The sequence below is a fragment of the uncultured Algibacter sp. genome (assembly GCF_947495675.1).
In the GTDB taxonomy this organism is placed as follows: domain Bacteria; phylum Bacteroidota; class Bacteroidia; order Flavobacteriales; family Flavobacteriaceae; genus Algibacter_B.
Window position 1 is genome coordinate 1 of sequence record NZ_CANLZX010000001.1, and the last position, 57,671, is coordinate 57,671.

A 57,671-nucleotide genomic window follows, 5' to 3' on the forward strand; every position below is an offset into this window, starting at 1 on the left:
TAGCTATAGTAGTATTATTAGTAGCTACATCGTGTAAAAAAAAGCAAGAATCTACACCTGTAACTAAGCAGGAAGTTGTTGAAGCTGTAGTAAAACAAGATATTAATGTTGAATATACGCCTGTTTACCTTAGCCCTAAAGCTAGACCTGTAGTTGTTGCATGGAAAGAGTACATAGATGTTCAAAACAAAGTATACGAACTTAAAAACACAGATACTGCAAAACTAGAAAAGCAATTAAACGATTTAGAGGGTTTAATGACTAAGCTTTTAAACTCTGAAACTCCAGCAAAACTACAAACACATTTGTTTGAAAGAAAATTAGACCTTTTAAGTGAATCTGTTACAGATTTAAGAGTTTTATTAGGTAAAGAAACTACAAAACTTGAAGATATTAAGAAAGGTGTTAGTAAAATAATGCAAGGTTATGGTTCTTCTAAAAATCAAATTAATGCTATTTATGGAGGTTAAAAAACCTTAATAAAAATAAAGCACCAAACAATTTAAAGGGGATAATAATTGTATGTAATTACAATTATTATCCCCTTTATTATTTAATTTTTATAATTTTAATTATCCATAAAATCTATTATGGCATCTTCATAATGTTTTAAGACTTTCATTGTTCCATCAATCGATAAATGATCATTATCGCTATAATAAATTTCATTATTTGATTTCTCAACACAATCTTCTCCATCACACAAAGCATCAATTGGGTTTATAAACAACACATTATCTCTATTTTTAAAGTAATTTTCAATAGATTGATTGACTTCTTGGTTATAGGGATCTAATTCAAAAGTATCTTCATTACTCATTAAGGCCTTTAAGTATTTTGGCTTCAACAATTTTTCAGAATATTTAATAGATTTAGGGTCTTTAACTGGGTTTTCGCCAAAAATTATAACTTTTCTGTCTCCTACTTCTTTTAGTAATTTATCTATTTTTTCATAAACCTTATCATAAGATGCAATGCTTCTTTCAAAATACTCATATTCTCCAGTAGTTTCATTTAATACTTTACTACAGTATTTTTCCATATGCCACCAATAGCTAAATACTAAAACGCCTTTAGGATGCCTTCTCATACGCTCTACAGCGTCTTTTTTCTCTTTGTCTATAGTTTCTTGATTAACCCTAAAATTAATAAGCTCTGGCAATGCTAACGATCTTAAGTTAGTCATATGCACAAATTTGTTATGCTTTTTTACAAAAATTTCATTGATTGCAGAAGAGTATTGGCTAGCATGACTATCGCCATACCAAAACATATCTATAGATTCGCCTTTAAACGGTTTATTTATTACACCAATTCTTTCATACCCATCCATTCCCCATTTTGGCAGCAAACTTTCACTTACACTATTATCTAATCGCCATTTCCAGCCTTCGGAATAATTAATATTCATTCTTAGAGAATTAAATATTAAAATGAAAACAAGCAGCGCTAAAACAAACGTTTTATTTGCTCTTAAAGTATATTTTACTTTACCAAATCGCATTGGCTGTTCGTACTTATTATAAACAAATACTGAGATTACAAATGATACTACTAGAAGTGCCACTTGCTCTAAAACATTTAAATCATTTCCTGTAATATGCTTATAAAAAACAATAACTGGCCAATGAAACAAATACCAAGTGTAACTGGCTTTACCAATTAACTTTACTAATTTGTTTTTACTTAATACACTTAAAAATTTAGACGCCGGTGTAACAATTAATAAGCCCGCACCTAAACATGGTATTATATTTAAACTACTTAAATAAACGGTATTTTTGTCGAAATAAAAGACCGAAAAAAGAATAAGAAAAAAGCCAATAATATTTAAGCTCGTTTTTACTAATTCTTGCTTGAGCTTAATAGCAGGTAAAAATGCTAAACTTGCACCAATTAAAAATTCGTAAATTCTAAACGGCAATAAGTAAAATTGAATAGAATCTGTACGAGATGATAATTCACTATCACTAATAAATATACTTATAATGCTATCTGAAAGTCCGTTTTCTGAAACATAAAGCGTTAAACTAAAACTTAGCACTAGAATTAATAGTGTTAAAAATATTCGTTTTATACCCGAGAAGAACTTCATTATTATGAGCAAAGTAATTGGCCAAATCAAATAAAATTGTTCTTCAACACCTAAAGACCATGTGTGTAATAACGGTTTTAAATGCGAAGAGGTATCAAAATAACCCGACTCGCTTAAAAAATGAAAATTTGACAATGCCACCGATGAGTAAAACATTGAATCAATAAAACTCATAAAATCTGAAGGCGATAAAACAAGAAATCCAAACCCGAAAGAAAGAATAAGCACCAAAAAAAGTGATGGTAAAAGCCTTCTTATTCTTCTTCTATAAAAATTTTGAAAACTAATTGTATTGGTTGTTTCATACTCTTTTTTAATTGTTTTGGTAATTAAATAACCACTAACAACAAAAAACACATCTACACCAAGAAAACCTCCTGAAAAAAGTGATATGTCTAAATGAAAGAATATTACCAATAATACGGCAAGTGCTCGTATAGCGTCTAGATGTTCAATATATTTTATTTTCATTTAAATTGTATTTATATTAAAAAAAGTAGATTTAGCGTAATAAATAATAGATTGATAATAATTGTTTTTTTATTAGAGGTCTTGTGTCTTTAAAAAAGAAATTTGAAAAGAAAGACGATACAGAATAGGAAATAAGTGTTGCCCAAGCAGCACCCGCAATACCGTATCTTGGTATTAATAAAAAATTAAGAATTAAATTTGTAGCTAGCCCCATTAATTCGCGTTTAAAAATAATGTCTTGCCTATTTATTTTCAATATATATTTACTACTTGTTACTAACAAGCTCATTAAAATAATACTCCAAGCATGAATTTTTAAAATTTCTGAGGCATATATATATTCATTTCCATACATAACTTCAATAATTGTATCTGAAAATGTGGTAATTAATAATACACATAGTAATGCGAGAATTAAAACTATAGCAAACATTTGATAAAGCAACTTATCTATATCTACTTTAGTTAACGCTTTCATTATTTTAGGAAAAAATACATTTGAAATAATAACAGGTACGGCATATAAAAATTCTGAAATCCTTGCTGAAGCGGCATAAATACCAACATCGTTATTATTAGTAAGTGATGCAATAAAAAGCTGATCGATTTTTAGGTATAACGTAGTTGTTATTGCAGCCAACATTAAAGGAAACCCCTCTTTAAGAAGTGAAGGTGTTATTTTTTTTCTAATGTATGTTGATGGTAACTTTAATTTATGTTCTTCTTTAATTCTAATCAAAGTAAAAAATAAAACATATTCTAATAAAACTAGTAAAGCGAAATAAACGATATTTAACTCCCAATGTATGGCTAAAAGTTTTAAAATAAAGAAGATGGTTAAAGAAATACTTCTCGCAATAACCGTCTTTCTATTTTCAAGATTAGCCTCATTTTTTTGGACGTAAATATTTGAGTTTAATACTATTTGCGAACTAAATAGTAATACAATAACAAGTATTAAATCGCTATTAAAATTAATATTTACTATGGCGTATGCTACAAATAGAATAATAGCTGTTATTATGCCAGTAAAGAGTCTTAGATAAAAAGATAAGGATAATACTTTGTCTGCTATAAGCGGATTTTTTTTTAACCGCTTAACTATAATATAATTTAAACCTAAAGATGCAACTGCGGGTAATAATGACCCAAAGGAAATGATATAATTCCAGATACCAAATGTTGAAGCGCCAAAATAGGTTGCCATTTTAGCATAGATATACAAGGTAAGTAGGGCGCCATAACCTTTGTCTAAAAAAAGCCAAAAAATGTTACTAAAAACTGGATTTTTAATTAGCTTTTTCATTTATAGAATAAAGAAAGACTTACTACGCTTTAGAATTAATTGTATACCAATCATATAACTTTTTAACACCCTCAACTAATTCAACTTTATGTTTCCAACCTAGGTTATTAAGTTTGCTAACATTAGTCAATTTACGCATCGTTCCATCTGGCTTTTCGGTATTAAAAACTAAATCTCCTTTAAAACCAACAATTTCTTTTATAATTTCGGCTAACTCTTTAATAGAAACGTCTTTACCTGTGCCAATATTTATATGGGTATTTCTAATTTCTTTTTCGCCCTCAGAATATGTATCTGAAAAATCTCGGTTTTCCATTATAAATACACAAGCATCTGCCATATCTTCACTCCAAAGAAATTCTCTTTTAGGTTTGCCAGAACCCCATATTTCAACACTATTTTTAGAAACACCAAAAGATTTTAAATACGTTTCAGCTTCTTCAACAGTATCTACTCCAAGATTATTTAGTACCTCATCGTTTTTAGATTCTGATAATAATTTTGCTAAATATATTTTTCTAATCAATGCTGGTAATACATGCGATTTTTCTAAATCGAAATTATCATTAGGACCATACAAATTTGTAGGCATTACCGAAATAAAGTTTGTACCGTATTGCAAATTATAACTTTCACACATTTTAATACCAGCAATTTTAGCAATAGCATAAGGCTCGTTGGTATACTCTAGAGTGTCTGTTAATAAGCTATCCTCTTTCATGGGTTGAGGTGCATTTTTAGGATAAATACAAGTGCTTCCTAAAAACAATAACTTTTTTACTTTATTAATATGGCTTTGATGAATCACATTATTCTGAATCATCATATTTTCATAAATAAAATCTGCCCTATATACATTATTAGCTACAATTCCACCCACTTTAGCTGCGGCCAGAAAAACATATTCGGGTTTTTCTAATTTAAAAAACTCAGCAACATCCAATTGATTTGCTAAATCTAACTCTTTATGAGTTCGTGTAATAATATTAGAATATCCTTTGTTTTTAAGGTTTTCTAATATGGCGCTTCCAACTAAGCCCCTGTGGCCTGCAAGATAGATTTTGGCATTCTTATCCATAAAGTTTATTCGAAGTAATTCATGATTTTATAACCACCTTCTTTAAGATAGCTATCTTTTTCCATCAATGTTATATCGCTTGTCATCATATCGTCTACTAAAGCCTGTAAATCGTATTTAGGTACCCATCCTAATTTTTCTTTAGCTTTGGTAGCATCACCTATAAGTAATTCAACTTCGGTTGGTCTAAAGTATTTTGGATCTACAGCAACAACTTCTTTACCAATTTCTAATTGATATTTTTCATTGTTACAACTTTTTATATAACCTTTTTCTTCTTCGCCAGTTCCTTTAAACTCTAATTCTACACCAACATGAGCAAAACACATTTTCACAAAATCTCTAACGGTAGTAGTTTTGTTAGTTGCAATTACCCAATCTTCTGCTTGGTCTGCCTGAAGAATCATCCACATCATTCTTACATAATCTTTAGCGTGCCCCCAATCTCTTTGAGCATCAAGATTACCTAAATAAATTTTTTCTTGTAAGCCCAAAGCAATTTTTGATGTTGCTCTAGTAATTTTTCGAGTAACAAAAGTTTCTCCTCGAATTGGAGATTCATGGTTAAACAAAATTCCGTTACAAGCAAACATGCCATAAGCTTCTCTATAATTTACTGTAATCCAGTATGCGTACATTTTTGCAACCGCATAAGGACTTCTTGGGTAAAAGGGTGTTGTTTCTGTTTGAGGTACCTCTTGTACCTTACCATATAACTCTGAAGTAGATGCTTGGTATATTCTTGTTTTCTTTTCAAGACCTAATAGCCTTAATGCTTCTAATAACCTTAAAGTACCTATACCATCTGCATTGGCTGTATATTCTGGCATTTCAAAAGACACGTGTACATGACTCATTGCAGCAAGATTGTAAATTTCATCTGGCTGTACCTCTTGAATAATTCTTGTTAAATTTGTACTATCTGTTAAATCGCCGTAGTGCAAGAAAAAATTTCGATTATCTACATGAGGATCTTGGTATAAATGATCTATCCTATCTGTATTAAATAAAGAAGAACGTCTTTTTACTCCATGTACTTCATATCCTTTTTTTAGAAGAAATTCGCTTAAATAAGCTCCATCTTGTCCAGTTACTCCTGTAATTAATGCTACTTTTTTCTGCATATTAATTGGTCTTGTTTTAAATTAATACCTTGTTTATTCAATTCTTTAAAACCGAACTTTTAGGTCGTCTTGCAAAAGTACAATAATTGTTTACTTTAACAAGATTAATATTATGAGTCAGGTTGTTTTCTATTAATATTTGTTCGGCAAAATCATACCAAGTCATTTCTTTTTCATCGCAAAAATGAAAAACTCCATAATCTAATCGATTTTCGTGTATCAATGTAATAATAAATTTTGATAAATTTATTGTGTCTGTTGGGCATCCTTTTTGCTCTGTAGTTATTGATAATTGTTTCTCGGTTTTAGCTTTCTTTAAAATTGTCTTGTAAAAATTATTTCCATACTTTTTACTATATAACCAAGATGTTCTTATAATAAAAAATTTAGTTAACGTGTTTTGAATATGCTTTTCTCCTAAAAGTTTAGATTTGCCATATTCATTAATTGGGTTGGTTTTATCGCCTACAACATAAGCAGTTTCCTTTTCCCCATCAAAAACATAATCTGTAGAAATATGGATTAATACAACATTATTCTTCTTACATATTTGAGCTAAATTTTGCACTCCGTTAGCATTAATTTTATGAGCTATTTCGGGGGTTTTTTCAGCTTGTTCAACATTTGTGTATGCTGCACAGTTTATACAATAATCAATTCTATTATTACTAAAAAACGTATTTAGTTCTGCTTTATTTGTAATATCTAATTCTGTTTTAGAAACAAAAACAAAATCTAAACCAATCTCGTTCTCTTTATATAGTTCTTTAATGGTTTGGCCTAATTGACCATTAGCACCTGTAACTAAAACTTTTTTAATCATTTAAATACGTTTTTAAACGTTAACAGGTTTTTATCTTTTTCAGATACTATCATTTTATCTTCAGGAAAACCCCAATCTATATTTAAATATTCATCGTTGAAGATGATTCCAGATTCTGAAGATTTATCATAATAATTATCGCACTTATAAGAAAATATAGTGTCATTTTCTAAAACTATAAACCCGTGAGCGAAACCTCTTGGCACATATAGTTGTTGCTTATTTATGCCATCCAAAAGAATAGAAAAATGTTTTCCGAATGTTAAAGAATTTTTTCTGAGATCTACACATACATCCAAAACTTTCCCACTTATAACTTGTACAAGTTTTGCCTGTGCACTATCACCTTCTTGAAAATGTAATCCTCTTAAGACACCTTTAGATGACTTTGATAAATTATCTTGAACAAAATTAGTTTTAATGCCTGTTTCTTTTGAAAAGACTTTTTGATTGAAAGTTTCTAAAAAATAACCTCTTTCATCATTAAAAACTTTAGGGGTAATAACAAAGCACCCTTTTAAATATGTTTCTTCAACTTTCATTATTATTAGATTAATTGTTGAAGGTATTGCCCATAACCACTCTTTAATAAAGGTTGTGCTAACTTAATTAATTGTGTTTTATTAATGTAGCCCATTTTGTATGCTATTTCTTCAATACAACCAATTTTTTGACCTTGTCGTTCTTCAATAACCTGAACAAATTGTGATGCTTGCATTAATGATGCAAATGTGCCTGTATCTAACCAAGCTGTGCCTTTATCTAAGATCTGTACATTAAGGTTCTCATTATTTAAATACACTTTATTAACATCTGTTATTTCAAGTTCTCCCCTATCACTAGGTTTAATGTTTTTAGCTATATCAACTACTGTATTATCATAAAAGTATATTCCTGGTACTGCAAAATTAGATTTTGGTTTATTTGGTTTTTCTTCAATAGAAATTGCTTTATTGTTTTCATCAAACTCTACAACACCATAGCGATTAGGGTCTTGTACATGATAAGCAAATATTACGCCTCCATGAGGGTTTATGTTACTTTGTAGTGTTTTATCTAAACCTGACCCATAAAATATATTATCTCCTAAGATTAAAGCGACACTTTCTTTTCCTATAAATTTTTCTCCTATTATAAAGGCCTCTGCTAACCCTTTTGGCTCTTCTTGAATAGCATATTCGAACGTACAGCCATAATTATTTCCGTTTCCTAGAAGGGCTTTAAACCTTGGCAAATCGTTTGATGTGGAAATTATTAAAACCTCTCTTATGCCTGCGGATAATAGTGTTGTTAATGGATAATATATCATTGGTTTATCGTAAACAGGCATAAGTTGTTTACTTACCACTTTTGTAAGTGGGTACAACCTTGTTCCTGATCCTCCTGCTAATATGATGCCTTTCATAATCCCTGATATTTTTTAATATACCAATCTATAGTTTTTTTAATTCCGGTTTCAAAGTTTTCTTTTGCTTGCCACGCTAATTCTTCTTCAATTTTTGTTGCATCTATGGCATATCTATAATCATGACCTGGCCTATCTTTTACAAAAGTAATTTGATTTTTATAAGATTTGCTTTGGGGCAATAAATTATCTAATATTTCACATATTGTATTTGCTATATGTAAATTATTTCGTTCGTTTTTACCTCCAATGTTATATGTTTCACCAGATATACCTTTGTTAAATGCTAGTTCTATCCCCTTACAATGATCTTCAACATACAACCAATCTCGTATGTTTTTACCATCTCCATATATAGGAATGTTATCGCCTTTTAAAGCTTTTCTTATGATAGTTGGAATTAATTTCTCGTCATGTTGTTTGGGCCCATAATTATTAGAGCAATTAGTGGTTACAACATTTAATCCATAAGTATGAAAGTAACTCCTTGCAATAAAATCTGATGATGCCTTTGAAGCACTATATGGGCTGTTGGGCGCATAAGGTGTTTGTTCTGTGAACAATCCTTGGTCACCTAAAGTTCCATAAACCTCATCTGTTGATATATGTAGAAATCTTGATTGTACATGTTCTTCTTTAACTTGATGTGGTGATTCCATCCAATGGTTTTTTGCTACATCAAGTAAATTAAAGGTTCCTAGAACATTTGTATTGATAAACTCGTTTGGTGAAATAATTGAATTATCAACATGTGATTCAGCAGCAAAATGAATTACACCCCTAAAATTGTATTCTTTAAATAAGCTTTCAATTAAAGCTCTATCACAAATATCGCCTTTTATAAAAGTATAATTTTTGTGTTGATTTATTTCTTTTAAATTAGAAAGCTCACCTGCATAAGTGAGCTTATCAATATTTACAATTTTAACAAGTGGATTTTTTTCTAGAAAGTAAACTATGTAATTAGAGCCTATAAAACCAGCCCCACCTGTTATTAAAATAGTCATTACTCTTGTTTATTTATTATTTTATCTTGATCAGACAAGTATTTTCCTAGTCCATAAAGTATAAACCCAAAGAACGTAATTAGGAAAAAGATAATTGGTAATCTAACCTTCATTTTATCTGTCCATTTTGAAATATCATAACCTGCATCTGGGAATTCTGATATAACATTAACTACATTTTCATTTTTTACTAAATTTACATTTATTTGTCTTTTTAAAGATTCTAGGTTAGACTTTTTAGCTAACAACTCAGATTCATTAACAATCAACTGGCTTTGTTTAGCATTGCCCATATATAAATTAGTACCAGATCCAGGAATTGGTTCTTTATTTGATTCGTTTTTACGAATTTTTAAATATTCGGCTGCCAAAGAATCTATTTCCCTTTTTTCGTTTTCAATAGTTTCTTTTTGACTATTATAATTTAACCTTTCAACCCTTTTTAATTCATTTAAGTAAGCGTTATTAGAAATTGCTTTAACAAAATTATCATTTAGTTTTTTGAAAATAAATTTATTGGTAGATGCTACTCCAATTTTATGTCTTTTAAAACTAAAATAATCTAAAGATGCAATATAATCATCATACAAATATTCTTCTCTACTTAATGAATCTAGGCCTTTTTTAAAATCAACAAACATTTTAATTCGATCATTTTCATCAATATCTGGCTCTAAATATATACCTCTTATAGTGGCAGCATCTTCAACACTTATGTTTAACTTTCTTGCCAATTCTATTGAATCATTATCAACATAAGCTAATTGATGAAGATATTTTAAGTTTTCATATACTTGATGAGCAGAGTCAAAATTTGTTTCAATAAAAGAGTTAGCGCCATAAATATTATCTGCTGTTTTATCTAAAAAAACACCTAATCCAAGACCTAAAAATCCAGCTATTGCATACCATTTGATTCTATTGTATACGTGAATTAAAAACATTAATAAAACTTTAAAAATGCCTTTAAAAATTGATGCAATGAAATTAAAAAACTTTTGAAACGCATTTCCTATTAGGTTAAACAAATGCCCTAAATCTACTTCGTCTGAAAATGGTTGCTGTGATGAATTTTTACTCATTTTTGTGAATTATTTATTTAATATTTGCTCTAATATTGTTCTTGTTATTAAATATGTTGGCCTAACACCCGACGTGCCTAAACCACCTGATGCTAATGTTGCTCCTGTTTCTAGAGGATTATCACTAGCATAATAAGCATATCTTACTTTTACATCTGCTCTTATACTACCACGTACTTTTGATGCGGCTTGAATGGCTTTTTGGTAGTGCGCTCCTTCCATTTCTAGACCAATTACATTCCACGTTGAGTTGTAAAAGAATTTTAAAATGTCTTTGTTTTGAAGCGACGTACCTAAAACTGTAATCATTGAGCCTTCATAAACATTTACACCTTGACCTTCTAAATCTGCTCTTTTTAATTCGTTTTCAAAAGGATAATTATCTGCTGTACCTTCAAAAATATGAGCAGAAGGAATCATAATATCACCTTTTCCGCCTTCTAAAATTCCTGCCTTACCCATAATAGAAACAGACTCCACGTTTAAATGTGTTTTCTTAGCTTTTTGTTTATAAGGCTTAAGTAATTCATCTATGGTTTCATAGGCTTGTTCTCCAAAGGCATAATCCATGACTAATATAACAGGAGCGTCATCTTTCAAACCATTGCCATCAACATTTATATCTAATTTTGATGAATCGATTTTGGCGGTATCAAATATTTGAACATCAATATTAGCTCCTGATGTATCCTTAATATAAATCATCCCTTTTTGCAACGCTTCTTTAGTTACTTTATTGCGAAGGTCATTATTTTCCTTATTACTTAAAGATTCGTATACTTCAAAAATATCCTTTTTAGAAACAATTGTTTTTAATGCATTTGGTGTAAAAAGCGTATTCATTACACTATGCATATTTGCACTTATAATATGAATTGGTCTTTCTAATAAATTATTTTTAAATAAATGGTCTTTAACAGTATTTGCCCAAATTTCCCCATGAATATGGTGCCCAATTCGTTCTCTTAAAACAGGGCTAAAAGTTACTGTTCGTTTATTATTATTTATTAATTCTTCTATGGCTAATTTTCCTAACCAATATACAATATGTAATAATCGTTCTGGTTGCGTTGGCAATGCAAACTCATTGTAAACACTAGTTAATTCATTAAATGTTCTACCTAAAATATTGGCAGTATGTGTGATTGCCACCTCACGCTCTTCTTGAGTAAGCTTCTTTTTAGATAAAACCGCTTTTTCAAGTTTTATCCAATCTCTTGTTGTAGATCCCTTTTCGTCAATAATTACACGATTACTAATCTTATGAGACTCTACAAAAAGAAAAGTAAGATGCGTTAAAATGTCGTAAATTTCAGATCGCCCTCGAGTTATCTCAATATTCATCTGTTCATTATCAATTCGATAACAATTACGACGTCGTTTTTCTGGAATTATAGTTTTAAAATGCGAATTAGAATATCCTTCATCACTAGTAAGATTAATAAAAGTACACTCTTCAATACCTTGCGGCAATCGGTCTATAACATAAAGCAATCCTTCTAATTCTGCTTTTTCTTCTCCAATTGAGCCATATATTTCTGGACGTAAAAGCAATAATGATTGCCTTAAAGTCTCGCCCGAAACTCCCATTGGCTTATAAAAACCCCTGTTAAAAAGGTGACGCATAGTAACATACATACGCTCAATAGCGTTAGAGCTTTCTTGAGCGCGCGTTCTAGCATGATGTTTTTTACTACTCATAGTTTAATTTGGTTGGGGTCAAAGATAATACTATTTGTGTTAATTTTTATACGGAAAAATTATCTGCAATCTTTCTATCATTAGATAATCTAGGAAGCTTATTCTGCCCACCTAACTTCCCTATTGATTTCATATAGTCTTGAAAACCTCCTTTTTTAACCTTTGTGATTTTTAAAGGTTGCAACACTTTGCCTTCAATTAAATCAAAATAATACGAGTTTTGTTTTTGAAGTGATTCATCAATTTTTTTTGCTAAAATAGAAAGATCTTCAGGTTCCTTTTCAAATTCAATAAACCATTCGTGATAAGGCAACCCTTCATTCGGGTTAATTTGTGGCGCTACAGTAAACTCTGAAACCCTAATGTTTGTGTTTTCTGTAGCTTCTTGAATAGCTTGTTCTACTTCTTTACCAATAACATGCTCGCCAAAAGCTGAAATAAAATGTTTTATCCTACCAGAAACAATAACACGATAAGGTTTTGTAGAAGTAAACTGAACCGTGTCTCCAATATTATAAGCCCAAAGTCCAGCATTTGTAGAAATTATCATTACGTAGTTAACTCCTACTTTAACATCCTTTATTGTAATTCGTTGTGGATTGTCATCAAAAAATTCATCTGCTTTAATAAACTCATAAAATATACCTGAGTTTAGTTGAAGTAGCATCCCTTTTTCTTTTTGTTTGTCTTGAAATGCAAAGAAACCTTCGCTGGCTGGGTATAACTCTATGCTATCTACTTTTCGCCCAATAAGATTTTCAAATTTTGCTCTGTAAGGCTCGTAATTAACACCTCCAAAAATAAATAAATTGAAATTTTTAAAAATATCTCCTACCTTTTTTCCTGTTTTCTGTTGTAATTTTTCAAAATACATTTGCACCCAAGATGGGATTCCAGAAATTATGGTCATGTCTTCGGGTAAGGTTTCTTCAACTATAGCATCTACTTTAGTCTCCCAATCTTCAATACAATTTGTTTCCCAAGATGGTAATCTATTTTTCTGTAGATATTTAGGCACATAATGAGCTACAATACCAGATAAACGACCTAATTGCACACCATTTTGTTCATTTAAAATAGGGCTGCCTTGTAAAAAAATCATTTTACCATTTACAAATTTGGCATTCCCTGTTTCATTAATGTACAGCAAAATAGCATTTCGAGCAGCTTCAACATGACTTGGCATGCTTTCTTTAGTTATAGGTATGTATTTTGAGCCAGAAGTAGTTCCTGATGTTTTTGCAAAATAAATTGGCTTCCCTTTCCAAAGTATATCTTCTTCTCCCGCAACAACCTTTTCAACATAAGGTTTTAATGCCTCGTAATCTCTTACAGGAACTCTTTTTACAAAATCATCATGATTGTTTATGCTTATAAAATCATGATCTTTTCCAAAGGCTGTAGCAGCCGCTTCGGAAATTAAATCTTGAAACACCTTTTTCTGAGTTTCAATTGGGTTATTTGCCCATTTTTGAACTTTTTTATAAACTCGTTTTGCAAAAGGTTTTGCTAAAGCAGACTTTAATGATAGCATTTATTTAGAATGTGATTTAAACCAATTAATAATTAAACTATCTCTTTCGTTTGTAACGTTTGATAAGATATGATTTCCACCTTCAAATATCTTAAACTTAAAGTTTTTTTTGTTTGATAATTTTAATGAATCTATAAGTTGTATAGCCTCTTCTACTTTCACTCTATTATCATCAGTTCCATGAAGTATCAACAATGGTTCATTTATTTTATTATGCCAAAAAATGGCAGATCGTTTTACGTATTCTTGTTTATTAATTATAGTATCACCAAACAAAGGTTTGTATACATTATGATACATGTTTTCTCTGTATTTAATAGATTCAAATTTATTTGTTGGAGAACCTACAACTGCTAGACTATTAATATTATCTGTTAATTGTGATACTTGATATGCATTCATACCACCTCTTGAATAGCCTAAAATATGAATATTTTTTCTGTCAACAATATTTAAATCTTTTGCAATATCTATAAGTTTTAAAATATCATTTACATCATTTCCCCCAAATTCATCAACACCCTCACTAGATATATTTCCTCTTAATTGAGAAGCTAAAACAACATATCCTTTTAAACTTAAATCATTAATCATTTTAAGCTGATACCCATTAAGCATCCCATAGCTTTGATTTCCTCCTCTGCAAAAAATTATTGCAGGTAATTTTGCTTGGTTCTGTTTAATTGGCTTTGCAATAAAACCTTCAATTTTTAAACCATCTGAAAGGTATCTAATTTTAAAAAAATCTACACTTTCACTATTAAAAAAATCTGTTTTATTTAAAAGTTGTTGATAAATTATGTCTTTATGAAACGTTTTGCGCTCCTGTTCTTTACAAGATAAAAAAACAAAACCCAATATTAGTATAGCCTTTAAAAAGAATGCTTTATCACAAACTATTTTCATTTAAAATCTATAAAATTTGTTGGATTAATTGGGTATCCATCATTCCAAAGTTCAAAATGTAAATGTGGCCCTGTTGATAATTCACCTGTGTTTCCTGCTGTAGCTATAACTTCTCCAGCTTTTACTAAATCGCCTTGTACTTTTGTTAGTGAGGCGTTATGTTTATATACTGAAATTAACCCATAACTATGCTCTATAATTATTACATAACCAGTGCTAGAGGTCCACTCTGCAAAAACCACTATACCATCGGCAGTAGATTTAATAGGTGTGTCTTTAGCCACTACAATGTCTACAGCAAAGTGTTTTTCTTTAGCATTATAAGGCTCACTAATGGTACCACTTACAGGCGGAAACAAAACAAAATTTGTTGCTGTGGTTGCAGATTCAAAAAGATTATATTTATCTTCTTTATCTACTTTTTCTCGAAGTAGTGAATCCTCAGCTATTGGGTTTAAATCAACATCATTAGCCTCTAATTTTACAGCTTCAATAATTGAATCTTTATTAAAATCTACGGCATTTACTTCACCTGTTAATACGTTTTTTATAGATTCATACAAACGGTCATTCATGTGTATAACTTGTTGAAGAGAGTCTGTTTTATAACTTAACTCTGTCGCCTTCTTTTTTAATGCTGTTGAAGAATAGCCAGGAATATATTCTCTTAACGGTGTAAGTGCAATTAACAAATATGTTAGTGTTATTAAAAAAATAGCTAATAAAGATGTTAATACAAAAACATTTAATCGTGTTAATTTAAATGATAGACGCTCTTCGAAAGTGTTTTCATTAAGTATCATTAATCGATACTTATCAAGTAACTTTCTTTTTATCTTTTTAGGTTTCTTTTTTTTGTCTGCCATGTTAAAACAAAAATAAATAAATTTATTACAAGACTTAGCTCTCTATATGCTAAAGTTATGCTTAAAACAGTTTTATTTAACTTTAATTATTAACTTTGCATAACAAAATAAAAAGTTATGATATCATCAAGTATATTTTTAGGAGCAATAGGACCTTGGCAAATAGCATTAATCGTTGTGGTTGTTTTACTTTTATTTGGAGGTAAAAAAATACCTGAATTAATGCGTGGATTAGGTAGCGGAATTAAAGAATTTAAAGACGCAAGTAAAGAAGAAGAAACTACCGATGATAATAAGGGATAAACTTTGATTTATCTAAACTAAAAAAACCAGCTTAATAAGCTGGTTTTTTTATATCATAATAGTTAGTTCTTATTATTCTATTTTAACTGATTTAATAATAGACTCAAGTTCTAACATATAGTTTCTTTTCTCAACAGATGGTGCAAAAATAAAACCTTCAATGCCTATCCATCTTTTATTTACTTTATCTTCTATGGTATAGTTTATAAACGATCCGCCCATAAAATCGTTTGTTAACTCCCAAAGTCCTTTTGTTTCAAAAGCTGGTTTATTGTCTAAAATTGTCTCAGCATGAAATGGTGTATATGCATCTTCAGTAATCATATAAGAACTTACCTCTTCTCCATTAGCATTAACTGTTCCGTCTAATCGTCCTTTAAAATAGGTTTTTCCAATAGAATCTCTAATCTTAATTATTTGATTTACAGTAGTATCATTTCTTTTTATAGCCTCATAAGGCAGTTCGTAAATCATAATATGAGAATGTCCTGTTGTAATATCCTTTCTAAACCAAAAGAAGTTATCGGTTTCTTTTGCGGCTTCATAAATTGATGCAAATTGAATTGTTAAACCTAGTTTTTCTTTTATTGATGTAAAACTATGTGGAGATTTTGACATTTGACGCTGTCTTTCTGTAAGCTCAGCATTCCTGAAAGTTTCAATAATTTTAGATTCATTAGCAGTTAAAACATTAACAATATCTTCTTTTGTTTTTCCAGAAACTACTATTACTTTTTGTGGCCTTGCATATACATCGTCAGATATAGTAATACCTGCATCTTTTCCAGTTTCTATTTTTAAAACTGTTCTGTTTTTTGTTACAAAACCAGAAAAAACTGATGGTGGAATTTGACTAATTGTAAACGTAGGTTCATCCTGTGGCAATCCATATATTGGTTTTGCAAGTGTTTGCCTAATAGCATCGCCAATTCGTCCATCCCAAAAATCATTTTCAGTAACTACAGATACATTATTTATTGCACCAGAGGCATCAGGTAAAAATCTTTCTTTTGATGTTTTTTTATTATCACCACAAGACAACAAAAGTGTTAATGCAAGCATAGAAAATACAAGATATCGCATAATATTTTAAATTTTAAATAAGTTTAACCCTTAGCTATTTTAAGTTTCATTCCGGGTTTTAATTTATTACCACTAATACCGTTCCAATCTTTAATATTTTGAACAGAAACTCCAGGAAATTTTTGAGAAATACTCCATAATGAGTCTCCATTCTCTACTGTGTAGTTAATAACTTCGCCAGATATAGGTTTGGGTTTTATAATCGTTTTTACAGAGGATGAAGCATTTACATTAGGCTTTCGAGGGTAAATTATAAGTTTCTGGCCAATTTTTAAGTTGTTACTTCTTAAACCATTCCATTGTTTAATACTACTTACTCTAACACCATATAATCTAGATATTTTACCTAAATAATCACCAGATTTTACTCTATAAGTAGTTTTAGATTCCGCATTTGAAAATTGAGGTAAAGGTTTTTCGCGTTTATCAAATTCTGCTTTAGCAAACGCATAAATTCTATCTTCGTTATTTACGAATGTACCCACGACATCGCGAGGTAATCTTAAAACATAGTTTTCTCCTTTAACAAAAGGAATAATATCTAGTTTATAGGATGGATTTAAAAATTGAAGCTCTTCAATAGGAGTTCCTGTAGCTTCTGAAACTTGATCGAGTGTTATCATTTGTTTTACTCGAATCGTGTCTGTCTCAAAATATGCTAATTCTGGTTTGTATTTTTTAAAACCGTGTTCTTTAGCATATTCAAAAATATACATGTTAGCCAAAAATGCAGGCAAATATCCGGCTGTTTCTCGAGGTAAATTATGTCTTATATTCCAATAATTTCTGTAGCCTCCAGAACGCCTAATGGCTTTACCAACATTACCTGGGCCAGAATTATAAGCTGCTAACGCCAAATCCCAATCTCCAAAAATTTTATATAACCTAGCTAAATATTTAGCTGCAGCCTCGGTCGATTTTATGGGATCACTACGCTCATCAACATAACTACTTACATCCAAACCGTATTCTTTACCTGTACCAAACATAAATTGCCATAAACCAGTAGCACCAACCCTAGATTTAGCTCTTGGTTTTAATGCCGATTCTACAATGGCAAGATATTTTACTTCTAAAGGAATGTCATGATGATCTAATTCACGCTCAAACATTGGGAAATAAAAAGCGCTTAATGTTAGAAGCTTTTGGATAGAATTTCGTCTATGTTTTAAATATGACTTAATAACACTTTCTAAAGAAGGATTATATTCTACATTAAAAGGCGTTCGGGCATCTAATGCTTTTAAACGTGCTTTAAGTGTATCTGTATGTAATTCTGGATAATCAACAGGTTGATAATCTAACTCGGTAACAGATTTGTATATTGTGTCAAATAAATGATTACTATATAACTCTTCAAACCAAGCTTCATCCAGTTTAAGAACAAACTCGTTGTCTTTTAAATTATTGATTGAAGTGCTATCTATCTCAGCTTCTATAACTTTAACAGGATGTGTATCGCCTTCAATTTTAGAATTTGTAATATTTGGTTTTTGAACATCTATTGTGTCCTTAATTATTTTATTCTGTATTGAAATAGTGTCTTGTGTTTGAGAAAAACAAAGACCTACATTAAGAAGACATAGTGTTGTTAAAAACCGAAAAGCCATAAAATCTATTCATTAATGAATGATATTATGGCTAAAATCGTATTTTTAAAGGTAATTTGAAAACTTATTTCAAAATTAATCTAAAATAGCTGCAATACCAGGAAGTGTTTTACCTTCTAAACTTTCAAGCATAGCACCACCACCAGTGCTTACGTAACTTACTTTGTCCTCAAAACCAAATTGTTTGACAGCCGCAACAGAATCGCCACCTCCAACTAACGAAAATGCTCCGTTTTTAGTTGCCTCAGCAATAGAGTTACCTAATTCTATAGTTCCGTTTGCAAAACTTTCCATTTCAAAAACACCTAATGGGCCGTTCCATAAAATTGTTTTTGATTGCATTACTACATCATGAAATAGTTTAATAGATTTTGGTCCAGCATCAACACCTTCCCACCCATCAGGAATGTTATTTATATCAACAACTTGCTTATTTGCATCATTACTAAAAGCATCTGCAGCAACTGTATCAACAGGTATATGAATTTGTACGTTTTTAGCTTTGGCTTGTTTTAAAATCTCTAATGCTAACGGCATTTTGTCGTCTTCACATATGGAATTTCCTATTTTTCCACCTTGAGCTTTCACAAACGTAAAAGCCATACCACCACCAATAATTAAGTGATCAACTTTATCAAGAATATTTTCAATAATTGTAATTTTAGAAGACACTTTAGCACCTCCAAGTATAGCTAAAACAGGTTTTTCTCCTGTTTCCATAACTTTATTAATGCTTTCAATTTCTTGAGCTAATAGGCTTCCAAAGCATTTTTTACCTTCAAAAAATTGAGCAACAATAGTGGTTGATGCGTGCGCTCTATGTGCTGTACCAAAAGCATCATTCACATAAATATCACCTAATTTTGATAATTTTTCAGCAAAATCTTTATCTCCGGCAGTTTCTTCTTTATAAAAACGTAAGTTTTCAAGTAATAGAATTTCGCCAGGTTGTAAACTTGCAGCTGCAGCCTCAACATCATCGCCAATACAATCAGCAAGAGTTTTAACTTCAACACCTAAAATATCTTCAACTTTATTTGCTATGTGCTTTAATGAAAAGGCATCTTGAAATCCTTTTGGTCGGCCTAAATGAGACATTAAAATACAGCTTCCGCCATCTTCTAATATTTTAATAATTGTAGGTTTTGCAGATACAATTCTTGTAGCATCTGTAACTTCAAAATTTTCATTTAAAGGCACATTAAAATCTACTCTTATTAATGCTTTTTTATTTGCAAAATTAAAATCGTTAAGCGTTTTCATTATATATATGTTTTTATTTTTTAACTATTTGAAACACAAATGTAACTAATTAAAAAGCGATAAAAAATGACTTTTTTCACGAAAACGATATAGCTTGAGAAGAAATGTTTGATTTTTGAATTATATAGGTATCACATGTTAAATATTTCATTTATAACCATGTATTTCTATACTGAAAATGGCATATAGATGATATACCGGATTTGTGTTTATAGAATTTTTCCTCTACTTTAGTTTAACGTCGCGGACATATCATTAGAACGATTTTATATTCCCAAAAGTACTACCGCTACCCCAAAAGGAAAATATAATTTAATTAAAAAATAGTCTTATGGAAATTAGTAAACCTGTTGAGCCTAATAAAAGAATCGAAATTATAGATATTCTTCGTGGATTTGCACTACTCGGAATTATTTTTATGAATATGAGTTTTTTTAGCGGTTACGTATTTATGCCTTTTGAAGAGCTTAAGCAAATATCGAACTTTGGGTTAGATAATAGTTTATATTATTTTTTAGGAATTATAGTCTCAGGTAAATTTTACACTATATTTTCAATTTTATTTGCTGTTGGTTTTTATATACAATTCAACAAAAACAGAGATAGAGCTGCCGATTTTTTAAAAACGTATCGCAGAAGATTATTCATTTTATTAATTATAGGAATTATCCATACTTTATTTTGGTATGGCGATATATTACTTACCTATGCTATTTATGGTTTTATTCTTATTTTATTTCGAAATGTAAAACCAAAAATACTACTTCGCTGGTCACTCTTTTTTCTGTTAATACCCTATGTATTGGATTTTGCTATTTTACCATTTACTGAAGCCTTGCAACCAAATAGCCCTGTAAACACAAATCAAATACCAACGGCTCGCGTCTCTTATCCAGATATGTCGAATGTAGATGTTATTAATACTTTTAGAGACGGTTCTGTTATTGAAATATTCAAGTTAAATATTCATAATTTTATATGGAAGCAATTAAGCTATATACCCTCTGGAGGTTATTTTAATTTTCTTGGCATTTTTCTTTTGGGTTACTATTTAGCCTCGGTAGAATTCTTTAAAAAAGCACCAAAATCCACAATATTAATATTAACTATTTTAATTGGTGGGATAATAATTACTATTGCTGCAAAACTTTTAGGAGGGAATCCTTATGAGCTGCCTACGCTTCAAAATATTCGATATAAGTTCTTATCAATGGTTGGGCAACTGCTTATTAGTTTTTCTTATATCTTAGCAATAATAAAAATTGCCCAAACTGTAATTGGTAAAAAAGTATTTAAATATTTAATACCTGTAGGACGAACAGCCCTAAGTAATTACATTATACAAACTGTTTTAATGGTTTTAATTTTTTATAATTTCGGGTTTAGTCTGTTTGGAAAAATAGGTTTAATTACAACGTTTATTATTGCTTTAGTTATTGTCGCTATTCAAATAATTTTAAGTAATATTTGGTTAAAACACTATCGATTCGGGCCGTTAGAATGGGCTTGGAGAAGGTTAACTTATAAAAAACGGATAAAAATTCGACATTAAAATCTATTAAAAATTACAAACTTAAGCCGGGTATAATTTATTGCTAGATATAGCTTAATTGCTAAAATATTCGCGGATTTTCTATTTAGTTTTATTGGCTGTAATAAGCAACGAAATAACACACAAACACCTTAAACAAACCACACTTAAATTATAAAACCTAACCCTAACAAACAGGCGCGTTAGGGATTGCAGAGGAAAGCCCACAGCCCGACGTAGGAGGTGCGAGGACTTGGAACAGAAAGCCCGACCCTTGTGGTAACGCCCAAATAAAAATCTATACAATTTTACTGGTTTGTTAATGTTTAACATCTAATAAAATTCGTTTACTTTTGCCTTTATGCTTTTTAAAGATATTTTAGGACAAGATCATATTAAAAACCACCTCACACAAAGTGTTGATAATGGCAGATTACCACATGCGCAATTGTTTGTAGGTAAAGAAGGTTCTGGAACTTTACCCATGGCTTTGGCTTATGCACGATACATATTATGCTCTAACTCTCGTGGGGAGAATAATACAGGTGTTGATGCTTGTAACCTAAAATTTAAAAACTTTTCGCATCCAGATTTACATTTTGCTTTTCCGGTAACTACCAGTGATAAGGTAAAGAGCAAACCAGTATCTAGTTTTTATCTTGAAGAGTGGCGACAACTTTTAAATGAACAGCCTTATGGTAATTTATTTGATTGGTATAAAATGCTTGGTGTAGATAATAAACAAGGATTAATTAGTGTTGAAGAGGCTCATGAAATTGTAAAATCACTTACCCTAAAATCTTATGAAGGTGGTTATAAAGTGATGCTAATTTGGATGGCTGAAAAAATGAACACCCCTTGTGCCAATAAACTTTTAAAACTGATTGAAGAGCCACCAGAAAAGACTATCTTTTTGTTGATTGCTGAAGATGAAGAACAAATTATTAATACCATACGCTCGCGTTGCCAGATATTACATTTTCCGCCATTAGCTGAAGATGTGATAAAAACCGCTTTAGTAAAACAATATAATATTGATATTGGTGTTGCTACAAAAATTGCTCATCAATCTAACGGAAACTATAACAAAGCATGCGATTTAGTGTATCAAGATTCTGAAGATATTCAGTTTGAAACTTGGTTTATCTTCTGGATTCGAAGCGCTTTTAAAGCTAAAGGGAATAAAGCGGCTATTCATGATTTAATTTCTTGGAGTGAAGATATTGCTAAAACGGGTCGCGAAACTCAAAAGCAATTTTTGAACTTTTGTTTAGATTTTTTCCGTCAGGCATTATTACTTAATTATAATGCTACAGATTTGGTGTATTTCGAACCAAAAACGGAAAAATTTAAGCTTGAAAATTTTGCGCCTTTTGTACATGGTAACAACATAATGGATATTAGCAACGAACTTCAAGATGCTATATACCATATAGAACGTAACGGGAATTCTAAAATTATTTTAACAGATTTATCTATTAAATTAACGCGATTACTTCATAAAAAAGCCGATTAATGTTTGTGGAACCCAAATCTTGGTTTGTAATTATAAACCCTACTTCGGGTAATGGTTCTAGCAAGAAAAATTGGCCAAAAATTAAATTCCTTTTAGAGAAACATCAATTTGATTTTAAATTTGCATTTACATCATATTCAGGGCACAGTATTAACCTTGTTCACGATGCTATAAATCAAAACATTAAAAACTTTATTTGTATTGGTGGCGATGGCACTTTACATAATATGGTTAACAGTATTATGTCTCAAAATAATATACCTACATATAAGATAAATATTGGTATAATTCCTATTGGTACTGGTAATGATTGGGTAAAAACACATAATATTCCTAAAGATTTTGAATCTGCAATTAACATTATAAAAAATGGCGTAATAGCTACTCAAGATATTGGTAAAATTGTTATTCAAAATAGTACAAAACCACCTGTGTTTTTTAACAATTTAGCCGGTATAGGTTTTGATGGGTTTGTGGTTAGCAATGTTGAAAAACATAAGCGTATTGGCGCTATATCATATTTATATGGAACAATAATTAGCCTTTTGTCGTTTAAAAACTTTGAATCTAAGGTAACTTTAAAATCAGAAAGTATTTCAGGAAAAACACTCATGATTTTAATTGGAATTTGTAAATATTCTGGTGGTGGAATGCAGCTTACTGATAAACCAGATCCATTTGATGGTTTATTAGATATAACAATCGCTCAAGATTTAAGCAAATTTGAAATCATAAAAAACTTACCAAAACTTTTTAATGGAACGATTACAAAATATAAAAAAGTAAAAACTTTTAAGACAGAACTGGTTGCTATACAATTAAATCAGAAAAAAGCTCCTTATATACAAGCTGATGGGGAGCTTATTGGAAAGGGAAATATAGAGGTCTCTATTCTTAAAAATGCCATTTCATTTTATTGCTAAAAAAAATCGTTATTAACTTAAGCCAATAACGATTTAATTACCTGTATATTAAGTGTTTATGCTAATTATTCTTTTTTATATTCCGAATTAAGCGCATCTAAGATAGTTTGAGTTAAATCACTTTGCTCTGCACCATACATTACCGTTGCTGCCGCGTCACTAGTGCCCAAAATATAATTATAGCCATTAGATTTACCGTAGTCTTTTACAAAACTTTTTACATTGCCAATTACAGAATCAATTTCCGCTTGAAAAGCTTGAGTTAATTCTTGTTGCTCTAATTGCATTTGTTGTTGTAATTGTTGTTGCTTTTGTTGTAAACCTCCCATTAAAGCTTCCGCTTTCTTTCTATTGCTTCTAGCTAATCTTTGAGCTTCCGCCTGTCCTTTTTGAGCTTCTGCTTGAAAAGCTAAACTTATACTATCTGCTCTTTTTCTAAAAGCTTCTTCTTTTACTTGAAATTTAGCTTCAACATCTTTCTTTTCTTGGTAATCATTAATTACAGTTCCATTATCAATAAAACCAATTTTATTTGGTTTTTCACAAGAAGCAAAAATTAAAGTTGCTAATACTACATAAATTATTTTTTTCATAAGTTTTATTTTTTTGGTTAGCTAAATTTCTAATTCGAACAAAAATAACAAAGTAAGTTAAAAATGAAAGCGGAATTGGTTTGAATTTAACTTATAAGAAATATTTATCATTAAAATAAAATCGAATAATAAAAACCTATTGATTTTGAATCCATATAAAGCGTTTTAAGGCCTTTTAAAAAAAACAGCTTGTATTTAGATGTCTATCTATTTAACATAATGCTGTGCTTGCTAAAAATTAGTTTTAGTTGTTTTTGATGATATAAATTAAAGATGACACCTCTTTTGATGTAATCGCTTTTAAATTAGAAAGCAATCCAATACAAAAACCTTTTATAGGATTCATTTTTCCTGTTTTGTATTTTTCAGAAAGCATGCTTACATAAAATGAATCAAACCACATAGGTTTTACTTTTTCAACTTTGAAAGATTGTTTTGAAACCAATTTTGATATCGATGTTTTATTAAAATGCCAAAGATGTCTCGGTACATCATATGCAGCCCAAAATTGATTATAATATTTAGCATCGTAACTTTTATAATTTGGCACAGCTATTATTAAAGTTCCGTTAGTTTTTAAAAGTTTTTTAAAAATTTGTATCTGCTGCTCCAAGTTAGGTAAATGCTCTAAAACATGCCATAGCGTAATGACATCAAAACTATTTGATTCATATTGTAAAAGTTGCTCAACTTGAAAAACAGAGTTATTTGTTTTATAATTAGCAATAGCTCTTGCTTTTTTGTCTGGTTCAATTCCAGAAACATGCCATTTATTTTGTTGTGCAATCTCTAAAAAATCACCTGTACCACATCCAATATCTAATAATTTCTTTTCGCCAGATGAAAATGAATTTATTAAATTTAATTTCTTTTTTAAAGAAAACGATCTTACTAAATGATATGCTTTTTCGAATAGATTTCTTTTTGAGTCTGTGTGTGAAATGTAGTCCTCGCTCTTATAATATTCTGGTAACTTATTTAAAGATGGTTGTGGTTTGGTTTCAAGATAACCGAACTCTGAATTTTTAATTAATTCAAACTCTTCTCCAGATACGGAGTAGTCTTTTAATTTCAAGAAAATAGATTCTTTATGCATTTTAAAAGATTCTGAATCAATTTCAGAATGATAAAATATTTAGTGTTCCACGTGGAACGTTTAAATTATTCGTTATAATTAGCGACCCATATAAACCAACAAAACAGAAATATCATTTGGAGAAACACCACTAATTCTTGACGCTTGCGAAACTGTAGTTGGTTGAATTTTTTTTAATTTTTCTCGTGCTTCAAAACTCATAGATTTAATTTTTGAATAGTCAAAATTTTCTGGAATCTTAACGTATTCTAATCGCGTTAACTTATCTGCATTATTTTTTTCTTTGGCAATATAGCCTGCATATTTAACTTGAATTTCTGCCTGTTCTATTACTTCACTATCTAATTTGTTTTCTTGTATATAAGCCTCGACACTTTCTACTTTTCTAATATCATCCATCTCAATATTAGGTCTTGCAAAAACTTTAAAGAGTTTTCCAGATTGTTTAACTAAAGCAGATTTTTTAGATTCTAAAATAGGGTTTATAACTTCTGGCTTTACGCTTTGAGTTTCAAAAAAATCTACAAATTTTTCTGCAGCTTCATGCTTTTCCTCCATTCGCTTTAAACGCTTTTCAGAAGCCAAACCAAGTTCAAAACCTTTTGGAGTTAATCTTTTATCTGCATTATCCTGTCTTAACAATGTTCTATATTCTGCCCTGGATGTAAACATTCTATAAGGCTCTTCTGTGCCTTTAGTTATTAAATCATCAACTAAAACGCCAATATAAGCTTCGTCTCTTTTTAAAGTAAATGGATCTTTTTCTTGAACTTTTAAACTAGCATTTATACCGGCCATTAAACCTTGGGAAGCTGCTTCTTCATAACCTGTAGTTCCGTTAATTTGACCAGCAAAATATAAACCATCTACTAGCTTAGTTTCTAATGTGTGTTTTAATTGTGTTGGCGGAAAATAATCATACTCTATAGCATATCCTGGTCTAAAAAACTTCACATTTTCAAAACCTACTACAGAACGTAATGCTTTAAATTGAACATCTTCTGGTAAAGAAGTAGAAAACCCATTGACATAAACCTCACAAGTATTCCAACCTTCGGGTTCAATAAACAATTGATGTTTATCTTTATCTGCAAAACGATTAATCTTATCTTCAATAGAAGGACAATAACGTGGGCCTAAACTTTTAATTCTACCGTTAAACATTGGCGATCTATCAAAACCTTCACGTAGCAAATCGTGCACTTCAAGACTTGTATAAGTCATGTGGCAAGAACGTTGTTTTTCTAATGGTTTTGTAGTATCTAAATAAGAAAATTTTTCCGGATTAGCATCTCCTGGCTGCTCTAGCATTTTAGAATAATCTAAAGATCTACCATCTACACGTGGCGGTGTACCTGTTTTCATTCTACCAGATTCAAAACCTAAATTAACTAATTGTTCTGTAATTCCAGTTGCTGCTCTTTCTCCTGCTCTACCACCTCCAAAATTTTTATCACCTATATGTATTAAACCATTTAAAAAAGTACCATTAGTCAAAACAACAGACTTTGCTTTTATAGAAATGCCCAAAGAGGTTTTTACCCCTATTACTTTATGATTTTCTACTAATAAACCTGAAACCATTTCTTGATAAAAATCTAGATTTGGTGTGCCTTCTAAAAGTAATCTCCAATCTTCTGCAAAACGCATTCTATCACTTTGCACTCTTGGACTCCACATTGCAGGTCCTTTAGATTTATTCAGCATTTTAAATTGAATAGCCGAAGTGTCTGAAACAATGCCACTATAACCACCAAGTGCATCAATTTCACGTACAATTTGCCCCTTTGCTATTCCTCCCATAGCAGGATTACAAGACATTTGAGCAATGTTTTGTAGGTTCATAGTAACAAGCAATGTTTTACTGCCCATATTTGCAGCAGCAGCAGCAGCTTCACTTCCTGCATGCCCACCACCTACTACAATAACATCATAAACTTCATTAAACATGATTACACTTTTATCTATTCATTAAAAACACATGTTCCACGTGGAACAAAATAAAATTTTGGTTTGCAAATATACATTGAAATCTTGGATATCAAACAAGTAAAGCTAAGTAGTGGTTTTCTTTATTACGCATTTCTTTTGCTTCATTATCTGTTTTATCCTTATATCCACAATAATGTAAAATGCCATGAATTATTACACGATTTAATTCTTCACTAAATGAAACTCCAAAATCTTTAGCATTATCTATTACTCTTTCAACTGATATAAAAATGTCTCCTTGTATTATTTTTCCGACTGAATAATCGAAACTAATAATATCTGTTAATGTATCATGATCTAGAAACTCGACATTTAATTTATGTAAATAATCATCATCACAAAACACATAATTAATTTCTTCTAATTTGAATTTTTCCGATAAAATTGTATTAGTGATCCATGTTGATAATTTATCTTCAGAATCTAATTTAAAATTGGTTTCGTAATTGAAATTAATCATAATCCTTTTTGAAATATTCTTGCACTTTCTTTTTGTAAACTTGCTGCAAAGGTAAAGCTTGTCTATTTAATATTTCTGTAGTTTGAAAATATTGTTTTGCTGTTGGAATTTGATTATTGGAGTTATTATCGAATCTATTCTTATTGGTTTCAGATTCACGCTTATTATCCTCACCCTGTTGAAATGTTGCGTTTTCAAGCTTTAATAATTGATGTTTTAATGCCATCATTTTTTGAAGGGTTTGTTGTGTAAAACCCTTATTTAATAAATCTAATTCAATGTCTTCCATTTTTCTAACTAAAGCATCACCATTTCCACCATTACCTTCTTTCGCTAATTTATCTTGTAATGCTTGACGCAATTGTTGTTGTTGTTGGTAAATTTGATAAAGTAGCTCACTATCACCCCCACTAGTACCTTCGCCCTCTCCACCAGTTTGTTGACCGTTCTTTCCTTTTTGATAACTCTTTTCCATACCATTTTCACCTGGTTTTCCATCTTTTCCTTTTTCACCTTCATTATCACTTTCCCCAGGTTTTTTGCCTTCACCTTTTTTAGGTTTTCCTTGCTCACCTTTCTTCATACCCTCTTCCATCATTTTATTAAGCTCTTCTTGACTCATAATGATGTCTGGTAACTGCATATCCCCTTGTCCTCCTTTGCCAGCAGACATGCTCATGCTTTCTTGCATATTATCTAGTACATCACTTAAAAAATTAGCTAGATTATTTGCTGCTGTAATTGTAAATTGTTGATTTGATATTCCTTGATATAATTGATTTTCTGCCAGCAAACTTAATGCTTTATCAATATTATAATATACTTCTGTAATTTCGTTATTAACTTGTTCTGAGAGTTTAGGTTGGCGTAGAGATAAAGCAAATAAACTATCATCAACATGCTCAAAGTGTTCTCTTAGATTATTTTGTTTCTTAAGATAAGAAGCAAAATGATTATTATTAGCTTCTATAGATTTAAAATTATTCATGAGCTCCTCTTGGTTAAAAGAGAACAATACTAGATTATCTAGAATTTGTCTAAGCATATCAACATCTTCTTGCATTTGTTCTCCGCCTCCAGATTGCATTGAATTTTGCATTTTTTGGCTCATCTTTTTCATTTTTTGAGCTGCTTTCTTTTGACTTTTTTTAGCGTTTTCTAAATTTTGCTTTTGTTGATCGTTAGGAGTTTTATCAGAATCTAATTTTTCTTCTTTTTGTTGTAATTCATCAGAGGCTTTTTTCTGTTCATTATCAACTTCTTGTTCATCTAATTTATCTCTAGGTATATCTATAGGCTTTTTTAATTTGCTACTTTCTTTTTCTAATTCTTCAATTTCTTTTTTATAATTATCAAACTGACTGTTTAAATCGTCTTGCTTTTCTTTAGTGTTTTCTTTATCAGTTGTATTGGATAGTTCTTCTTGTTTATCAGCTAACTTGTTTAAATCATCTTTGAGTTTTTCTAATTTCTTATCAACGTAAAACCGTTTTGTTAACTCTAATAATTGTTCTAGACTACGCTTTTTATTTTTATTCTGCTTAGCAAGTTCATCTAGCTTTTTTATTAAATCTTCATTATTAATTTTTTCTTGAAGTTTTTCAATTTCATCCAATAATTTTTCATCACGTTCAAGTTTTTCTTCATTATCTTTTAAACGCTTTTTTAAATCCTCTTTAAATTTATCTTCTTCTGTTATTTCTTTTTGGAATTCTTCTAAATTATCTTTTAATTTTTTATTGAAGTTTTTCATCATTTCATCTTGCTCTTTCTGACGTTTAAAAAATGATTCTAACTTCTTCTTATCATTAAAATTTAAATTGGACTTTTCTTTTTGTGTTTTAGTTAATTCTTCTAACTTTTTCTCTTGTTCATCAAACTTTTCTAAAGATTTATTTAAATCTTTAATGGTTTTACTTTGTTCATCAAGATTTTTTTGAGCTTCTTCATCTTGAGTTCTTCTTCTGTATGTGTATACATGACTTTTAACACTTTTAAAACGATTAACTTTATCGTTATCATATACTTGAAAATATACGTCATAAGAAATTCCTTCTGGTATATTCAAATTATTAGGAAAAGCAGTAATAAAATCTGCGATGTTTGAATTGGTAACAGGTATTACTTCAAATTGTTTGTCTTTTTCATTACCTGAAGGATAATAAACCATTTGTAGCTTGGTAAAACCATAATCATCACTAACTTGCCCATAGAAATATAGTGATTGTTGATCCAGACTATCTTTTTCAACTTTTAAATTAATTTCAGGATACTGATCTTTTATCACATCAATACTAAAAGCTAAATTTTCATAGTTTTTTAAGTTTTTATTGCTTGTGCTTAAAGTGTAATCGAAATTTGAAAAAACTTGCTTAGAACCTACAAAAATACCGGTATTTACTGGCTTAAATTTAAGTGTGTCTTTGGCAAATAGGTGCACATTATCAGTTGATTTTGTACTTAGTTGCCATTTTATTTTAGTACCTTCTGGAACTAAAGCATTCCCTGTACTTTTAAAAACTTCATCTCTTTTTTTTGTGTAACTTGGGTAATCTAATACCATTTCAAAATTTAATAAAGATGGCGTTTTAACTACATTAACTGTATATGGTTTTGATGTTACATCATTAGCCATTAATTGAAAAACAATAGCTTCTTTGGGTTGTGTAAACACATATTCGAATTCGGCTACAGCTTTTTGTTGTAAAAAATAAGTTTCATTATTATAATTAATTTGAACACTTTCTGGAATTACATCTCCAGCTGTTTTTACAAGTAATTTGAAATCTGTATTTTCAATAGCATTTAAATTTTCATTTACCACAAAAAACTGAAATGGAGCTGGAGGCTCATAAGCTGTTTTGTAGTGTACAACACGTTTATAACTATCACTAAACAAATTAAAATTTCCAGTAAAAAAAGTTAAAAGTAAAATAGCAACAGGTATAGCAGCATATTTTAAATAACCCATATTAGCTTTAAAATTAACAGCCAATTTAAACGGTACAGGTTTTAACTCTAGAGACTTCTGTTCTATACTTGCAAGTAATAATTCTGATTGAGAGTCATTTTCGCTTAATTGTAAAACATTCAACAATTTATCATTCACTTCAGGAAAATGTGTACCAATAATTTTTGATGCTACTTCGTAGTTTATACCTTTTTGTAGCTTTAATAACTTAGCAACTGGTATTAAAATAAACTTAACGAGTAAGCCTAATTCTACAGTAATAAACAGCCAAAACAATACAGATCTAAAGGTTGTGTTTAACCACAATAAGTGCTCAATAAATAGTGTAAACAAAAAATACAGCAAACCAATAGCAAAAAACAAGATAGTCCCTTTAAGCAACTCATTGGTGTAGTAACGCCTAATAAACGCTTCTAATTTGTTTTGTATGTCTTTAAAATTATTCATGTTTGTGTAAAATTTCCACCTTCTTGGAAATGAAAAAACTGATTTAATAGACTAAACTACAATTTTATTTTTTACGGGGTTTATAATTATCTGTTAATTGTATCTTTGCCACAAATTTACAAAACATGACTAATAACGTTCGTGTGCGATTTGCACCTAGCCCAACAGGACCTTTACATATTGGCGGAGTTCGTACTGCTTTATTCAACTATTTATTCGCTAAAAAACATGGTGGCACTTTTGTTTTAAGAATTGAAGATACCGACCAAAATCGCTATGTTGAAGGCGCAGAAAAATATATTATTGACGCTTTAAATTGGTGTGGTATTCCGTTTGATGAAGGGCCAAATAAAAACGAAACATTTGGACCATACAGACAAAGCGAACGTAAGCAATTATATAAACAATATGCTGAAGAATTGATTGCTTCTGGCAACGCTTATTATGCTTTTGATACTGCTGATACTTTAGATTTTCATAGAAAAGACCATGAAGCTAAAGGAAAAACCTTTATTTACAATTGGCATAACAGACTAAAATTAAGCAATTCTTTATCGCTTAGCGCGGAAGATGTAAAAGCTAAATTAGATGCTGGAGATGATTATGTAATTCGTTTTAAATCGCCTCAAGATGAAACCTTGCACTTAACAGATATTATTCGTGGCGATATTAAAATTGACACCAATATTCTAGACGATAAAGTATTGTTTAAAAGTGATGGAATGCCAACTTACCACTTAGCCAATATTGTTGATGACCATTTAATGGAAATATCGCATGTTATACGTGGAGAAGAGTGGTTACCAAGTTTAGCTTTACACTTTCAATTATACAAAGCATTTGGTTGGGAAGCTCCAGAATTTGCTCATTTACCACTTATTTTAAAACCTACAGGAAAAGGAAAATTAAGCAAACGTGATGGCGATAAATTAGGTTTCCCTGTTTTTCCATTACAATGGACAGACCCAAAAACAAAAGAAATTTCTAGAGGTTACAAAGAAGATGGTTATTTTCCAGAAGCCATGGTTAACTTCTTAGCATTTTTAGGTTGGAATCCAGGAACAGAGCAAGAAATTTTTAATCTTGAAGAATTAATTACTGCTTTCGATTTAAAAAAAGTAAACAAATCTGGTGCTCGTTTCGATCCTGATAAAATAAAATGGTTTAACCATCATTACATGCAAGAGCAACATAATGATGTATTAGCTGAAGCTTTTAAAAATCACAATACTGAATTAGCAGAAATTGATATCAATTACATCTCTATGGTAATTGACTTAATTAAAGAACGTGCTAGTTTTGTTTTCGATTTTTGGGACTTGAGTCATTTCTTCTTTTCTGCTCCTTTATCTTATGATGAAAAAGCATCAAAAAAAGCGTTTAAAGACGATACTAAAGATATTTTATCTGAAGTTGTTTCTATTGTAAATAACATCGAAGATTTTTCAGTTGCAAACCTTCAAGCGGCTATTAAAGGCTGGATAACAACTAACGAAATTGGTTTTGGTAAAGTCATGATGCCTCTACGTTTAGCCTTAGTTGGTGCCCTACAAGGTCCAGATGTTTTTGATATTATGTATATGATTGGAAAAACAGAATCTGTTAAACGAATTAAGAATGTAATTAGTACATTATAATATAATCTCTTAATTAACAATATAAAAAAAGCCTCTTTATTATTGTAAAGAGGCTTTTTTATTAATGGTAAGTTGGCTTTATAAGAAAAAAAACAATAAATTCGTTACACATGCTTCAATTTAAAAAAAGGGAATTAAAAATTTTTCAATCAATATAAAAATCACTCTAAAATGAAAATATATGTTTTAATATTAATACTAGCTTTTCAACTTTTTAGTTGTGACGAAAAGAAAGAAATTAGTTCTATTAATCCAGAAAACTGGTCGAAAAGAAAGACTGATTTAAATACTAAAGATTCGCTTGAATTTGGTAAATCATATCTTTCAATTTATTCACAGATTTATAGTTTATCACAACATAGAACACATAACTTAACAGCAATGATAAGTTTAAGAAACACAAGTGAATCTGATTCAATTTATATTATTAAAGCGGAATATTACGACACACATGGAAAGTCAATTAGAAAATATTTTGATTTTCCAATTTATTTGGCTCCTATGGAAACAACAGAGATAATAATTGATGAAATTGATGTGACTGGAGGAACAGGTTCTAACTTTATTTTTGACTGGAAAATTCCAAAAAACTGTCCAGAACCTCTATTTGAGGGCGTTATGAGTTCTACCATGGGGCAACAAGGTTTATCTTTTACAACCCATGCAAAGCGTATTAAATAATTTTATGTATAATATTTTCTAATCGTGGTAGTAGATATAACTTCTACTATTTAAATGATAAAAGTATTTAATGCTGAAAATAAATTATTACTTAAAAAGAAACCATAGCACCAAACAACAACATAGACATATTTCCTTTAAAACGAGAATCGCCACCAGAAGTATCTATATCTTCGCTTTCAAGCTTTTTTAATAGGTTTGTGGCACCATAAATATAATGTGCCCTTAGTTTTAAAAACTTAAAACCAGCTGTTATACCTACAGCCCCATTCAAATTAAATTGCGAAATATTACTAATATCTGTAGCTAATAAATTAGCATAATTATTAATATAATAACCTTCTTGAGTGTTATCCTTAAACTCTAAACGACTATTGTATTGTAACATTGGTCCAAGATCTAAAGTAACATAACTACCTGCCAATTTTATATGCGCCATTAATGCTAATTGAGCTGCGAAAATTTTATAATCAATAAACTCATTTGTAGTACTCAACGCAGTTGGTCTTCCTAAAATACTAATTGTGCTTTCAGATAAATGTAAACCATAACTCATGTTATACCATCTATGAGGAATTTCAACTGTAGCGCTAAAGCCGCCAATAAATCCATCGCCTTCAGTTGTGGTAAAATTATCTGTAGCAAGATTCACTTTTGTAATACCACCAAAAATGCCAATACCATTTACAATATCGTATTCGCCTTTTTGAGTAAAACTTTTTGTAACAAAACACATTGAGAATGCTACTAATAGATAAAGTTGTGTTTTTTTCATGCTATTTTAGGGTTAAGTGAACAAATATAACTTAATTTAGTAATTCTTATTTTCAACCATTTTAATTAAACAATTATGAGTTTCGCTTTTATCCCATTTGTAGTTATTGGATTATTTATTTTAATATCCTCCTTTTTTGTTGTTAAACAACAAACAGCAGCTATTATAGAACGCTTTGGTAAGTTTCAAAGTATTCGTCAATCTGGTTTACAACTTAAAATTCCGTTAGTAGATAAAATTGCTGGTCGGTTAAGTTTAAAAATTCAGCAATTAGATGTTATTATAGAAACAAAAACGTTAGATGATGTTTTTGTACGCCTTAAAGTATCTGTACAATACAAAGTAATTAAAGAAAAAGTTTATGATGCTTTCTATAAGTTAGATTATCCTCACGATCAAATTACAAGTTATGTTTTTGATGTGGTTCGTGCCGAAGTACCTAAAATGAAATTAGACGATGTATTTGTTAAAAAAGATGATATCGCCTTAGCAGTAAAAGCAGAATTGAATGATGCCATGTCTGATTATGGTTTTGATATTATTAAAACCTTAGTAACCGATATTGATCCAGATGCCCAAGTAAAAGAGGCTATGAATAGAATTAATGCTTCTGAGCGTGAAAAAATTGCAGCTCAATTTGAAGGTGATGCTGCGCGTATTTTAATTGTTGAAAAAGCAAAAGCAGAAGCAGAAAGCAAACGTTTACAAGGACAAGGTATTGCAGACCAACGTCGTGAAATTGCACGTGGTTTAGAAGAGTCTGTAGAGGTTTTAAACCGTGTTGGTATAAATAGTCAAGAAGCTTCTGCATTAATCGTTGTAACACAACATTATGATACGTTACAATCGTTAGGTGAAGAAACAAATAGTAACTTAATTCTTTTACCTAATGCACCACAAGCAGGAAGTAATATGCTAAATGATATGGTTGCAAGCTTTGCAGCAAGTAACCAAATTGGCGAGGCTATGAAAGAAGCAAGAAATAAAGAAAAAAAATAACCCAGCTACTTGGGTTTATACATAACAATTATCTGAATAGTAATTGCTAATAAAATTAGTAGACAGATTTCTAATTGAGTTAAAAATTCTACTGAACTTAGAGCTTTTTTACCAATAGACATCTGTCTTTTACCTTCTGTTAATTGAATTTTAGATAAGTCATCTAGGTTTTTATTAATATGAGTAATCATATTTTCTTGATTAATTTTATTCTTAAAATTCGATGATATAAAGTTATTATCTAAACTTTTAAGAGTTTCAAAATTATTTTTAAAATCATCAAAAACAACATGTTCATCGGGCGTAAGCTTTGTTAATTCAAACCTTAATACGAGGTTATTAATATTTGTATTTACTATTTCATTTTCCTGATTAAAAAATAACGTATCTGTTAATTTTAGAGCAACTTCCTTTTTATTAACTAGCTTAAACATCTCAAATACCAAATTGCTAGCTATAAGCCTGTCTTCATAAATTGCGACAACAGATTCATTGACTCTCTTAAAATTGTTCCTGTCAATTAAGTTAGTGGCTACTATTAATATAAATACCATCAAAATACCTAAAACCCACTTAACTTTACTGTAAAACTCCATCGCACTTATATTTATATTAATAAAAAAAGCTATCAGCCAATATTTGGTTGATAGCCTTTAATTTAAATCCCTTTAAACTTAAATTAATCATTGTCTTTAAGCCATGGTTTATAGTTTTTATAGGCAGGTCCTTTTAGTTTAGAACGATCTGAACCATAAACAATAGCTACATAATCTTTATTTGCTTTATTTTTCCAAGGCTTTTGGTTTTTATGTTCTGGGCCTGTTAATTTTGTTTTGGTTTCTACTGTATAAACTAAAGTAGGCTCACTTTTATGCAACCAAGGCTTATAATTTTTATATTCCGGACCTTTAAAGTCGCTTCTTTTTTGCGCATAAAGACTTACCGAAAGTAAAACTACTAATAATGTTAAAATTGTATTTCTCATAACCTATCTTCTATTTAATTTTATGTAAAATTAAACACAAAGCATAGGTTTATAAGGTATAAGAAATCACCCAATGTGCATCCGTATTTATACGGATATAGAACTAAATAAGATTTATTTTGGTGGCCTTTTTTATAAGTTCTGCCGTATTTTTAACTTCTAACTTTTTTATAATATTTGCACGATGCGTTTCAATTGTTCGAGAGCTCACAAATAATTTTGAGGCTATTTCTTTAGTTGTTAAACCTTTAGATATTAGCTCTAAAACTTCTTGTTCTTTTTTAGAAAGAATATTTTCGCTTATAGTTTGTTCAGACATGTAATTAATCATCTTTTCAGAGATTTTTGGGCTAAAGTACTTTTTCCCTTCACTTACTATTCGTATTACCTTAATTAATTCATCTTGATCTGTATTTTTGAGTAAATAACTATAGGCTCCGTTTTTGGCACATTTAGCAATATATATGCCGTCATCATGCATGGAAATGATTATTGGTTTAATATTAGTATTAAGGCTCTTAATTTGGTTTAAAACCTCAAAACCATCCATTTTTGGCATTGTTATATCAAGAAGAACTATATCTATACTTTTTGTACTCTTTATTATTTCAAGAAATGCCTCACCATCACCAACACAATCAACAATATCAATATCGTTGTATTTTTTTAATAACTCTTTTAAGCCATTTCTAAACAACTCATGGTCGTCGGCAATTATTATCTTAATTTTTTTCATTTTCTATTGGTAATTCAATTTCAAAACTCGTGCTCCCTGGTACTGAATTGATTTTAATTTCACCATTACAAATTTCAACTCGCTCTTTAATATTTATTATTCCAGAACCTAATTTTATTTTATTAATATTAAAACCGCTTCCATCATCAAAATAAAACAAGGATATAAAATCGTCAAATTCAGATAACGTTATTCTAATGGTTTTAGCATTAGCATGTTTTAAAGTATTATTTATTAATTCTTGATTGATTCTAAAAATATTTATTTCTTGATTTTTTGTAATCTTACTATTGGTTTGTTTGGTAAGGTCTTCAAATTCAATTACAATTCCTGATGACTTATTAATACTATCTACAAAATTAGTTAAGGTTGCTCCTACTCCAAAATCATCAAGAGTTGATGGCATTAAATCGTTAGACATTAAACGTATTTCAGAAATCGTATCATCAACAATTGTTTTCATTTCAATTTGTTGCTTTTTACTCTCTATTTTGTTTTCAATATAAAATTTTAATGAGGTTAATAATGGCCCAAGACCATCATGAAGTTCGCGAGAAAGCCTTCGTCTTTCATTTTCTAAACTATCAACTAATTGTCGCTTGGTATTTATACGATTCTTATTTTCGTTATTTCTAAATTCCATGAGTTTATCTCTCATTTTCACTAAGCTTTTACCTAATGAATCATTGCTACTTTTTGGAACATAATGAGATTTTAAATTCATTTTACCAATTTCATTTGAAAACTTTACAGCACCTTGCAATGACTTTTTTAAATTATCAAGAGCTTCAAACATTTCTTTAATTTCATGAGAGTTTTTTACAAATTCGTTTGATTGGTTGTAATCACCATCAGCCATTATTTTTAAACTCTTTTTCATATTAATAATTGGGTTGGCTATTATTCTGGTAAGAAATAATGATAAGACTATAGCAACTATTGTAATTATTAAGATAACCCCTAATAGTCTCTTTTTTAAGTCTTCTAAGGGCGCTATTACCTCGCTTTTATCAATCTCAGAAAGTATAACCCATTTTAGTTTAGAAATACTAATTTGACTATACACTCCATAAACCTCAACACCTCTATAATCTTTATAAACTCCCCTGCCTTCTTTACCAGATAATGCTTTAACTAAACCTTCTGTTTTTACTAATATATCAAAAGGTCTTTCTTTTGGTAAAAACCTTGATTGGGACCTCATAAAATAATCTTCACCTACTAAATAAGATTCACCGGTATTACCCATACCTGTTCTTTCTAGTAAAATATTCTTTATTTTATTGTAAGCTATTATTTTAAATTTCATTTGGTTACCATCAATTACAACAAGGCCTATAGAGGTTTTCTTTTCTTTATGATATTTAGTTAAATCATAAATTCCAGAAACATGGAATTTGTTTTCCATATCTGCAATATTAAAAGTGTCTGTAGAGTATTGTGAAAAAGGAGCTTCTGAAAAACTATTCCATTCCGATTGAATTAAATTTTCTAATTGAATCTTTTTTAGAGTTTTAATAGAGTTTAATTGGAGTAAAATCCGTTCCTGTAATACATTTGAAAACTGATTATAAAAAGTGATAGAAAGAACTACAATTACTAAAAAAACTAAACTATTTATGATAGTTAATATTAAGGCTCTTAAACTCATATATTTTGTTTGTAAATTATCCTTTAGCTTTTATATATAAAACTAATAAAATTAATTTTGAAACGGATGCCGTTCTTCCCATTTTCGCATAGGATTCATATACCTTACTACTCCCTTTAAAATCGTATTTGCAATAAAACTATTAGTATGAGTTAAATATACATGCATAGTATGTGGCTTAGCTCCTATTGAGCTTTTAATTTCCATAGCAGTTCTAGCATAAACAATCCTTTTGAAGCCATTTTCTATACCAAAAGAAGCCATATTAAATAGCATATTCAAGTACATTTGATACTCATGCTGTAAAGATTTTTTATAGCCTAAAAAATACGTTTCTAATATTTTGTCATTTAAAATAAGTGTATAAAAACCAACTAACTCTTCCTGCAAAAAAACACCTATAACCTTAAAATTATCTTTTAAGTGAATTTTTAGTTGATAGAAATGCTGTTCTTGAAGTTTAAAAGAATTAACACGGGCATTATCTGAAACGGTTTCATATAAATTAAATAGGGTTTTAGAGTTGTTATTAATATACTCAGCATCTAATTCTTTGTAATTAAGTAGGGTAGATTTTTTCCTTGCAGTTTTATAACGTCTACGATATTTTTTATTGAAGGCTGAAATGTAATCTTCGGTTTTTTTCCAAGTATCAGGAATATCAAAAACCATATTTGGCTGTACTTGAACTTTATATAGATTATTTGCTTTAAAAAAGGCTAGGCTTTTATGAATATTATCGTTTTCAAAATAATCCTTAAAAACAATAATTCTCACTTTTTTATTGAATTTAGCCCTTACTTCTTTTATTAACTCATTAATTACTTTTTCTAGTTGACTTAAATAATCCTTTTGTGATATCTCATTTTCATTAAAATAAATTCCATGCTGCCCTGTGTGCATTAAATTGCCAACAACTAAAGCGTTTCCTTTAACAATTTTAGACACCAATTGTTTTGCAAACTGCTTTAATACGCTATTGCTACTTTTTCTAAAAATATCGTCAGCATACATTTCAACGCGCTGAATAATGGCAATTCCAACTAAATTTTTATTTTTAAAAACACCAACATAATAGCCAGAAATATTAGTTGGTACAGATTTTTCAAGACTTTCTAAAAAATCTGTTTTTAAAAAAATATCTTGTATAGGTAGTCTATTCCATACTTCAGGAAGATCACTTGCATTTTTATAAAGTTTATAATATATCAATATGAAATTAAAAAGACCGAAGTTAATTACCTCAGTCTTTAAATATGTTAAAAGTTTACAAAAGTATTATTTCCAACCACAAACTATTGCCCCCATAATTCCTAAAGTTACTATCCAATAGCCACTATTTATAAAAATATATTTTGCGCTTTTGCGCTCAAATAAAGCATTTGTTCCAATAATAGGAAGAGCAACAAAAATACCAGCCATTACACCGTGCAAAGCTCCATGTTTGTAAGTTCTAAAAGCATCGCCATAATCGGCCATAAATGCTGCGTATGATGGTAATGCCTTACTAGCATCGCCTCCAATTAAACTTAAAGCCCCTGTTTGATGAATACTCATTTGCATCATAGTCATAGCTAATAAAAATGCAAAAATAAAAGCTAGTATAAAAATCTTAGCCATATTAGCACCTTTTAATTGTTCCTCAGTTAAACCTGTAGCTTTCATCCAAGCATTTCCAAATACTTTTGGATTGTACCAAATAAAACCAACAAATAATGCTGAAACTGCTGCAACAAGAATTGCAGGAAAGTTTAAAAAATCCATAATAAAAAAGTTTGGTTAGTAGTTAAATGTACAAAAAAATAAATAGTATAACCAAATTAACTATTATTAAGAAATAGCCTTAGCTTCTTCAACCAACAAAGCATTTTTATCATCTAAAGCTTTAGCAATAAATGAATTTATAGCATCATTCTTATCTAAACCGTTTGCTAATAAAACCCCTAAAGCAATCATGGTTATTATACGTGTTCCAGATTTTTTAACAGAAGTATTAAACAATGGTTCAAGCTCGTCATAACTCACTTTTTTAGCTAATTCTTGAATTTCAGCTTTAGCTTTAGCCTGTTTATCTTCTGGTAATCTATCATACTTTTTACCATAAGATTTTATTTGCTCGATAGCTGATCTGTTATTTTGTTGTGTTTGTTTTTGCTGATTTTGATTCGTGTTTTGTTTAGGCTTAACCTTAGCCCAAGTATCGCGCAAACCAACTGTTTTATTAAATACTAAATGTTCTGGAGTTGAATCATCATCTACATTAAAATATCCTAAACGTTGAAACTGAAACCTGTCTCCTACCTTAGCCTCAGTTAGACTAGGTTCAACAAAAGCTTCTATAATTTTTAACGAATTAGGATTTATAAAATCCATAAAATCTTTGTCGGCATGACTATCTGGAGCCTCGTCGTTAAACAACCTGTCATATTCTCTAACTTCAGCTTTTACAGCATGCGCAATAGACACCCAATGTAATGTGCCTTTTACTCTTCTAGAAGTATCTTCAGAATAGGTACAATGAATTTCTGTTACCTCGCCACTAGCATCTTTTACAACACTTTCAGCCTTTATAATATAAGCGTTTTTAAGTCGTACTTCACCTCCTAATTTTAATCTAAAAAACTTACTTCCGGCTTCTTCTTTAAAATCTTCTTTTTCAATATATAACTCGCGAGAAAACGGTACTTTTCTAAAGCCAGCACTTTCATCTTCTTGGTTATTTTCGGCATCCAACCACTCCACTTTATCCTCCGGATAATTGGTAATTACCAATTTAACAGGGTTTAAAACAGCCATAACACGCGGTGCTGTTTTGTTTAAATCTTCGCGAATACAAAACTCTAATAGCGACACATCAATAATATTTTCGCGTTTTGCCACACCAACGGTTTCAACAAATTTTCGAATCGCATTTGGTGTGTAACCTCTGCGTCGTAATCCAGAAATGGTAGGCATTCTAGGATCGTCCCAACCGTTTACAACGCCATCTTCAACCAATTTAAGCAACTTCCGTTTACTCATTATGGTGTAACTTAAGTTTAAACGGGCAAATTCGCGTTGTTTAGGTCTTAATTTATCTTCATCGACAACTTGATCCAAGAACCAATCGTAAAGCTCTCTATGAGGCTTAAACTCCAAAGAGCAAAGCGAATGCGAAATTTGCTCTAAGTAATCACTTTCTCCATGAGTCCAATCGTACATTGGGTAAATACACCAGTCGTTGGCCGTTCTGTGATGATGTTTCTTTAAAACACGATACATAATAGGATCGCGCATTAACATATTAGGATGTTGCATGTCTATTTTTGCACGTAAAATATGTTCTCCTTCTTCAAACTCTCCAGCTTTCATCCTTTCGAACAAATCCAAATTTTCAGCTACACTTCTATTTCTATAAGGCCCATCAACCCCAGGTTGAGTTGGTGTTCCTTTTTGTTCTGCCATAGCTTCACTAGATTGAGAATCTACATAGGCTTTTCCTTCTTTTATTAAATAAACAGCCCAATCGTACAATTGTTGAAAGTAATCGGAAGAAAATAATTCTTTATCCCACTTATAGCCTAACCAAGCCACATCTTCTTTAATAGCATCTACATATTCCTGCTCTTCTTTAGCTGGATTAGTATCATCAAAACGAAGGTTTACCGGGGCGTTATAATATTCGCCCAAACCAAAGCTAATACCTATAGCTTTAGTGTGCCCAATATGTAAATAGCCATTAGGCTCTGGCGGAAAACGAAAACGAAGACTGTTTTTAGACATTCCTTTTGCCAAATCTTCTTCTATAATTTGCTCAATAAAATTGAGTGATTTTCTTTCTTCAGACATAAAATATGTTACGCTTTGGGTATAGCTCAATAAAAACAAACCCATTAAACAAAAATATTGTACAAAATTAGGTAATTTTGACGACTTAAATTGTGTGACAATGGGAATTATAAAAGTTGAAAATATTAGAGTATTTGCTCACCATGGATGTTTAAAAGAAGAAACCAAAATTGGAAGTGATTACCGTGTTGATTTAGAGGTTAAAGCCGATTTACAAGAATCTGCAAAAACAGATAAACTTAGTGATACCGTTGATTATGTGTTTTTAAATAGAATTATAAAAGAAGAAATGGCTATTCCATCTCATTTACTTGAAACCGTTGCTAAACGCATACTAAATAGAATATTTAAGGAAGATAAGCTTATAAAAAAAGCAACTGTTTGCGTTAGTAAATTAAACCCGCCAATTGGTGGTGATGTTGAAAGCGTAACAATAAAAATGACTGAAAAACGTAAAAAGTGATTTTAAACGTAGAATAATCGCTTTTTTTTTTACATTTGTGCTCTCAATAAATAAATTGAGATTCTTTTTTTAAAGAATTTATGGCGTCGTGGCCGAGTGGCTAGGCAGAGGTCTGCAAAACCTTGTACAGCGGTTCGAATCCGCTCGACGCCTCAAAAGCACCTTCAAGTTTTACTTGGAGGTTTTTTTTATTTAATTTTTTTAAAAATTAAATGCTAAGATAAAAGAAGTTATTACTGTGTTTGTTTTTCGAATACAACAGTTGCACTAAAAAGTTTTCAGTTTATTCTGTAAGCTTTTCTTTTATAGGATTAATTTTTTCTAATTTCTCTTTAAAAAGTTCTTTCTCTTTTGGAAAAAAACCTTGTACTAAAAGCAATACTCCGAAGCCTAAAATTACCAGCGAAATTATTTTTTTGGTTTTAAATATTAATCTAGGTGTTAATTTATTCTTTAATTTTTTTGCAACAATTATTTTAATTAAATCTACCAAAAAGTACACAATTAAGATAGTTGATAAAAAAAGAATTACCCCATCTTCAGATTCTGTTAAAGAATTGGCAAGTACAATAAAAGCGACCCATCCCAGCAATACGCCAATATTAATAAAGTTTAATAGAAAGCCTTTTAAAAACAATTTTCCGTAACCTTTCTTTATTTCAACTTTATGATATTCTCTAACAATTTCTCTGAAAGATTTTGATGTTTTTACAAATGAAATTATACCATAAGCTACTAATAAAACACCGCCAAAAATTAAAAAATTAGGATCGTCTTTAATTTTTTCTAAAAGCTTATTGGTACTATAAAATGCTACAAGAATAAAAATTATATCTGCCAACATAACTCCACAATCAAAAATTAAGGCGCTTCTAAAACCTTTTGTTGCACTTGTTTCTAAAAGCACAAAAAAAACAGGCCCGATTGTAAAAGCGAGTATAATTCCGAATGGGATAGCAGTTAAAATGTCATCTAGCATAAAAACAAGAAGATTTCTATACAAAGTAAAGAAATAATTTAAAACTATTGGTTTGCTTGACAAGCAGATTTGAAAAAGATTCCATAAAAAAGCAGGATTATAAAATCCCGCTTTTTAAACATACTAAATAAACTAAACTAATTTTTAATAAGTTTTATACTTTTTATACCAGACTCTGTTTTTATTTGAGCAAAATATAATCCAGAATTTAAGTTATAACCATCAATTTTAGTTTCTGATTTATTGGGTGATATTGATAAAACATTTTTACCAAACACATCAAAAACTTTAATTGTTTGAATGTTTATACTATTCGTTTTTATAACCCAACTATCTTGAGTAGGGTTAGGGAATATTTGAACATTATTTTTCCAATTAATATCATTAACACTTAAAGAGCATGTGTTGCCTACAGTATAAGAAAAATACTTAGTAACAGCTAAACCACCTGCAAATGCAAATTTACAAGCATAACTAATAGATGCTCCAGGAGTTTGTCCGCTAACTGTATGTGTAAAAATCTTTCCTGAAACATTAGTCATAGAGGTCTCTCCAAAAGGAGATTGTTTCCATAGATAGGCAATAACACCATCTTTATCATCAAGTAATTCAAAAGTAAAAGTTACATCTGTTCCAGAAGTTGAAAAACTATAATTATATCCAATATCGAAAGAACCTTGTTGCGCATCAGAATCTATTCCAGAGCACTCTGTATTTGTATCTGCTGCTGTTGTAGCTTGAATAATTATAGGATTATTTGTTGCTGTATTTCCAATTAAATCGCTTGCTGTTATATTAAAAGTATATAGCGTATTAGGGGTTAAAGCAGCAATACTCATAGATTCTTCAACACCAGAAGTTCCTGTAGTATTTTTTGAGCCTGTATCATATGAGACATCATAAACTATAGTTCCAGAATTATCTATTCCATTTAACAATAATTCAACAGAAGTTGAAGTAACATTTCCTAATGTAGCAGTAAAGTTTGTAGGTGCCTCAGTATCGCTTGCTCCGCTACAATCTGAACCAACAACATAACTTATGTATTCCGTAACAGCTAAACCACCTGAAAACTCAAATTTACACGCATAACTAATGGTCATTCCATTAGATAATCCACTTAAAGTTTTTGTAAAAATATTTGTTGACACAAAGTCCATTTGAGATTCTGCAAATGGTGTTTCTTGCCATAAATAAGCATTTCCTGAAAACTTATCGGAGTCTAGCATTTCAAAGGTTACAATAACATCTGTACCAATAGTTTCAAAAGTACTTTTATAACCAGTAGAAAAAGAACCTTGTATAGCTGTGGTTCCGGCTTCTGTACATTTCTTAACTTCATCTACAGATATATTCACGGTTTGAGAATTACTTTCCCCGCCAACATCATCAATAGCTTTTGCAGTAATTTGATGAGCACCTATACTTGCATTATTCCATATATAACTGTAAGGTTCTGTAGAGTCTTCTCCTAATTTTGTTGCTCCATCAAAAAACTCTACTAAGCTTATTGTTCCATCTAAATCTGAGGCTGATGCTGTAATTGAAATATTTTCGCCTTCTTTAAATGTTGCATTATTTGCTGGAGCTGTTATTGAAACTGTTGGATTAGTATTACCTGTTTGAGATACAATAACTAATACAGAATCTGTTGATGAATATGTACCATCATTAACCGTTAATTTAATTTTATAAATACCTTCTTCTAAATTAGAGATATTTGGTAATTCGGCAGTATTATCTGAAAAAGAAATTGTTGAGGGTCCATAAATTTGTTCCCAATTATAATTTAAACTAGGGGTATCTGAATCTGTACTCATAGATCCGTTTAAAGATGCTGTAGTTGTTGGTAAAATAACTGTAACATTATTACCGGCATCGGCAACGGGAGGATTATAAGATAAAGGGCTATTATAACTAAAAGTCATTTTGCCAATATTGAATTCTCCATTTGTAACAACGAGTCTTAACACATGCTCACCTTCGTTTAATTCAATATTGCTAACGGCTTTGTTAGTCCACGCATCCCAATCTCCTGTGTATGTTACTGTAATATCTGGGCTTATTTTAACACCATCAATTTCAAAGTAAAATGGTCCTCCGCCACTTGAATTTCCAGATGCATATCTAAAGCTTAAATCATAATTTCCAGCTGTTTGAACATCTATTGTGTATTCCATCCATTCACCAGGAGAAATATACCCTACAATCTCACCTTCAGCAGTATCCGAAGAAGCATCTACATATTCATTAGTTCTAAAATCACCTTCATTGTTTACTGATACATCTACATATGAAATGTTTTGACCCACACCACCTTCATACTTATCATAATGACCAGCTTCAATAATTCCTGGGATACTAATAGGTGTATCAGAATAGGGGAGTTGCTCGCCAACCTGAATAGATACAACGTTTGTCACATTAAAATTAGAACCTACATATACTTTGGCATACATACCATGAACACCTAAAGTTAAATTTGTTGCCTTATACTCATATGGCTCTGTAGTATCTTCTCCTAATAATGTTGAACCATCATAAAACTCAACTTTAGTAATACCAGTTCCTGTAGTGTTAGCAGAAAGATTTACACTTCCGTTTGGGAAAGCTTGAGTAAAATCGGATGATAATATGCCAGAAACATTAATATCTTTACTAGTTGCCATTTGGTTTGCAGGTACAACTAGTGTATAGCCGTCTGAAAACGTAACGGTAATAGGAGCGTCTGAATAATTATGAGCGACATAGGTTTTATCTCCATTATTATTAAAAACAGCTGCAATTGGATAATTAGCCGTGATAGTTGCGTCTAAATTCCCTAAAGCATTCATAGCATGCAACCAATGATAGGTTTGTACATCTGAAATTCCAAATTTTAAATTACGATCAGGATAAGCATCATATAATTCGATAGCCTTTTCAGGATCTAAAAACGATAAATATTTCCAAAATGTATCATGCCATAAATTGGGGTTTGTATCATTATCACTTAGTATACCTGTATACGTTTTTAATTCGTCCCATATTTTTTGAACATAAGCTAAATTATGACCTAGATATAAAGAACCTCCATGCATAGGATAAAGTTCTATACCGTATGATGCTGTGATATCTGAAGTCCAAAAGGTGCCATTATCATAAGAGTTTCCCCAAACTCTTGATACTAAACCATATTGTTGTGAAGGCTGAAAATTACGTTCATTTATATCAAACCAATATTCCTCAACCGCTGTTTGTTCTGTAGTATATAAGTAAACGCCTAAATCTCTTATGTCATTATTTTCTGTTATGGTTCCCCAATGAATTAATGAAGAATTAAATTGCATACTTTCTGAGGTAGATTCTTGATCGTTTCCTTGCGGAAAAGAGGCTGTTCCATTAGCCCAACAATGCCCTGCGTAAGGGCTAAAATTTCTTAAAAAAGGAAACTGAGTATCAGATCTATTAGAAGATGCTGCATCCCTTATTAATAAATTAATCATCTCTCCCCATTGTGCTGCCCAACCAGGTTCAAATTGCTCCATGAATGCTGCAGCATGAATAAAATATCCCCAATGGAAATGATGATCATTAATATTAGTGTCCTGTCCATGACCTGCTGGATATCCAAACATTGCCGACCATGTATCATTATAATAAAACAGAAAAGCTTTTTCGCCAGATTGATACATTAACCAATCTTCTAAACGGTCTTTAATAGTTAAAATCATTTTATCTCTGGCAGTAACATTTCCTGTTTGATCTGCAATTCTAGCTGTTTGTATAAGCCTATTCATAACCTGACCTTCATTATATGAATCTGTCCAAGTTGCTAAACCATCATTTTCGATTTGTGCTATTTTTGCTTCTAACTCTGATGGACTAAAACCTGAACTATAATTTGCTAAATAGGGCATTGTTGGTAATATCCCTTTATAGGTATTCTCAACTGTAAACGCAATACCATCTAAGGTTTTAATTTCTCCTCTAACACCATTATAACTATAGCCACTTGGCATTGCCGAACTTGATGCTAAATTAGCCCAATGATGAGGTAGTAAACCCTGTAAAATATTTGTTTCCGAACCCTCTTTAGTTTCGGTTGTAATAGCAAAGTCTGTTTGAACTAATCCATTATTTGGATTATAAGACCAATTTGTAGTTGTATTGGTTGGAAATACATAAGCGTACTTTTTATATTCATTTGCTACTGTATTTATATTTGATGCATCTTGAGGTAACATAGCCATAGACCAATAATTTTTGCCATTTAATGTTGAGGTATATGTACTACCACTATTGCTCCATGAACTGCCTGTTGGTGCATAAAACACAAAATCTGCTCCGCTACTTGCATTTTCAATTATCAGGATTTCAGATAAGATAGTTACTGTTCCTGCATTTATTTTTATTTCTAAAATATCATCATTTTCTTTTTCAAAATACAAAAAAGGCATACCTATTCCTGAAGTAGCTTTTAGTTCATGAGACCCATCATTCCAATTCATAGTTACCGTCCAGTCCGAATAATCTGAAACTGTTGTCTGTGATGTATTTAAGCCTGAAATACCCACCTCTATGGGAGCAGAGTCTCCAATTACACCAAAAGGGATATAAGTAACTATTAAACCTGTATTAATAGTTTTCATAGTCATTGGGTAATTAAAAAGATTATCGGCATGATTTTCTTTTATTAGCTTAGACCACCAGTCGTTTGTAGGAACTGGTTTCCCAATAGCATTACCAGATAATTGTGGCGAACCTGAAGGAAATCCATTTCTACCAGCAGCGTCTGTACCCGGAAACGAGTTAGTATAACTGCCACTTCCTACGTTAGTAGTTTGTGCATTAATAGCTAATGACACACCTAAAAATAAAAACAAAAACTTCTTAAGAATTGATGGGTAAATTAATTTCATAACATTATGATTTTTAGAAAGAAAAAAAAAGAGTGTCTTTTAATAAAAAACACTCTTATTAAATTAAAAGTTAATGTTTAAACTTATTTCTTAATTAATTTTACACTACTAGTGCCATTATCTGTTTTTATTTGTGCAAAATATATACCTGATTTTAAGGTAGATCCATCAATAACCACTTCACTAGCATCAGGAGTAAATGTTAATACTTGTTTACCTAATACATCTAAAACTTTTACTGAGTTAATATTAATATTATCAGCTTTAATATTCCAAACATTAATAGTTGGGTTTGGATATATTTTTACGTCTGATATATTGAACTTCTCAGCACTTAAAGCTGTTTCATTATAGAAGTACCAGTTATCAAAATAGACCGTTCCATTACCATCTACTTTAAACTGATGAATATCTGTTAAACTTTCTCCACCAGTAGTAAAATAACTTAAAGGAATATCTACACTAACCCAGGTTTCGGTTGTAATAGGCAATGCATAACCAAGTTCTCCAGCACTTTGGTCAAGAATATAAAAGTTTAATCCTGTAGAGTTAGGCGTCCAAAAATCAACATGCAAATGAGTTTGAGCAGACACATCTTGAGGCACACCACCATCAGCACTTCCTAAATTAGTTCCTTGATAATTTAAACCTGCATATTTTGCAACTTGATTTCCAGCTATAGTTTCAAATGAAAAACTAGTAGATTGCCCCCATCCTGGATTAAAATTCGAACCAGCTAAATCTGTGTAAGCATCACTATAAATAGATATTACTTGATTTGCTGTCTCATCGTGAGCAGGAGCTGTTGGTGCTGTTGTAGGAGCTGGTAAAGGACCCGTAACGGTACCATCTGGTACTACAATATTATCAAAATATAATGTATTATCCGTGGTTCTATCTGTACCATCTACATAAGGCATAACAAAATCAGGTATAATTACTATTTTACTATAAGTATTACCTATTTGTGCAGAAAAATCAAATGTTAACTCTTCCCATTGATTAATCACAGTATTAGACTCTTGTAATTCAATAGCAGGACTTAATCCTTCAAATTTTACAGCAACAACACTAATAGTTGGCTTATATACCATAATTTTAACTGTAGAATTAGATGCATCAAAAGTAAACTCACCATCGTCGTCTGTATGACATAATGCCCAGTTATTATCTGTTGTGTATGCTGTAAATTCTACAACGGTAGCAGACGTATTTATTCCTCCACTAACAGGATTTGCAATTTCTGAAAAACTAGGTGCAGCGTCTGAAGCTGTCCAATTCCAACCGCTTCCTGTTCCAGCAGGTTCAAAATCTATTGTGTGAGAAGCTTGCGAAAAGCACACAGAAGAAATTAAAAAAAGTAAAAAAGTAATTTTTTTCATAATAAATGATTTTAATGAATTATTAATATTTAGTTTTTGTTGTTTATAAAATTAAACTAGATATATTGATAAAACATCATTTATAACCACTACAAATAACATACATGACAAAAAAAATACACATTTAATAAGAATTTATCAAAATACCCTTTGTTTGTTGCTAATTACACTAGAAAGTAAAATCTTACTATTTTATTAATATTTTAAATGTAGTGGTAATGTTGTGGTCAATTAACCACCAAAAAAAGGCTGTATAGTATTTTTTATCTTTACCATTAACTTAAATATTTATAATTCATTGAATTATAAATATTAATCATAAAAAAATCCTGTTAAAAACAGGATACATTATGAGTTCTAAAATTTAAAAAAAAATTAATATTTAGCCTTAATAGCTCTTTTTAATTTCTTTAATGATAATGGTTTTGAATAGAATTTGGGCTTTTCGTATTTATCCCATAAACCCCAATAGGCACCAACATCACCTTCTGTTCCAACTTTCCAAGACTCATCAAACGATGAGAAATAAAAAATATCTATATAATCTTCACTAGCCCATTCTTGTGTATTAATGAAGTATTTTAAGGCATTATCGTAAGATGGAATTGCACCATGTAAACCTAAACCTTGACTGGGCCAACCCGTTTCAGTTATAATTACTTTTTTGCCATTAGCTGCTTTAACGGCTCTGTTGAACATATCTTTCATATAAATTAAAGAATACTCTAAACTACATCCTTCCCAATATGGATAACAATTGGCTAAAACAATATCGCAAGCTTCAGTAATTTTTGGACGTTTTGCAAACTCATAATAAGCGTCAACATAACCAACTTGTATGGTTGGTATTACTTTTTTTACCTGATTAATGTAATTTATTAACGCTTGTTCTGATAAATCACCCCTATACATAACTTCGTTTCCAACAGCAGCAATATCAACATAACCATCTTTTGCAAGCCTGATTAATCCGGCAATTTCTTTTTTATTTATTTCATCATTATCACCTAACCAAGCACCAACTAATGTCTTTATGCCGTATTCTTTAGCAATTACAGGTATAAGTTCATTCCCATCTGTACAAGAAAAAGTTCTTATCCATTTTGTGTGAGGCATTAATATTCGTAAACGCCTTCTTATTTGTTTTTCGGTAATTTGATCACCAGCTTGTTGCCCTTCTTCATATGCACTAAAACAGATACCATGTATACCATTTTTTAAAATTCTATTAAACTTATTATGCAATCCTTTTGTAGTATTATTTTCAAAACCACCAGAAAGAGACATTATTTTTTCTTTTTTGAAAGACATATTTAAGTAATTATAATTTTCCTCTACGAGATATTAGTATTTCCTTGATTTCTTTTGCGCGTTCTTCATTTAAATTATATTTACGCATAATTAAAATAGCCAATGCAGCTGTAGCAGCAGGAATAACTATATCTGCTATTCTTAGATTTATCATTGATTCGGCTGTTTGTGTTACAGCAGTTTCATCAAAACCAACTATGGATAATATAGCGCCACCAAGTACAAGAGAAATGGCTTGACCCAACTTTACCATCCACCAGTATATAGCACCAAAAGTACCTTCTTTTCTAGGCATACCATTTTCAAGTTCATCTAAATCACAAACGTCAGCCGTCATACTCATCATTAATGTAAATAATCCGCCTAAACCAAATGCCATTAATGGAATAGGTAAAAACATTAACCAAGGAGCACCTTGAGAAACATCTATACTAAACCAAGACATACCAATACTATCAAGAAAAGGGTTAATTGTATCAAATATTGAGGTTACAAAACTATTTAATCCTTTACCTAGACCTGTTTGATTAAATTGTTCATTTAAACCATTATCAAAACCCCACCATTTTAAGATATAACCAATAATTGATATAACTGTTGAGATAATGAAGGCATTACGTTTACCCCATTTATTGGCAAAACGTGTAATAATTGGAATAACCATAAATGCAGTAACAACAGCAGTAAAAGAAGCAAACCAAGCAGGCCAGGTTCCTGCATCACCATAATTACCATTATAAATATAAAAAACAATAATAAAAAAGCTAAATGAAGCCACCATTTGAAAACCGTTAAATACAAGAAGTGTTGCACCGCATAATTTCATAAAAGGTTTATTTTTAAATACTTCTTTAATGCCTTGAAATAACTCTTTAAAACTAGATGATAGCGTTTTAAGGCTTATTCTTTTTCTGTTTTCCATTTTTCCTGCGTCCATTCCTTTACAGAATAAAGCTGGTAAAACTCCAAGTACAGCACAACCTATACCAACTACAATAGACAATTTTCGTACTCCAGTTGCTTGTAATTTTTCGTTTGTTATTTTTAATAAATCGTCACCTGAAAGTCCCATTTCTCCAATAGTCATTAAAGTTTCATCACTTAAAGGAAAGACTGTAGGGTCTGCAATAACTACCCAAAACCAAGGTACTAGCATCCAAGCTATTTGTCCTACTGTATTTGCAAATGCCATTAAACGTGTACGCTCATTATAGTCTGATGTCATTTCATACCCTAAACCAACTAAAGGTGTTGCATACATGGTGTTACCAACTAAAAATAAAAGGGACATTAACAGGAAATACCAAAAATTGAACATCACAGAATTATCTTCACTCATTTGAAATAATAGAGCGAATAGTATACCACTTAAAATAGCTCCAACAAAAATATAAGGTCGTCGTCGACCCCACTTTGACTTAGTGTTATCAGAAATAAAACCCATAATTGGGTCTGTAAGTGCATCAAATATTCTGGGTAAACCACCTAACAAACCAGCTAAAAAGGGATCCATTCCAAAAGCTGTTACTAGAAAAAACATAAAAACAGCTAAAGCACCTGGTAACAAATTTAACACCAAATGTCCTGAACCAAATGCTGCTTTTTGCCCTAAAGGCACTCTGTCATTTATTGGAGTTTTTATGTTATTCATTAGTTTTAGTTTAGTTGGTTAAACAATATTTTACTACTAATTAGTAATTATTAATGTTTGGATTGCTTGTGCATCTATTGAGAATTCAATAGTTTCATCATTTAAGGTTAAACGAATCGATTTTGGTGTATCAAATTCATTAAAAAGTACAACTGATATAGTGCCATCTAGATTTTGTGCTGCGGTAACCATAAGATCTTCATTTGAATTACTATGAGAAATAACCTTAGCTTTAGGCCTAATATACTTGCTAAAATGTGCCATGGTATAATAAAGAGGTGTAAAATAAACCTCATCTTTATCTGGATCAACAATCACAGGGGCTACACACCAGTTTTCAAACCAGTTTGGGCCCCCTTGCTTGTCTAAAACCATATTCCAATCTACCCATCCATCAACCCAATTGTTTAGGCAGCCTATTATATCTCTAGCATAACGATTAACTGGTGAATATTTAGGGTGTAAATGTTTATCCTCATCTGGAGCCCAATCCCAGCCCCAATCTGTAGCTTCTTTTTTCCAATACCAAGCATCATCTTGCCAAACAGGAACTTGTGAATCTATACAACCCTCAGTTTCAATTAGGTATTTATTTGGTGCTTTATTATGTGCATACTGCAAGGCCTCAGGAAAATAATCATAGGTACTTTCATACCAATGAATAGCTGTTCCGTGAAAATATTTAGAAGAGGCTTCATCTCTATACATTTCATCTACCCACTCTTTTAAGCCTGCTCTGTTTTGATCGTAACCTAAAATTATTTTATCACCATAACCGTCGGTCTCTAATTTTGGACCTAAATGAAACTGGACAAAATCAGTCATTTCTTTAGGTGAAAAATGCATACTTTCCCAATTGTTTCCGTTTCCATGTGGTTCATTTTCAACTGTAAATCCCCAAATTTCTATTCCTTGTGCTTTATAAGCCTCAATATATTTTGAAAAGAATAGTGCCCAAGTATCATAATATTCAGGAAGTAATTTACCACCAACCCATTTATTATTATCCTTCATCCATGGTGCCGCAGACCATGGAGATGCAAAAATATTAAACCCATCTTCTGATACTGCTAAAGCATCTTTTATCATAGGAATTAAATCATCCATGTCTTCTTTTATAGTGAAATGCTCTAAATTTTTATCACCTTCAACAGGAGTATATGAATAGTTTGTTAATGAAAAATCGCATGAATTCATATGTGTTCTTGTTAAAGAATAATTAGCACCATCTTTTGCGAAATAAGCTTGAATAATGGTGTCTCTATTCTTTTTACTAAGTTTATTTAGTAAATAAGCAGAAGACTCTGTAAAGGCGCCACCAAAGCCTGATATGGTTTGAAGTGTTTGTTCTGGTTTCAAATTAATAGTTACAACACTATCATGAGTTTTAAACTTAGTAATTTTGGTTAACTTATTACCAGCTTTAGAAGTTTCAAATACTTCAAAATTCATCTTTTTTTGTTCTACATTACAACTTGATAATACAATCATAATTATAAAAATAACAATGAAATTATGCTTCTTCATTTTTAATGATTTATCTAATTATATTTAGTTTTTATAATACTAAATGTTTCTTTTTTATTTCTGTCAATATCTACAATACCCCAAAATTCCTCATTTGGAGAACCATCATACGGCACACCACTACTATTTGGTGCCCAGCCCCCAATATCTTGCTTGTTAGGGTTTCCTGCTTTCCACCAGCCGTCTGTAAAAGAGAACATAGTAACACCTAAACATATTTCTTGGTTTTCGAAAATCTTAGTTAATATTTTAGCGTTGGCTGCTGCTTGTGCCTTTTCATTTTCTCCTTTTTCAAAACCTTCTTTTGCTATGGTCATGTAGCTATCACCACCTGCTTCTGATATATACATAGGTTTAGTACTAATTGCTTTCCATTGCTTAAAAATTGGTTCTGGGTTGTCCCAACGGTAAACATTCATGCCCCAAACATCTATATTAGGGCAGGAGGTAAGCGCTAATTGATCTGGTAGCTCACCATGTGCGGTTGTTACTGGATGTGCATTATCAATTTGATGAATTAAATTTGCAGTAGAATTCATGGAGCTATACCAATTTTTAATATCGCCTTCAAACCATTCTGGATGATAATTGTATTCATTACCTAATTCCCACATTAAAATTGAAGGGTGGTTTTTGTATTTATTTACATAATCTATACAAGTACCTGATTTAATGTCATAAACACCATTCTGATCAAAACCGAAACCTATAATAATTTTAATTCCAGCTTCATGTATTTTGTCTAAAACTGTTATATCATCAATAGGAGCATAAACTCTTATTGTATTAATGCCTGCTTCTTGCATTAAAGCCAAATCTTGAGCTATGGTTGTAAAATCTCTTTTTACACTACCTTTAGGAACAGGATGATAACAAATACCTTTAATAGTATAAGGCTTATTGTTTACGTAAATATGTCTTTCAGAATGAGGAACAGGACTATTTTGTTTGTCTTTTTTACAAGACAAACAAAAACAAATAACTATTAATGTAATAACATATTTTGCCATATAAAAATGTGATTAATTATGCATTATTAATTGTTTTTTATCTGGGATTAAAACATATTCCATTAGTGCTGTCTTATCACCATTATAAGTTTTAGAAATGGGATTTCCGTTTCTAGTTAAACCTTTAAAAGTTCCTGAATCAACTAAATCCCAAAGTGCGTATTTTGCCTTTCCGTCTATAGTAAATAATCCGAAATGATTTTCTGATCCTTGAGGGTTATTAGCATCTTTCCAATTTTCATCAAACGCTTCAAAATAGAAACAAGACATGTTTGCATTATTGGTCCATTCACGCATATATTTATAATACAATGCTTCTTTATATTCGTCTGTAGCTCTAGAGCCATGAGCTCCATAAAGCTCATTTGAATGACTCGCCCAACCTGTTTCTCCAATATGTATAAGTTTGTTAACTCCTATATTTTTCATATAATTAAAAACACTATCGTATTGTGTAATGGCATATTGTTTTGCCTTTAACATAACACTTTCCAACTTTTTTAAACTTGATAGATTCGTGTCATTTTCATCTACACCCCAAAATACTGGGTGGTAATGAGTGTCGTGCATAGGGTAAGTGTGCATAGAAATATAATCGACAGCATGTATTAACTTGTTTAAATCTTCAACATGATATTCTTCACTACCGCCTCCCCATGAAGCAAAATTATCAGAACTTGTAATCCATAAATCTTTAGATAATTCTCCTGTAGATTTTAAGTCCTGTAAATGGTTTACCCATTTTAAAATAACATTAGGCTGAACATAATAACTCGTTGCCCATTTTACCATTGCTTCGTTACCAACAGCAATAATTTTAACTATATCTGGATATTGTTTTGCTAAAGTGACAGCACGTTTTATTTCGGCAGTATTATTCTTAAGGTCTTCAACATCATGATTTGGTGCCTTATCTGTCCATGCGTTTTCACAATCTATCCAGGCCCCTAACATAACATACATTTCAAAGTTTGGGTCTTCTGCTTTTAATTCGCTTATTGCTTTTAATAAATTTGGTGCTTGTTGTAATTGCACATTATAAGTACGTAATATCTTTACACCCATTGCAGACATCAACCTCATGTCTTCTTTTAATTCGAAAATAGTTGGTTGAATATCTCTAGTGTTTTTGCGATAACCCCCATAAGAGATTGCTAGGTATTCTGGATTGCCTAAAATATCAGCAGCTGTTAACTGATTTTTTATTTTCGGGTTTTCATTACATCCTAACATCATTAATACAATTGAAATTGATATATATTTAAAAAGCTTAAACATCGTTTTAGCTACTATTTATTTAGTGTTACAATAATTTGGTTTACGTCTCCTTTTCTTTGGAATAATGACTCTGAAGTTTTTAAATCAAGACTCATGCCTTCTAATTCAGAACTTTTACCATCATTATAAACCACTTTTAAACCTGTTTTATTTGATAGTTTATATATAACAGGAACTTTACAATATGTGAAACAAAGTGAGTTTTCTTCAATATTTATTTCTTGTGGTTCTTTATTTACATTATTAAAACTAAACGTTGATGGTGTTTCTAAAAATTCATTTATTTGAAGTAATCTAGGGTTAAAAACTATTTTACCATCTTTAACAAAAACACCTAATTCACCAAATCTGGTTAATACATCTTCCTTAACTTGACCTGTCATACCTGGTTGTTGTGCGCCTTTTGTTGCTGGAGTATGAGAATAAGGATCGGTAGGGAAAGCACCATATAGTTCTGGAGATTTATGAACACCAATTCCTGCATTAATTTCATAATAGTGATCTAACAACCTTCCAATTATAGCATCATCTTCATTATTATTAATAGCAAGTAAACAGTTTTCTTGAACGGCTAATGATAATTTAGAAACCATATGCCAATAAATAGAACCTAAACCTTCATAACCAAAAAACGTACCTGAACGTCCAGTAAAAGATTTATGATCAAAAATATCTTCAAAGGTTTGTAATA

The 57,671-nt window shown here is 30.7% G+C and carries 47 protein-coding genes and 1 tRNA gene (1 of these 48 running past the window's edge); 10 read left to right on the top strand and 38 right to left on the bottom strand.

The genetic code is table 11. The features are described 5' to 3' along the window. Window positions 1-470: hypothetical protein (locus Q0842_RS00005; RefSeq protein ID WP_298492540.1), on the top strand; the 470-nt coding region annotated here is incomplete at its 5' end. Window positions 471-568: 98 nt separating this feature from the next. Here the strand turns inward: Q0842_RS00005 and Q0842_RS00010 are convergent. Genes Q0842_RS00010 through Q0842_RS00070 form a run of 13 tightly spaced genes read right to left on the bottom strand, consistent with a single transcriptional unit; the run spans window position 569 to window position 15,398 of the window. Next, entirely contained in the window at window positions 569-2,566 is a 1,998-nt protein-coding gene (locus Q0842_RS00010) for an acyltransferase family protein (protein WP_298492543.1), read from the bottom strand. Between the two features lie 31 nt (window positions 2,567-2,597). After that, window positions 2,598-3,872, bottom strand: coding sequence for a flippase (locus Q0842_RS00015; RefSeq protein WP_298492546.1), 1,275 nt, complete (start codon window positions 3,870-3,872; stop codon window positions 2,598-2,600). A gap of 22 nt (window positions 3,873-3,894) precedes the next feature. Then, a complete protein-coding gene (locus tag Q0842_RS00020; RefSeq protein ID WP_298492549.1) occupies window positions 3,895-4,950 on the bottom strand; it encodes a GDP-L-fucose synthase in 1,056 nt (351 codons plus the stop codon). Window positions 4,951-4,955: 5 nt separating this feature from the next. Next, on the bottom strand, window positions 4,956-6,074 hold the full coding sequence (gene gmd, locus Q0842_RS00025; protein WP_298492552.1) for a GDP-mannose 4,6-dehydratase: 1,119 nt from the start codon (window positions 6,072-6,074) through the stop codon (window positions 4,956-4,958). Between the two features lie 37 nt (window positions 6,075-6,111). Then, the gene (gene rfbD / locus Q0842_RS00030; RefSeq protein ID WP_298492555.1) at window positions 6,112-6,897 is read right to left on the bottom strand and encodes a dTDP-4-dehydrorhamnose reductase; all 786 of its coding nucleotides are present in this window, start codon (window positions 6,895-6,897) and stop codon (window positions 6,112-6,114) included. Further along, window positions 6,894-7,439, bottom strand: a complete 546-nt coding sequence (gene rfbC / locus Q0842_RS00035) for a dTDP-4-dehydrorhamnose 3,5-epimerase (RefSeq protein WP_298492558.1) — start codon at window positions 7,437-7,439, stop codon at window positions 6,894-6,896. Before rfbC ends, rfbD begins: the two co-directional genes overlap by 4 nt. A gap of 5 nt (window positions 7,440-7,444) precedes the next feature. Further along, entirely contained in the window at window positions 7,445-8,302 is an 858-nt protein-coding gene (gene rfbA / locus Q0842_RS00040) for a glucose-1-phosphate thymidylyltransferase RfbA (RefSeq protein WP_298492561.1), read from the bottom strand. Further along, window positions 8,299-9,309: a dTDP-glucose 4,6-dehydratase gene (gene rfbB / locus Q0842_RS00045; protein ID WP_298492564.1), complete on the bottom strand. Its 1,011-nt coding sequence runs from the start codon at window positions 9,307-9,309 to the stop codon at window positions 8,299-8,301. The genes rfbA and rfbB overlap by 4 nt, the downstream gene beginning before the upstream one ends. After that, window positions 9,309-10,391, bottom strand: a complete 1,083-nt coding sequence (locus Q0842_RS00050; RefSeq protein ID WP_298492568.1) for a hypothetical protein — start codon at window positions 10,389-10,391, stop codon at window positions 9,309-9,311. The genes rfbB and Q0842_RS00050 overlap by 1 nt, the downstream gene beginning before the upstream one ends. A 9-nt stretch (window positions 10,392-10,400) precedes the next feature. Then, window positions 10,401-12,092 (bottom strand): hypothetical protein, encoded by a 1,692-nt coding sequence (locus Q0842_RS00055; RefSeq protein WP_298492571.1) that lies wholly within the window; start codon window positions 12,090-12,092, stop codon window positions 10,401-10,403. 46 nt (window positions 12,093-12,138) lie between these two features. Continuing rightward, a complete protein-coding gene (locus Q0842_RS00060; RefSeq protein WP_298492572.1) occupies window positions 12,139-13,626 on the bottom strand; it encodes a GH3 auxin-responsive promoter family protein in 1,488 nt (495 codons plus the stop codon). After that, window positions 13,627-14,532: an alpha/beta fold hydrolase gene (locus Q0842_RS00065; protein ID WP_298492575.1), complete on the bottom strand. Its 906-nt coding sequence runs from the start codon at window positions 14,530-14,532 to the stop codon at window positions 13,627-13,629. Next, entirely contained in the window at window positions 14,529-15,398 is an 870-nt protein-coding gene (locus Q0842_RS00070) for a M23 family metallopeptidase (RefSeq protein ID WP_298492578.1), read from the bottom strand. The genes Q0842_RS00065 and Q0842_RS00070 overlap by 4 nt, the downstream gene beginning before the upstream one ends. A 117-nt stretch (window positions 15,399-15,515) precedes the next feature. Between Q0842_RS00070 and tatA the strand changes: the two genes are divergently transcribed. After that, window positions 15,516-15,701 carry a twin-arginine translocase TatA/TatE family subunit gene (tatA, locus tag Q0842_RS00075; RefSeq protein ID WP_298492581.1) on the top strand — a complete coding sequence of 62 codons (186 nt, stop codon included), beginning with the start codon at window positions 15,516-15,518 and terminating at the stop codon, window positions 15,699-15,701. 72 nt (window positions 15,702-15,773) lie between these two features. Here tatA and Q0842_RS00080 read toward each other — a convergent pair whose 3' ends face one another. The 3 genes from Q0842_RS00080 to Q0842_RS00090 all read right to left on the bottom strand — a co-directional run bounded on the left by Q0842_RS00080 (window position 15,774) and on the right by Q0842_RS00090 (window position 19,657). Then, window positions 15,774-16,784, bottom strand: a complete 1,011-nt coding sequence (locus tag Q0842_RS00080; protein ID WP_298492586.1) for a DUF4837 family protein — start codon at window positions 16,782-16,784, stop codon at window positions 15,774-15,776. 23 nt (window positions 16,785-16,807) lie between these two features. Beyond that, on the bottom strand, window positions 16,808-18,394 hold the full coding sequence (locus Q0842_RS00085) for a LysM peptidoglycan-binding domain-containing protein (RefSeq protein WP_298492589.1): 1,587 nt from the start codon (window positions 18,392-18,394) through the stop codon (window positions 16,808-16,810). 75 nt (window positions 18,395-18,469) lie between these two features. Continuing rightward, entirely contained in the window at window positions 18,470-19,657 is a 1,188-nt protein-coding gene (locus Q0842_RS00090; RefSeq protein ID WP_298492592.1) for a phosphoglycerate kinase, read from the bottom strand. A 331-nt stretch (window positions 19,658-19,988) separates the two neighbouring features. On the opposite strand from Q0842_RS00090, the gene Q0842_RS00095 reads away from it, so the two are divergent. The 3 genes from Q0842_RS00095 (at window position 19,989) to Q0842_RS00105 (ending at window position 23,627) form a co-directional block, all read left to right on the top strand. Further along, the gene (locus Q0842_RS00095; RefSeq protein WP_298492595.1) at window positions 19,989-21,209 is read left to right on the top strand and encodes a DUF418 domain-containing protein; all 1,221 of its coding nucleotides are present in this window, start codon (window positions 19,989-19,991) and stop codon (window positions 21,207-21,209) included. A gap of 340 nt (window positions 21,210-21,549) precedes the next feature. After that, window positions 21,550-22,704 (top strand): DNA polymerase III subunit delta', encoded by a 1,155-nt coding sequence (locus tag Q0842_RS00100; RefSeq protein ID WP_298492598.1) that lies wholly within the window; start codon window positions 21,550-21,552, stop codon window positions 22,702-22,704. Further along, on the top strand, window positions 22,704-23,627 hold the full coding sequence (locus tag Q0842_RS00105) for a diacylglycerol kinase family protein (RefSeq protein ID WP_298492601.1): 924 nt from the start codon (window positions 22,704-22,706) through the stop codon (window positions 23,625-23,627). Before Q0842_RS00100 ends, Q0842_RS00105 begins: the two co-directional genes overlap by 1 nt. 65 nt (window positions 23,628-23,692) lie before the next feature. Here Q0842_RS00105 and Q0842_RS00110 read toward each other — a convergent pair whose 3' ends face one another. The 5 genes from Q0842_RS00110 to Q0842_RS00130 form a co-directional block, all read right to left on the bottom strand. Continuing rightward, window positions 23,693-24,220 carry an OmpH family outer membrane protein gene (locus tag Q0842_RS00110; protein ID WP_298492604.1) on the bottom strand — a complete coding sequence of 176 codons (528 nt, stop codon included), beginning with the start codon at window positions 24,218-24,220 and terminating at the stop codon, window positions 23,693-23,695. Between the two features lie 244 nt (window positions 24,221-24,464). Further along, window positions 24,465-25,316: a class I SAM-dependent methyltransferase gene (locus tag Q0842_RS00115; RefSeq protein WP_298492607.1), complete on the bottom strand. Its 852-nt coding sequence runs from the start codon at window positions 25,314-25,316 to the stop codon at window positions 24,465-24,467. A 78-nt stretch (window positions 25,317-25,394) separates the two neighbouring features. Next, window positions 25,395-27,266 (bottom strand): tRNA uridine-5-carboxymethylaminomethyl(34) synthesis enzyme MnmG, encoded by a 1,872-nt coding sequence (gene mnmG / locus Q0842_RS00120; RefSeq protein WP_298492610.1) that lies wholly within the window; start codon window positions 27,264-27,266, stop codon window positions 25,395-25,397. Window positions 27,267-27,357: 91 nt separating this feature from the next. Further along, window positions 27,358-27,768 carry an rRNA maturation RNase YbeY gene (gene ybeY, locus Q0842_RS00125; protein ID WP_298492613.1) on the bottom strand — a complete coding sequence of 137 codons (411 nt, stop codon included), beginning with the start codon at window positions 27,766-27,768 and terminating at the stop codon, window positions 27,358-27,360. Continuing rightward, window positions 27,761-31,186, bottom strand: coding sequence for a DUF4175 family protein (locus Q0842_RS00130; RefSeq protein WP_298492616.1), 3,426 nt, complete (start codon window positions 31,184-31,186; stop codon window positions 27,761-27,763). Before Q0842_RS00130 ends, ybeY begins: the two co-directional genes overlap by 8 nt. A 125-nt stretch (window positions 31,187-31,311) precedes the next feature. On the opposite strand from Q0842_RS00130, the gene gltX reads away from it, so the two are divergent. Both gltX and Q0842_RS00140 read left to right on the top strand, forming a co-directional pair. After that, window positions 31,312-32,823 carry a glutamate--tRNA ligase gene (gene gltX / locus Q0842_RS00135; protein WP_298492619.1) on the top strand — a complete coding sequence of 504 codons (1,512 nt, stop codon included), beginning with the start codon at window positions 31,312-31,314 and terminating at the stop codon, window positions 32,821-32,823. Window positions 32,824-32,994: 171 nt separating this feature from the next. Beyond that, window positions 32,995-33,504 (top strand): DUF3124 domain-containing protein, encoded by a 510-nt coding sequence (locus Q0842_RS00140; protein WP_298492622.1) that lies wholly within the window; start codon window positions 32,995-32,997, stop codon window positions 33,502-33,504. A 91-nt stretch (window positions 33,505-33,595) separates the two neighbouring features. On the opposite strand, the gene Q0842_RS00145 is transcribed toward Q0842_RS00140, so the two are convergent. After that, a complete protein-coding gene (locus Q0842_RS00145) occupies window positions 33,596-34,279 on the bottom strand; it encodes a hypothetical protein (protein WP_298492625.1) in 684 nt (227 codons plus the stop codon). Window positions 34,280-34,354: 75 nt separating this feature from the next. Between Q0842_RS00145 and Q0842_RS00150 the strand changes: the two genes are divergently transcribed. Next, window positions 34,355-35,278, top strand: coding sequence for an SPFH domain-containing protein (locus tag Q0842_RS00150; RefSeq protein ID WP_298492628.1), 924 nt, complete (start codon window positions 34,355-34,357; stop codon window positions 35,276-35,278). 5 nt (window positions 35,279-35,283) lie between these two features. Here Q0842_RS00150 and Q0842_RS00155 read toward each other — a convergent pair whose 3' ends face one another. The 7 genes from Q0842_RS00155 to Q0842_RS00185 form a co-directional block, all read right to left on the bottom strand. Continuing rightward, window positions 35,284-35,874 carry an MCP four helix bundle domain-containing protein gene (locus tag Q0842_RS00155; protein ID WP_298492631.1) on the bottom strand — a complete coding sequence of 197 codons (591 nt, stop codon included), beginning with the start codon at window positions 35,872-35,874 and terminating at the stop codon, window positions 35,284-35,286. 83 nt (window positions 35,875-35,957) lie between these two features. After that, window positions 35,958-36,263, bottom strand: a complete 306-nt coding sequence (locus tag Q0842_RS00160; protein WP_298492634.1) for a hypothetical protein — start codon at window positions 36,261-36,263, stop codon at window positions 35,958-35,960. A gap of 103 nt (window positions 36,264-36,366) precedes the next feature. After that, window positions 36,367-36,999, bottom strand: a complete 633-nt coding sequence (locus Q0842_RS00165; RefSeq protein WP_298492637.1) for a response regulator transcription factor — start codon at window positions 36,997-36,999, stop codon at window positions 36,367-36,369. Then, window positions 36,986-38,650 (bottom strand): ATP-binding protein, encoded by a 1,665-nt coding sequence (locus Q0842_RS00170; RefSeq protein ID WP_298492639.1) that lies wholly within the window; start codon window positions 38,648-38,650, stop codon window positions 36,986-36,988. The genes Q0842_RS00165 and Q0842_RS00170 overlap by 14 nt, the downstream gene beginning before the upstream one ends. A 51-nt stretch (window positions 38,651-38,701) precedes the next feature. Next, entirely contained in the window at window positions 38,702-39,862 is a 1,161-nt protein-coding gene (locus Q0842_RS00175) for a GNAT family N-acetyltransferase (RefSeq protein WP_298492642.1), read from the bottom strand. Window positions 39,863-39,928: 66 nt separating this feature from the next. After that, window positions 39,929-40,414, bottom strand: a complete 486-nt coding sequence (locus Q0842_RS00180; RefSeq protein ID WP_298492644.1) for a DUF1761 domain-containing protein — start codon at window positions 40,412-40,414, stop codon at window positions 39,929-39,931. A gap of 66 nt (window positions 40,415-40,480) precedes the next feature. Further along, the gene (locus tag Q0842_RS00185) at window positions 40,481-42,478 is read right to left on the bottom strand and encodes a glutamine--tRNA ligase/YqeY domain fusion protein (protein WP_298492646.1); all 1,998 of its coding nucleotides are present in this window, start codon (window positions 42,476-42,478) and stop codon (window positions 40,481-40,483) included. A gap of 100 nt (window positions 42,479-42,578) precedes the next feature. Here Q0842_RS00185 and folB point away from each other — a divergent pair, with 100 nt between their 5' ends. Both folB and Q0842_RS00195 read left to right on the top strand, forming a co-directional pair. Beyond that, window positions 42,579-42,941 (top strand): dihydroneopterin aldolase, encoded by a 363-nt coding sequence (gene folB / locus Q0842_RS00190; protein WP_298492648.1) that lies wholly within the window; start codon window positions 42,579-42,581, stop codon window positions 42,939-42,941. A gap of 82 nt (window positions 42,942-43,023) precedes the next feature. Further along, window positions 43,024-43,094, top strand: a tRNA-Cys gene (locus Q0842_RS00195). Between the two features lie 130 nt (window positions 43,095-43,224). Here Q0842_RS00195 and Q0842_RS00200 read toward each other — a convergent pair. From Q0842_RS00200 to Q0842_RS00240, 9 genes are all read right to left on the bottom strand, one after another. Further along, window positions 43,225-43,920 carry a LysE family transporter gene (locus Q0842_RS00200; RefSeq protein ID WP_298492650.1) on the bottom strand — a complete coding sequence of 232 codons (696 nt, stop codon included), beginning with the start codon at window positions 43,918-43,920 and terminating at the stop codon, window positions 43,225-43,227. Window positions 43,921-44,057: 137 nt separating this feature from the next. Further along, window positions 44,058-48,821, bottom strand: coding sequence for a glycosyl hydrolase (locus tag Q0842_RS00205; RefSeq protein WP_298492652.1), 4,764 nt, complete (start codon window positions 48,819-48,821; stop codon window positions 44,058-44,060). An 83-nt stretch (window positions 48,822-48,904) separates the two neighbouring features. Further along, a complete protein-coding gene (locus Q0842_RS00210; protein ID WP_298492654.1) occupies window positions 48,905-50,203 on the bottom strand; it encodes a T9SS type A sorting domain-containing protein in 1,299 nt (432 codons plus the stop codon). 375 nt (window positions 50,204-50,578) lie between these two features. Beyond that, window positions 50,579-51,514 (bottom strand): glycosyl hydrolase family 17 protein, encoded by a 936-nt coding sequence (locus Q0842_RS00215; protein WP_298492657.1) that lies wholly within the window; start codon window positions 51,512-51,514, stop codon window positions 50,579-50,581. A 10-nt stretch (window positions 51,515-51,524) separates the two neighbouring features. Beyond that, window positions 51,525-53,165: an MFS transporter gene (locus tag Q0842_RS00220; protein ID WP_298492659.1), complete on the bottom strand. Its 1,641-nt coding sequence runs from the start codon at window positions 53,163-53,165 to the stop codon at window positions 51,525-51,527. A gap of 36 nt (window positions 53,166-53,201) precedes the next feature. Continuing rightward, on the bottom strand, window positions 53,202-54,692 hold the full coding sequence (locus tag Q0842_RS00225; protein ID WP_298492661.1) for a glycoside hydrolase family 30 protein: 1,491 nt from the start codon (window positions 54,690-54,692) through the stop codon (window positions 53,202-53,204). Window positions 54,693-54,706: 14 nt separating this feature from the next. After that, window positions 54,707-55,702: a glycoside hydrolase family 2 TIM barrel-domain containing protein gene (locus tag Q0842_RS00230; protein ID WP_298492663.1), complete on the bottom strand. Its 996-nt coding sequence runs from the start codon at window positions 55,700-55,702 to the stop codon at window positions 54,707-54,709. Window positions 55,703-55,714: 12 nt separating this feature from the next. Then, window positions 55,715-56,938, bottom strand: a complete 1,224-nt coding sequence (locus Q0842_RS00235) for a glycosyl hydrolase family 17 protein (protein WP_298493533.1) — start codon at window positions 56,936-56,938, stop codon at window positions 55,715-55,717. Window positions 56,939-56,991: 53 nt separating this feature from the next. After that, on the bottom strand, window positions 56,992-57,671 hold the 3' portion of the coding sequence (locus Q0842_RS00240; RefSeq protein ID WP_298492665.1) for a hypothetical protein. 2,779 nt of this gene lie beyond the right edge of the window; the window shows 680 of its 3,459 coding nt (coding positions 2,780-3,459); the start codon falls outside the window, past its right edge; its stop codon occupies window positions 56,992-56,994.

Bases quoted from the DNA above. Each gene is read 5' to 3' on its own strand.
- Q0842_RS00090 (WP_298492592.1), bottom strand. From the start codon at position 19,657: ATGAAAACGCTTAACGATTTTAATTTTGCAAATAAAAAAGCATTAATA.
- folB (WP_298492648.1), top strand. From the start codon at position 42,579: ATGGGAATTATAAAAGTTGAAAATATTAGAGTATTTGCTCACCATGGA.
- rfbA (WP_298492561.1), bottom strand. From the start codon at position 8,302: ATGAAAGGCATCATATTAGCAGGAGGATCAGGAACAAGGTTGTACCCA.
- Q0842_RS00215 (WP_298492657.1), bottom strand. From the start codon at position 51,514: ATGTCTTTCAAAAAAGAAAAAATAATGTCTCTTTCTGGTGGTTTTGAA.
- Q0842_RS00015 (WP_298492546.1), bottom strand. From the start codon at position 3,872: ATGAAAAAGCTAATTAAAAATCCAGTTTTTAGTAACATTTTTTGGCTT.
- Q0842_RS00050 (WP_298492568.1), bottom strand. From the start codon at position 10,391: ATGAGTAAAAATTCATCACAGCAACCATTTTCAGACGAAGTAGATTTA.
- Q0842_RS00235 (WP_298493533.1), bottom strand. From the start codon at position 56,938: ATGATGTTAGGATGTAATGAAAACCCGAAAATAAAAAATCAGTTAACA.
- rfbC (WP_298492558.1), bottom strand. From the start codon at position 7,439: ATGAAAGTTGAAGAAACATATTTAAAAGGGTGCTTTGTTATTACCCCT.
- Q0842_RS00155 (WP_298492631.1), bottom strand. From the start codon at position 35,874: ATGGAGTTTTACAGTAAAGTTAAGTGGGTTTTAGGTATTTTGATGGTA.
- Q0842_RS00115 (WP_298492607.1), bottom strand. From the start codon at position 25,316: ATGCATAAAGAATCTATTTTCTTGAAATTAAAAGACTACTCCGTATCT.
- Q0842_RS00070 (WP_298492578.1), bottom strand. From the start codon at position 15,398: ATGGCAGACAAAAAAAAGAAACCTAAAAAGATAAAAAGAAAGTTACTT.
- Q0842_RS00145 (WP_298492625.1), bottom strand. From the start codon at position 34,279: ATGAAAAAAACACAACTTTATCTATTAGTAGCATTCTCAATGTGTTTT.
- gltX (WP_298492619.1), top strand. From the start codon at position 31,312: ATGACTAATAACGTTCGTGTGCGATTTGCACCTAGCCCAACAGGACCT.
- Q0842_RS00220 (WP_298492659.1), bottom strand. From the start codon at position 53,165: ATGAATAACATAAAAACTCCAATAAATGACAGAGTGCCTTTAGGGCAA.
- Q0842_RS00085 (WP_298492589.1), bottom strand. From the start codon at position 18,394: ATGGCTTTTCGGTTTTTAACAACACTATGTCTTCTTAATGTAGGTCTT.
- Q0842_RS00140 (WP_298492622.1), top strand. From the start codon at position 32,995: ATGAAAATATATGTTTTAATATTAATACTAGCTTTTCAACTTTTTAGT.
- mnmG (WP_298492610.1), bottom strand. From the start codon at position 27,266: ATGTTTAATGAAGTTTATGATGTTATTGTAGTAGGTGGTGGGCATGCA.
- Q0842_RS00100 (WP_298492598.1), top strand. From the start codon at position 21,550: ATGCTTTTTAAAGATATTTTAGGACAAGATCATATTAAAAACCACCTC.
- Q0842_RS00080 (WP_298492586.1), bottom strand. From the start codon at position 16,784: ATGCGATATCTTGTATTTTCTATGCTTGCATTAACACTTTTGTTGTCT.
- Q0842_RS00020 (WP_298492549.1), bottom strand. From the start codon at position 4,950: ATGGATAAGAATGCCAAAATCTATCTTGCAGGCCACAGGGGCTTAGTT.
- rfbD (WP_298492555.1), bottom strand. From the start codon at position 6,897: ATGATTAAAAAAGTTTTAGTTACAGGTGCTAATGGTCAATTAGGCCAA.
- Q0842_RS00055 (WP_298492571.1), bottom strand. From the start codon at position 12,092: ATGAGTAGTAAAAAACATCATGCTAGAACGCGCGCTCAAGAAAGCTCT.
- Q0842_RS00130 (WP_298492616.1), bottom strand. From the start codon at position 31,186: ATGAATAATTTTAAAGACATACAAAACAAATTAGAAGCGTTTATTAGG.
- ybeY (WP_298492613.1), bottom strand. From the start codon at position 27,768: ATGATTAATTTCAATTACGAAACCAATTTTAAATTAGATTCTGAAGAT.
- Q0842_RS00180 (WP_298492644.1), bottom strand. From the start codon at position 40,414: ATGGATTTTTTAAACTTTCCTGCAATTCTTGTTGCAGCAGTTTCAGCA.
- gmd (WP_298492552.1), bottom strand. From the start codon at position 6,074: ATGCAGAAAAAAGTAGCATTAATTACAGGAGTAACTGGACAAGATGGA.
- Q0842_RS00225 (WP_298492661.1), bottom strand. From the start codon at position 54,692: ATGAAGAAGCATAATTTCATTGTTATTTTTATAATTATGATTGTATTA.
- Q0842_RS00010 (WP_298492543.1), bottom strand. From the start codon at position 2,566: ATGAAAATAAAATATATTGAACATCTAGACGCTATACGAGCACTTGCC.
- Q0842_RS00230 (WP_298492663.1), bottom strand. From the start codon at position 55,702: ATGGCAAAATATGTTATTACATTAATAGTTATTTGTTTTTGTTTGTCT.
- Q0842_RS00060 (WP_298492572.1), bottom strand. From the start codon at position 13,626: ATGCTATCATTAAAGTCTGCTTTAGCAAAACCTTTTGCAAAACGAGTT.
- Q0842_RS00160 (WP_298492634.1), bottom strand. From the start codon at position 36,263: ATGAGAAATACAATTTTAACATTATTAGTAGTTTTACTTTCGGTAAGT.
- Q0842_RS00105 (WP_298492601.1), top strand. From the start codon at position 22,704: ATGTTTGTGGAACCCAAATCTTGGTTTGTAATTATAAACCCTACTTCG.
- Q0842_RS00110 (WP_298492604.1), bottom strand. From the start codon at position 24,220: ATGAAAAAAATAATTTATGTAGTATTAGCAACTTTAATTTTTGCTTCT.
- Q0842_RS00150 (WP_298492628.1), top strand. From the start codon at position 34,355: ATGAGTTTCGCTTTTATCCCATTTGTAGTTATTGGATTATTTATTTTA.
- Q0842_RS00170 (WP_298492639.1), bottom strand. From the start codon at position 38,650: ATGAGTTTAAGAGCCTTAATATTAACTATCATAAATAGTTTAGTTTTT.
- rfbB (WP_298492564.1), bottom strand. From the start codon at position 9,309: ATGACTATTTTAATAACAGGTGGGGCTGGTTTTATAGGCTCTAATTAC.
- Q0842_RS00200 (WP_298492650.1), bottom strand. From the start codon at position 43,920: ATGCTAGATGACATTTTAACTGCTATCCCATTCGGAATTATACTCGCT.
- Q0842_RS00205 (WP_298492652.1), bottom strand. From the start codon at position 48,821: ATGAAATTAATTTACCCATCAATTCTTAAGAAGTTTTTGTTTTTATTT.
- Q0842_RS00185 (WP_298492646.1), bottom strand. From the start codon at position 42,478: ATGTCTGAAGAAAGAAAATCACTCAATTTTATTGAGCAAATTATAGAA.
- Q0842_RS00210 (WP_298492654.1), bottom strand. From the start codon at position 50,203: ATGAAAAAAATTACTTTTTTACTTTTTTTAATTTCTTCTGTGTGCTTT.
- Q0842_RS00065 (WP_298492575.1), bottom strand. From the start codon at position 14,532: ATGAAAATAGTTTGTGATAAAGCATTCTTTTTAAAGGCTATACTAATA.
- Q0842_RS00095 (WP_298492595.1), top strand. From the start codon at position 19,989: ATGGAAATTAGTAAACCTGTTGAGCCTAATAAAAGAATCGAAATTATA.
- tatA (WP_298492581.1), top strand. From the start codon at position 15,516: ATGATATCATCAAGTATATTTTTAGGAGCAATAGGACCTTGGCAAATA.
- Q0842_RS00165 (WP_298492637.1), bottom strand. From the start codon at position 36,999: ATGAAAAAAATTAAGATAATAATTGCCGACGACCATGAGTTGTTTAGA.